Source organism: Levilactobacillus suantsaii (assembly GCF_004115745.1).
Taxonomy (GTDB): domain Bacteria; phylum Bacillota; class Bacilli; order Lactobacillales; family Lactobacillaceae; genus Levilactobacillus; species Levilactobacillus suantsaii.
Genome location: NZ_QXIL01000010.1, coordinates 1 through 57671, shown reverse-complemented (window position 1 = coordinate 57671; position 57671 = coordinate 1). Strand labels below are relative to the sequence as shown.

Sequence of the window (57671 nt, the reverse complement as noted above, 5' to 3'; positions counted from 1 at the left end):
TCCTTTGCTAAGTATGTAAGTGACGAGGTTGGCTTAAGCGTAGCGCAAACCGCCGCTTTTCGCAAAGTGGCGGTTTGACACTTGCCAAGCGACTTTGTACATTAAGAACTAGGGTGCGTTGCGCGCGCTCAAATTAAGTTGGGGGTTTTGAGAGACTTATGGAGATTGGACATCACCAGTGGCGTGGGCCACTTTGGTACACGGTAGCGTTCGCTGTTTTAGCAGCGCTGAGTTTTGGCGTGTTTGCGTTAGCGAACCGCACGTTGATTTGGAACATGGACGGCATCACCCAGCATTACCCGGTGATGATTGAACTCCACCGTCTACTCCACCAACAAGGCCTAGCGGGATTAACCGGCTGGTCATGGACTTTCGGTTTAGGGGCTGATAAACTCACCACGCTGGCCTATTACGTGTTGGGTGACCCGTTCGCTTACGTCTTGGCGCTGTTCCCATTGCGGGACTTAGAGACCGGATATGGGATCTTCGTGGTCCTGCGACTCTACGCCACCGGGCTGGCCTTCCTCTACTTTGCCCGTCAGTTTCACTTTAAACCACTGAGCCAGGTCATGGGCGCGGTGACCTACGCGTTTACCGGATATTCGCTGATGGTCGGTGTCCACCATCCTTTTTTCTTGCTGCCGATGATGTGGTTGCCACTATTGGCCATCGGAATTGAACGTCTTTATTGCGGGCGCAGTTGGACCTTCTTGGGTCTCATCACGGGGCTGACAGTACTCAGTAACTTCTATTTCGCCTACGTTTTGGGGTTAGGAAGTTTGGGCTATGCCGTGATTCGCTATCTCGATTTACGAGCGGCCAAGCGGGTGGCGATTTCTCTGCGCGTAGCCGTGACGCGCTGTTTGCTGGCGGCCGGTAGTGGGGTGCTATTTGCGGGGGTACTGATCTACCCGTCACTGTTGATGATGTTACATTCGACGCGAGCGGCGGTCAGCTTTGCCAATGGGCTGTGGTTGTACCCAGCCAGCTATTATTTGAAACTTAGCAACGCCATTTTGACCACCGGTAACGGACTGAGCTACTGGGCTATCTTGGGGATCAGTAGTCTGGGCTTTCTGGGGTGCGTCTACGTGGTGGTCCACTGGCGGCGGTACCACTACCTGACCCTCACGCTGGCGTTGATCGTGGTGGGGATGCTTTTCCCGGCCGTCGCGGCAATCTTCAACGTCTTTTCCACCCCGTCGAATCGCTGGTTGTTACTGGCCGCCATTCCCGTGGGCTTGGCGACCATGACGTTGATGGACCACGTGACGACGCTGACCTTGAGCGACCGGCGCTGGTTAGGCGGGGCCACGGCTGTTTTACTACTGATAGTCTACCTGAGTAATGGGCTGACCTTCGATAACCCGGAACGCAACCTCTTGACCTACGGGGTATTGTTGGCGTTGACCGCCGTCCTGCTGGGCAGTGCCCACCAACCGGCCAAGGTCACGCTGACACTGATTGGCGCCCTAGTGGGGCTGAACCTGCTGGGTAACGCCTGGGGGTATTACAACCCCAACGCTGGTAGCCAGGCGACTAAAGAATTACGCCGCGGAGACGCGACCGCCTATTTAAAAAACTATTATGATGGTGCCCAAACGGCAGTTAAGGCCCAAAAAGGGTTCCACCGGGTCAGTACTTTACCTAACTACAATCTCTTTCGAACCGTCGGTAATAATTTCACCATGGTCCACCAACTCCCCGGCATCATGTCGTATTTCTCCGTGGAAAATGGGGCTGTGGGACAGTTCAGTCAAGACCTCCAAAATTCACAGTACACCATGAACTCGCCCATTGGCCAGGCCGACAATCGCACGGCCATGAACAACCTGTTAGGCGTTAAAACGTTGTTCGCGCGACAGGACCAAGTGGCCAATCATACGGCGCGACCGTACGGGTATCACGTCACCAAGCGCGTCTTTAACGAGCAACCGGTCTACGGGTTGTCGAACGGGACGGGCACGCGGTTATTGACTACAGATTTGGCCTTCCCATTAGTCTATAGTCAGCCCCAAGCGCTCACGCAAGCACAGTGGTACCGCCTGTCCGGGGTCGATAGGGAACGCAGTTTGACCCAGGCGGCCGTGGTTAAGAAACGCCACCGGGGCGTCACCGCGGCGCATTACCAGTCACCGAAACGGTCTTTGGCTTATTCGGTGACGACGCAGGAACAACCAGTGATCGATAGCGTCAACAAGGTCGTTCAATACCGCTTGAAGCAGGCTCACACCGGCCAAAAAGATGGTCTCAATGACAAGCAAACGGATAACTTTGGCGCTACCCTGCAGGCGCCGGACCTGAAAGTGGACCGCAATGGGCTTATCAGTAAGGCTGCCGTTAAGCAGTACGGGCCGCAGGTTCAGTTAAACCGCCACCGGTCAGCACTCGACCGGGTCTTGGCCCAAAACCAACAACTCTTGCAGCAGACGGCTCAGGCCAACCGCCACGGGTTGCACCAACTGACCAGTGACGCGCAGGGCCAACCGTTGACCTATACGTTGACGTTGAAGCGCCCCAAGCGCGCTCAGGGAAGTGAACTCTACTTAGAACTTGATGGCATCACTGCCCAACGTCTGACAACGCAACAACGGCTGCAGAATCAAGAAAATACGAGTGTTTTGGGTGCTACGCCGCTGTCGGCTTTGACTAAGCTCAATACTTGGCGGGACGCGGTGGGGAGTCCCGACCTTGGCGATTACTGGGTCACGGCTAAGACTCGGAATCAGTCCAAGACTTTCTCCCAGTTTGGAATCGACAACATGTCGGACTACGAACCCAAGCATCGAGTCCTGTTGAACCTGGGGTATAGCCAGCAAAAGCGGCGGACCATCGACATCACCTTTAGCACCACGCACCAATTGTCATTCAAGTCGGCCAAGATCATCGCCATGCCGTTTAACGCCAAATACGATCGTCAGGTCCACGCGGCCCAACGGCGCGGCCTAAAACACAGTCACGTTACGGCTAACCGGGTGACCGGGGACCTGACGTTAACGCGGCCTGGCGTGCTGACCACGTCGATTCCGTATTCGACGGGCTGGCGCTTAACGGTCGATGGGCGATCCGTGGCGACAGAACGGGTCAACGACGGCTTCGTAGGTGCGCAACTCAAGGCGGGGACTCATCGCATTCGCTTGACTTACCACACGCCGGGACTGACGCTGGGTCTGGTGGCCAGCGGTATCGGGACCGTCTGGCTGCTGCTCAGCGCGGGACTTCCCGCTTGGCGCCGACGGCAAAGTCGCTAAAAAATCAATAAAAGGTAAACGGGGGTTTCAAGGCTGGTGGTTGCGCTAAAGTCGTGACTGACGGGGCTTGAGGCACCCGTTTAATTTTCTCACCAAATTGGACGATTTTTGACTAGTTTTTCGCTGGGAAATGACTATAATAGGGAACAATTTTAAGGAGTGATGGCGAATGAAGATTTTAGTGACTGGGTTTGATCCGTTTGCTGGCGCACAACAAAATCCCGCCTGGGAGGCCGTTTCCCGCTTACCGCAACAGCTTGGACGGGCGACCATCGTTTCGTTACAGGTGCCGACTATTTTTAACCGCTCGGCGGCTATCGTCCACGCTGCCATTCAGCGGGAGCGCCCGGACGTCGTTGTTAGCGTGGGCCAAGCTGGCGGAAGGTCAGCGCTGTCCCTAGAACGGGTGGCGATTAATTTGGATGACGCGCGCATCGCCGACAACGCGGGCCAAGCCCCGCACGACCAGCCGATTCAGCTGGCGGGGGCGACCGCCTACTTCACCCAGTTGCCGGTCAAAGCCATGCGAACGGCAATCCGGCAAGCTGGCGTCCCGGCGCAACTGTCGACCACGGCGGGGATCTTCGTGTGCAACCACCTGATGTATCAGGTTCAGTATCAACGGGCAACTGAATTTTCGACGCTCAAAGCCGGTTTCATCCACATTCCCTACCTCCCCAGCCAGGTGGTCGACCGGCCAGGGGTTCCTAGTTTGGCCTTGACCGAAGCGGTGAAGGGACTGACTGCCGCGTTGAGTGTGTTGTAAGTTTCCAGGGACTCGGCCAGGCGTTTTCATTTTGGGTGGTATCGACTTGTGAAGTTTTGGGGAAGCCGATTTTTATTTTTAAAAATTATGGCGAAAAATTGCATTTTTTAAAAACCGTGTTATGATAAAAGTGACTTTACGACACGAACAAAAATGAAATGGGGTAGGTGACACTACCCGCTACTAGCCGGATGAAGACGTGCTGAAAGGGAGTCTCAATTTGCAAAAACAAACGAAAAACCAAAAAGTTGTGTTGGTCGGTGACGGTTCTGTGGGGTCAGCATACGCTGTGCTCATGATGCAACAAACTGTCATGGACGAGTTAGTCATTGTCGATATCGCCAAGGATCATAGCGAAGGCGACGCGTTGGATTTGGAAGACACCCAACTTTGGGGTCAACCGAAATGGGTCCACGCCGGTACCTACGCTGATACCAAGGATGCCGATATCGTGGTCATCACAGCCGGGGTTCCCCGCAAGCCAGGTGAGACCCGCTTAGATTTGGTCCAAAAGAACTTGAAGATTTTGAAGACTATCGTGGGCCCCGTGGTCGACAGTGGGTTCAATGGCATTTTCTTGGTTTCCGCTAACCCCGTTGACATCTTAACGGCCGCCACCCAGAAATTATCCGGCTTCCCCGCTAACCGTGTCCTAGGTACTGGGACGTCGCTGGATACGGTCCGCTTACGCGTGGCGTTGGGTAAGCAATTAGACTTGGCACCTCAAACGTTAGACGTCAACGTCATCGGAGAACACGGTGACACCCAATTCGCCGCTTACTCCCCAGCCAAGGTCGGCGACCAAAGCTTACTGGACGTGGCCCAAGCTAAGGGCTTGAGCTTAGACGACCTGAAGCAGACCGAAGATGGCTCGCGGAAGAAGGGTGGCCAAATCATCGGCTTGAAGGGTGCCACCTTTTACGGGGTCGCGACCTGCTTGACGCGGATTACCAAGGCTATTTTGAACAACGAAAACGTGGTCTTACCCGTCGGTGCCCACTTGGACGGCGAATACGGCGTGCACGACTTGTACTTAGGGACCCCAGCGTTGATCAACGCGCAGGGTGTGGCTCAAGTCTTACCATTAGACCTGTCGGCTGATGAACAGGATCAAATGACGGCTTCGGCTCAAGCAATGGCGAAAGTCTTGAACGGTGCCATGGCCACGAACTAAGCAGTTGAATCAGGAATTTATGGAAGGACTCGAAAATTTTTCGGGTCTTTTTTGTACTGTGGGGGAGCCTCCCGGAGAAATCAGTGGGGCAACTACGGATAATATGATATAACGGTACTAGGGCGCAGCTGGTGTGGGGGTCATTGATGTTGGGTCCAATTCCAAAACAGAAGGATGATAGCCGGTGAATACCCGTGACTTGGCCTTTTTTCGGGCCATTGTACAATATAAAAATTATACTTACGTGGCGGAACGCTTCGAAGTGTCTCAACCCGCTGTGAGTCAGGCCATTAAGCGCTTGGAACGTGAATTTGGCGCAACGTTGGTCAAGCAGGATCGCATTCACCACCAGACCGTGATCACCCGGGCGGGAATGCTGCTGTATCAGAGCGCGCAGGCGATTCAAAACAGTATCTCGCTAGCGCACCGCGAGATTGAATTCTCCCAGCAACGGCAGATTCGCTTCGGCCTGCCGCCGGTCATCGGGGCCCTGTACTTTCCCCAGGTCGCCGCGGCGCTGTTGAAGCGCGGGTGGTTGAACCAGATCAAAATCGTGGAGAATGGCTCGGCGCAGATTCTGACCAACCTGGTCCGTGGTGACATCGACATTGCCTTGATTGGATCCCCGCGGCCCCTGCATCATCAGGGCATCGAGGCTATTTCGTTAGGGGCCCGGCCATTCAATGTCATCGTGAGTCCGGCCAACCCGCTGGCCAAACGGACCTCAATTGGGTTCAAGGAACTGGGCGACCAACCCTTTATCGGCCTGGATGGCAAGTTCGTTCATCCCGAAGCCTTTCGGGCCTACTGTAAGGCCGCGGGGATCACGCCGAACATTATCTACCGCACTCCGGACATTGCCTGGCTCAAGAGTATCGTGCGCGAGAACCTGGGCCTAGGCTTTCTGGTCCAAGATGCTGTGAGCACCATCGACGGGGTGGTCGGGTTGAAGATTACTGACCAGCTGATGGACCGCTTCAACGTGTCGATCGCCTACCGGAAGGGGTACGTGATGACGCCGGAGGAAACGGCCTTCATCAGATTATTGACGCGTATGCAGATTCCGGACCCCCAAGTGCCCATTTCCAATACAAATAATTAAAACTTATAAGCCCCTGGTGCGGTCACCGGGGGCTTTTTAGTGGGCTTGCTAGGCGGGAAAACGGCTACGAATGCCGAGAATTAAGCATTTATCACTGAACTACTAAGCTTGTTGACGGTCGGCATTTAATTATAAAAAAAGTGTTGAAAAAAATAAAAATTTTTTTGTAAGGGCAATCATGTTAAGGATTACACAGTTGTAACCGTTGTCACGGCAACCACATAAGTCCTACTTATGTGGCACACAAAGTTTGACTATAATCCTGAAAGCGCTTTAACATGTGTTTGTAATCAAGTGACAGCCGTTAGCTTTTCACCCCCGAACAAGACACCATCCAAAACTTGTAGCAGGCGGGTGTGGGTAACGGTGATAATAAGGAGAGATATGAAGATGCCAGAAAAAATTAGCGGTTCCGATGCTGTCTTAAAGGTTATTCAAGACTGGGGTGTCGATCACATTTACGGTTATCCTGGTGGGTCGTTCGATTCTACGATGAACGCTTTGCATAACCAAAAGGATACCTTGAAGTTTATCCAGGTTCGTCATGAAGAAGCTGGCGCCATTGCCGCCACTGCTGATTCCAAGTTGACGGGTAAAATCGGGGTTTGCTTCGGGTCTGCTGGTCCTGGTGCCGTTCACCTGTTAAACGGGTTGTACGATGCTAAGACTGACAACACACCAGTTTTGGCGATTGTTGCGCAAGTGCCAACGAACCGGATGAACATGGACTTCTTCCAAGCCATGAACGAAGAACCAATCTTCGACGACGTTTCGGTTTGGAACCGGACGGCCATGACTGCCGAAAGCTTACCACGGATGACTGATGAAGCCATCAAGCAAGCTTACCAAAAGAAGGGTGTTGCCGTTTTGACCATCCCGAAGGACTTCGGTTGGGCTGAAATTGACGACAACTACGTTTCCTCTGCGAATACGCACGTTGAACCCGTTTACCCAGATCCAGAACCAGCCAGTGTTAAGAAGGCTGCTCAAATGATCAAGGACGCTAAGTCCCCAATGATCTACTTCGGGATTGGGGCCAAGGACGCTGCCGATGAATTAAAGGAAGCTTCCGAAAAGTTCAAGATGCCACTGATTTCTTCCGTCTTAGCTAAGGGCATCCTCGACGAATCCTACCCAGCTTACTTAGGGTCAACTGGTCGGGTTGCACCAAAGCCAGGGGCTGAAATTGGCTTCTCCACCGACCTGATTGTTTGGGTTGGGAACGATGTCCCATTCAGTATCTTCCTCTTCAACCGTAAGGCGAAGGTCATTCAAATCGATATTGAAAGCGAAAAGTTAGGCAAGCGGCGTCATGCTGATTTGCCAATGCTGGCTGATTCGAAGAAGGCCTTACGGGCCATCATCGATGCCGGTGACGCTCGCGAAGCTTCAGCCTTCTACAACGCTTCATTAGCTGATAAGAAGAACTGGACTGACTGGCAAGATAGCTTCAAAGACAGCGATGAAATGCCAGTTCGCCCTGAACCAATCTTTGACGTTTTGAACAAGACTGCTAGTGACAAGGCCGTCTTCGGCGTCGATGTTGGGAACGTCAACATCAACTTTGAACGTCTGATTGACATGCACGGTGACCAGAAGTGGGTTACCTCTGGGAAGTACGCCACGATGGGCTTTGGTTTACCAGCTTCCATCGCAGCCAAGATTGCTTACCCCGACCGTGATGTTTACAGCTTGAGTGGTGATGGTGGTTTCGCCATGTTGATGGAAGAAATCTTAACCCAAGTTAAGTACAACTTGCACGTAATCAACGTGGTCTTCAGCAACGAAACCTTAGGCTTTATCGAAGCTGAACAGACCGATGACAGTCACCAACCATTATCCGGGGTTGATTTGCCAGCCACTGACTGGGCAACTGCCGCTAAAGGGATGGGTGCCGAAGCTTACACCGCAACGACTAAGGCTGAATTCCAAAAGGCTATCGATGCTGCGCAAAAGACCGACAAGCCAGTCTTGATCGATGTGAAGTTGACTCACGAGATGCCATTGACCACGGAACACATGTTTATCGACCCATCATGGCAAGACCAAGACAAGATCGACGAATTCGTCAAGAAGTACCAAGCACAAGACTTAAAGCCATTTAGTTACTTCTTAAAAGAAGCTCAAAAGTAACGTAAATATGGTGAGATTGACGAAGGGAGATATTTCGATATCTCCCTTTGTTGTTAAACAGATTTAGGAGGGAGCGGCATGCAGGTCATTCGACTGAACACCAAAACAATTCGACAGGTGCATCCTAAGACGCCCGTGGTGATGGCGTTGGGGTTCTTTGACGGCGTCCATCGCGGTCATCAGGCGGTCTTGGCGCGTGCCCGGCAGATTGCTAACGACCGGCAAGTCCCATTAGCCGTGATGACCTTTAGCCGCCACGCCTCCCGGGTCTTTGAGACCCAACCCACAACGGACTTTCGGTATTTGAATACCATCAGTCAAAAAGTGGCGCTATTGCAAAAAAACCAGGTCGATCTGGTCTACTTGGTCGACTTTACCCGTGACTTTGCGGCGATTTCTCCACAGGACTTCGTGGACACCTATTTGTTAGGCCTCAACGTCTGTGGAGTGGTCGGGGGCTTCGACTACACCTTTGGGCGGGGCGGGCACACCCTGCTCTCCCAAATGGCGCAATACAGCCACAATCGCTTTACCACCACGGTGGTGGCCGAACACGATGCTGAACACCGGAAAATCGGGTCGACGGCCATTCGTCATCTGATTCGGGTGGGGCACGTGCAACGGGCCAACGCCCTGTTAGGTCACCCGTACGCCTTGGCTGGGCAACTGGTGCCCGTGAGTGGCAACCAGTTTTGCTTCAAACTCGCCAGTCGTCTCCAGCAACGGCCACCGTTCGGGACTTACCGGTGTCAGGTCAAGACGGCACAGGGAATTTACCCGGCAACGTTGATGTTGACGCCCACGGTCGTTCGGGTCACTGCCCCGCAATTGCGGGTGGCGACGCAGGCTGGTGAGGTGGCTATCTTGGGACAGTCGTTGCCGTGGCGTCCCTGGCGTCACGGTCAACGCCCAGTCATCGCCGCATGGGCCATATAAACCAAGGTTACAGTCATACTAGGATCTCGGGAACCAATCCCCGGGATCCTTTTTTGCTGTCCAGGTGATTGTCTTGGTTCGGATAGGGAAGCCGCGCAACGATTGGGGAGTGAGCTCGACTGATCCGACAAAGCCAGGCCGGCCTTAGACTGGGGCCTAGCGGGGGTGGTATGCGCCGTGAACGGGTTCTTTTGTGAGGCATTTTTGAACGGCAAAGCGTTAGATGATAATGCAAACGCTTACAAATAAAACTTTTTATTTTGCAAACGCAGGTTTTCGTTTTAGCGCTTTCTTGTGAATTTGTGAAACCTTGTACTATTGGGATTGTGAAGACCTATTCAGGCAACCATTAATCTTTTTTATACCCCCAATAGGGTTTGACTATAGCCAAAAATTCCAGCTATTCTAAGGTTGTTCGTAAAGTCACGGGGGAATTTTCATGATTTTCAGATATTCCCTCGTTAGTTTTTTAAGTTAAATGTTATTCATATCACAAAAAAGTTGGAGGAATTTACCATGGCAGATTATCGTATTGAAGCAGATACCTTAGGCGACGTTAAGATTCCTAGCACCGCACTTTGGGGTCCCCAAACGGAACGGAGCCGGAACAACTTCCCAACCGGTCAGTTCATGCCAATCGCAATTATTCGGGCATTACTACAGATTAAGAAAGCCGCTGCAGAATCAAACCAAGATTTAGGCGAGATTTCCGCCGAAAAGGGTGCCCTGATTCAAAAGGCGATTGATGAACTCTTGGCGTTGAGCGACGAAGACCTGCGCAAGGACTTCCCACTCCGTGTTTACCAAACGGGTTCCGGAACTCAAACCAACATGAACACCAACGAAGTTGTCGCTAACAAAGCGATGCAATTGAACCCAGATATCGAAGTTTTGCCCAACGATGATGTCAACCATGGTCAAAGCTCCAACGATATTTTCCCAACGGCCATGAACATCACGGCTAGTGTCGCAGTCCAAAAACTAGAAGCGGCTGCCCAACACTTAATCGATGAATTGACCGCTAAGCAAAAAGAATACTGGCGCGTGGTCAAGATTGGCCGGACCCACTTGCAAGATGCGACGCCATTGACCTTTGGCCAAGAAGTTAGCGGCTGGGCCAGTGCCATCCAACATGATTTGGACTACTTGAAGTCTTTAGATCCAACCTTACTCGAATTCGCGATGGGCGGAACCGCTGTCGGGACCGGCTTGAACGCCGCACCTGGTTTTGCCGAAGAAATCGCTAAGAAGATGAGCAAGGTCTACGGGCCAAAGTTCACGGCAAAGACCAATAAGTTCTATGGCTTAGCTCATCACTCTGGTTTGGACGTGGTTCACGGCGCGATGAAGACCTTAGCGGCTGATTTGATGAAGATTGCTAACGACGTGCGGTTCCTCGCTTCTGGTCCTCGGGCGGCTTACGATGAATTGAACATTCCGGCTAACGAACCAGGGTCATCCATCATGCCCGGCAAGGTCAACCCAACCCAAGCTGAAGCCATCACCATGGCAGCGGCTCGTGTGATGGGGAACGACGTCACGGTTACGGTCGCTTCATCTCAAGGGAACTTTGAAATGAACGTTTACAAGCCAGTCTTGATCGACGCCTTTTTGGAATCCGCCGAACTCTTACGCGGGACCATGATGGGCTTTGCCGACAAGATGATCCATGGCATGACGGTCAACCAGAAGCGGATGACGGAATTAGTCGACAACTCCTTGATGACGGTCACGGCCTTATCTCCGCACATCGGTTACCATGATAGTGCGAAGATTGCCCAAGCGGCTGATAAAGCCGGGTCAACGTTGAAGGAAGCTGCCGTTAAATCCGGTAAGGTCTCCGCTGAAGACTTTGACAAGTGGGTCGACCCGTTGAAGATGACCAACATCGACCGGTAAATTTTGAAGGGATTGACGCCTGATGACCCTGTTAGCAGTAACCTTACTGATCAGTGCTGCGGCTAGCCTCGGGGCAGCGGTAGCCAACCTGGATGAGTAATGCACGTAAATAAGTTTGGCGAAACGGCACGTGATGGTGCCGTTTCCCGTCATCACGATAAAAGCATGAAGTAACACGAAAGGAAACCACTCATGGCAGAAAAGTTTAAATTTGTTCCAAACGATTTAGCAGAATTACAAGACCGCTATGACCTGATTGTCATTGGTTCTGGTGGGACCGGCCTGGTTGCCGCCTTACAAGCTCACGAATTAGGCTTGCATCCGGTCGTCTTAGAAAAGATGCCAAAATTAGGGGGTAACACCAACCGGGCCTCTTCCGGAATGAACGCCGCTGAGACCAACGTCCAGTTGCACAACCACGTGGTCGACAGTTTCGACGAGTTCTACGCCGACACCTACAAGGGTGGCGGTAAGTTGAACGATCCTGACATGTTGAAGTACTTCACCAGCCACAGTGCCTTGGCTATCGACTGGTTGGCCGACCACGGGATCATCTTGGACGACTTGACCATCACCGGGGGGATGCAGAAGAAGCGGACCCACCGGCCAAGTTCGATGGCCCCAATTGGTGGCTTTCTGGTCACCGAGTTATTGAAGCAGGTCCAAGCCGAAAAGATTCCTGTCTTTACTAACGTCACGGTCACAAGTCTTAACGTCAACGACGACAAGGTGACTGGCGTTACGGTGAAGACCGAAAAAGCGGCTGGCGAAACCATCAACGCCAACGCCGTGGTCTTAGCCACCGGCGGTTTCGGGGCCAACCAGAAGTTGATTGGCAAGTACCGCAAGGATTTGGTCGGCTACAACACGACTAACCAACCTGGTGCAACCGGTGACGGGATTGAATTAGCCACGGCCGCTGGTGCTGATTTGGTCGACATGGACCAGATTCAAGTCCACCCAACCGTCCAACAAGATACCGATCATGCTTACCTGATTGGGGAAGCTGTGCGGGGCGAAGGTGCCATCTTAGTAGGCGCCGACGGCAAGCGGTTCGTGAACGAACTGGATACCCGGAAGAACGTGACGGGCGCCATTGATAAGTTACCCGCTAAGAGTGCTTACCTGATTTTTGACACGGGCATTCGTTCCCGGGTCAAGGCCGTTGAATTTTACGACCACATTGGCTTGGTCAAGCACGGTGACAGCATTGCCGACTTAGCCAAGGCGTTAGACATCGACGCCGATACCTTGACGCAGACCGTCGCTACCTGGAACCAAGACGTGGCCCAACAAAAGGACGCCGCCTTTAACCGGACCATGGGGATGGACCGCGACATCTCGGCTGGCCCGTTCTTCGCCATTCACATTGCCCCGGCCGTTCATTACACCATGGGTGGGATTAAGATTAACCCTAAGACCCAGGTCTTGAAGGCTGACGGCACGCCGGTTAACGGCTTGTTTGCGGCCGGTGAAGTTGCTGGTGGCTTACACGGGAGCAACCGGATCGGTGGGAACTCCATCGCCGAAACGGTGGTCTTTGGCCGGCAAGCGGGTGAACAAGTCTACACCTACTTGCAAGCGTAATTAATCTTAAAACGAACAGGGCGGTTAGCAAACGGCCAGCTGCCCTTTCGTGTACATGGACCTTCTAATTTTAGGAGGGCCTTACCCCGCGGCACCTGCCCACGAGGTAAGGCAAGCACCAACGTTTGAAACAGGTCTCAGCACAATGGTTTCGATCCGTCGTTATTCATTTTGAGAGTCGTTTCAGCACATAGCACAACGGAGGCATTCGAATGTCATTGGAAAAAGTAAAGTATAAAAAATTTATTTGGCCCATTCTAATTGGGCTGATCATCTGGTTGGCCTCACCAATCAAGCCAGCTAGCGTCTCGATGGCCGCTTGGCACATGTTCGCCATTTTCGTGGCGACCATCATTGGGTGTATCACCCAGCCCCTGCCGATTGCCGGGGTGGCTTTGACCGGGTTCGTCTTCACCATTTTGGTGGGACTCGTCCCAATGGACAAGGCCGTGACCGGATTTGGGAACAAGACGGTTTGGCTGATTGTTATGGCCTACTGCCTGTCTCGGGGCTTTGTGAAGACCGGTTTAGGGCGGCGAATCGCATTGATCTTCGTGCGGCTCTTCGGGAAGCGGACCTTAGGGTTGGCTTACTCATTAGTCGGGGTCGATTTGATTCTGTCACCGGCGACGCCAAGTAACACGGCCCGGGCCGGAGGAATTGTTTATCCGATTCTGAAGTCATTGGCGCAAACTTTCGGGTCCGACCCGGAAGACGGTACCCAACGGAAGATGGGGTCCTTTCTGACCTACGTGGAATTCCACGGGAATATCATCACGTCCGCAATGTTCATGACCGCCATGGCGCCAAACTTGTTAGCCGTTTCTTTGGCGAAGACGCTCCACGTCACCATCACCTGGATGGGCTGGTTCGTAGCCGGTGTGGTTCCAGGTATCATTAGTTTGTTATTGGTTCCATACATTATTTACAAGATGTATCCACCAGAAGTTAAAGATTCCCCCCACGCCAAAAGTTGGGCCGAGGGTGAATTAGCCAAGATGGGGAAGATGACGTTTGCCGAAAAAGTCATGACCGGGGTCTTCGTTTTGGCCTTGGTTCTCTGGATTTTGTCCAGCGTCATCGGCATCGATGCGGCGACGGTTGCCTTCTTAGCCGTTGCCATCCTGATTCTTTGTGGGGTCTTATCCATTGATGACATCCTGCATGAAACCGGGGCTTGGAGCACGTTGATCTGGTTCTCCATTCTGATCTTCATGGCCAACGAATTAAACGACTTAGGTTTCATTCCGTGGTTATCGAAGGCTTTAGGGGGCGCTTTGAACGGCATGAACTGGGGCTTGGTCCTGGCCATCCTGTTGGTCTTCTACTTCTACTCTCACTACCTGTTCGCCAGTGGGACCGCCCACGTCAGTGCCATGTACGCGGCGCTGCTGGGGATTGCCATTGCGGCCGGCGTGCCACCGATGTTCGCCGGGATTACGTTGGCGATGTGTGGGGCGTTGTACAGTTCTACGTCACACTACGCCAGTGGTCCGGCTACGTTACTCTTCGAGACGGGCTACGTTGCCCAATCCGACTGGTGGCGCATGAACGCCATCTTAGGGCTCTTCTACCTTGTCGTTTGGTTCGGCATTGGGAGTCTCTGGATGAAAGTTCTGGGTCTTTGGTAAACATGAAAGCTATCTCGCTCAGCGAGATAGCTTTTTCTTTCACAAAATATTTTAAAAAATACAAAAATAACAGAAATATTTGAATTTTTTCAAAAGACGAGCTACAATTAAAGGGTAAAAGAAATCAATTCCGTCAGATAACTTCGTGATGATTTACATGACTAGTTAACACTCGTGAAAGGGATGGACTTAATGGAGATTAAGCAAACAGCATTAGCGGGTACCTTGGAGTCATCCGATATCCAAATTATGTTGAGCAAAGGCACCGACGGTATCCAGATTACCCTGGACTCCGCGGTGGAAAAGCAATTCGGCGACCAAATTCGGGCCGTCATCACCCAGACATTGCAAGCCTTGAAGATTACGGCAGCCAACGTCAAGGCCGTTGACAAGGGCGCGTTGGATTGTGTCGTCAAGGCACGGACCATTGCCGCTGCGCAACGGGCCTTAGGAACCACGGATCAACCAGCATGGGAGGTATTCTAACGATGGCAGAAAATTCAGAACGTTTACGCCGGACCATGATGTTCGTGCCGGGGAATAACCCCGCAATGGTCAAGGATGCCGGAATCTACGGTGCCGACTCCATTATGTTCGACCTCGAAGACTCCGTTTCCTTAGCTGAAAAGGACGCGGCGCGAGTCTTAGTTTACGAATCCCTGCAAACGCAGGATTACGAAGGTGCCGAATTAGTCGTGCGGGTCAACGGCATTGACACGCCGTACTACCACAACGATGTGCGGGCCATGGTCAAGGCCGGCATCGAAGTTGTGCGGTTACCAAAAGTCGAATCCGCCAAGATGATTCAAGACTTAGTCAAGGATGTCGAAGCTGCCGAAAAGGAATTTGGCCGCGAAGTTGGCTCCACCCACGTCATGGCGGCCATCGAAAGTGCCAAGGGTGTCTTGAACGCCCCCGCCATTGCCGCTTCCTCCGACCGGATGATCGGATTGGCCTTGTCCGCTGAAGACTATACCACTGACATGAAGACGCACCGCTACCCTGATGGCGCCGAACTGGAATTTGCCCGCAACATGGTACTCCACTCCGCCCGGGCCGCTGGCATCGCCGCCTTCGATACGGTCTTCACCAACATGGACGATACCGATGGTTTCTACCGCGAGACCCGGTACATTCACCAACTCGGGTTCGACGGGAAGTCACTGGTCAACCCACGGCAGATCAAGATGGTCAACTCGGTCTACGAACCGACGGCCAAGGAAATTGCGAATGCTCGTAACGTGATCAACGCCATCAAGGAAGCCAAGCTGAAGGGCTCTGGTGTCATTTCGATGAACGGTCAAATGGTTGACCGGCCAGTTGTAATGCGGGCCCAACGCGTGATGCGTTTAGCACAGGCGTCACACTTAGTTGACGAGGAGGGTAATGATATTGAAGAATAATGTAAACCGGACCTTGTCCGATGACTTGCTGAAGGAATTAGATTACAAGCCATATACTTCAACTGAAATTGGGAACCCCGACATCCAACGGGTCGCTCCTAAAGTTCACGTTTCCACGGGTGACAACAAGGTCGTCAAGTCCATCGAAGACGTGGTCAAGGCCACGGTCAAAGACGGCATGACGATTTCGTTTCACCACCACTTCCGAAACGGGGACTATGTCTTTAACAAGGTGATGCGGGTCATCATCGACGCTGGCATCAAGAACTTGACGTTAGCCCCATCTTCTCTGACTGGGGTCATGAACGACATGGTCATCGAAGCTATCAAAGCGGGGACCATCACCAACATCACCAGTTCCGGGATGCGGGGCTCACTCGGGGACTTCGTGTCTCACGGTGGTTTGAAGAACCCGGTCATCTTCCGCTCTCACGGTAACCGGGCCCGGGCCATCGAACACGGCGACATCAAGATCGACGTGGCCTTCCTCGGGGTACCAAACGCTGATAAGCTAGGGAACGCCAACGGGATGGCTGGGAAGGCCGTCTTTGGTTCCTTAGGTTACGCCTTGATGGACGCCCAATATGCGGACAACGTGGTCTTACTGACCGATAACTTGGTCGACTACCCGAACACGCCGGCTTCCATCAAGCAGACCCAAGTGGACTACGTGGTGCAAGTTGACGAAGTCGGGGATCCTGATAAAATTGGATCAGGGGCTACCCGGTTCACCAAGGACCCAAAGGAATTGAAGATTGCCGAAATGGTCAACAGTGTGATTACGCACTCCCCGTACTTTAAAGACGGGTTCTCCTTCCAGACGGGTTCTGGTGGTGCGGCCTTAGCGGTTACCCGGTACTTACGGGCAGCCATGTTAGCCAACAAGATTACGGCTTCCTTTGCTTTAGGTGGGATTACTAAACCAACCACGGACTTGCTCGAAGAGGGCCTGGTTCGGCGGGTCATGGACGTCCAAGACTTTGATAAGGGTGCGGCTTCTTCCATGCAGAAGAACCCGAACCAACAAGAAATCGACGCGTCCTGGTACGCTGATCCCGACAACAAGGGTGCCATGGTCGACCAACTTGACGTGGCCATCCTGAGTGCCTTGGAAATCGACACCAAGTTCAACGTCAACGTCATGACTGGTTCCGACGGTGTGATTCGGGGAGCCGTTGGGGGTCACCAAGATGCGGCCACTAGCAAATTGACCATCATTTCCGCACCCCTGGTTCGGGGTCGGATTGCCACGGTCGTGCCAGATGTCACCACGGTGGTGACGCCAGGTGATTCGATTGACGTCTTGGTCACCGAAGTAGGAATTGCCATTAACCCTAAGCGAAAAGACTTGGTTGCTAAGCTCAGCAATATTCCGGGAGTCCCAGTCTTCAAGATCGAAGACCTACAAAAATTAGCCGAAAAGCGGGTAGGCCAACCGAAGCCGCTTGAATTCACCGACCGGACCGTTGCCATGGTAGAATACCGTGACGGTAGTATCATCGACGAAATCAAGCAGGTTAAGGACTAGTCTTCCCCCGGTTAGATTGGGGCGACACATTGAACACACGGGACTTAGCCTATTTCGCGGCGCTGGTGGACTTAAAAAATTACACCGCGGTCGCTGCGCGCTTCTCGGTCAGTCAGCCCACCATTACGGTGGCGGTCAAACGCCTGGAAGCAGAATTTAACGCCACGCTGGTCCAACGCGACCATGCGCATAACACGCTCACGATTACCCGACCAGGACTCCTGTTGTATCAACGGGCCCAACTGGTCTTGAAGAACCTAGACTTGGCCCACAGTGAAGTTCGGCGGGCTGATCAATCTACGATTAGTTTCGGCATGCCACCCATCATCGGGACCCTGTGGTTTCCGCTGGTGGCGGGAGAGTTGTTCTCGCGCGGCCTGTTGAAGTATATGAAAACGCTCGAAGTCGGGTCGGGAGACCTGTTGAAGGAACTCCAGGCCGGTAAGATTGACGTAGCGCTCCTAGGGTCGGTGCGACCGTTACAGGAACCGGGCTTAGACGCGACGTTGCTCGCGGCGCACGAGTTTCGGGCCGTCGTCAGTCCCAAGCACCGGTTGGCCCAACGCGGGGAGATTGAATTTAGTGAACTTGCCAACGAGAACTTTATCTCGATGACTGGTAAATTCGTGCACCCGCAGGCATTGCGTGATTATAGTCACTTTGCGGGGTTTAGACCGCGGGTGGTCTACAGTACGCCGAACATGCCGCTGATCAAAGCCTTAGTCGCCACAGGCTTTGGCGTTAGCCTCTTAGTGGGGGACGCCATCACACCCAGCGACCAGGTTAGTTCATTAGCGTTAAGCGATCCGGTCGCGGACCGGTTCAATATGTCGCTAGTGGTTCGGAAGAAATTTTTACCCAACGAGATTCAGCGTGAATTTATCAGCGTGCTCTTTGGGTTACGGCACCACGGCCAATCAGCTCATTGATTGAAATGAAACTAAACGAAGGTCCCTCAAGCTTTTGTGGCTGGGGGGCCCTTTTGTGTTGTGCTAACTTAAAACGCCCAGTGCCGCGACTGATGAAAGTCGGAGCACTGGGCGTTTCAAATTTAAATTAAAGACTCTTTTCCATTAACCCTAAATAAATCGTGAGAATCAGGAGGTCAGCTGACCCGCCTAGACTCAAATTTTTAGCCTTGAAGGTGGTATTCATCGCCACTAAAAGTTGCCGTCCGGTCGGGGTCTGACTGCCCCCCGCATCCAGAATCTCCTGGGCAGTCTGTTGGGCCCAGGGGACGATATCTAAGGTACCCGCACGTTTGATCAGGTTGCTATCGGCGGTGTGGGCCACGATGGTCAATAACGTGTCGAGTAACCGCGTGGTCCGAGACCCCCGACTTCGCCGTAGGGCGGGCAAACTCAGGGTTGCCACCACCGGAAACCCGGCCTCGGCTTGGCCGCGGATGCCCGTGGTACCGTACTTGAGGTACTGGCGCTCGCCGGCCGTGAGTTGGTCGGCGGGCTTGTCGGCGATGCCGGCGAAGTCGTGGGCGGTCAGTCCGGCCAGCATGGCTTTGACTAAGTTCAAAGTCGCGCCGGTGTTGTAAGCAGCGTGGCGGGTCTGGGCCCCCACGGCCGCGACAATGACGCCTAAAGAAAAGACGGCGCCCTTGTGGGTATTGATGCCTTGAGTGGCACGAAACATGGCTTTTTCGGCGGCCACGCCGGCTGGGCGAATCTCGTGAAATAGATCAGGCAGGTGGGCCCCCACGAAGGTGTGGCCGAGTTGGTAACAAGTCGCCCAGTAATCTTCAAGCGCCGTAGCACTGTCGATAAAGGTGAAGACGTCCATGTCGGGGTGCGGCCCCACGTCGGCGGGGTCGACCAGCCCGGGCTTGGGGGTCACGGAAACCTCGTACAAGAGGGCGCGGTGGGCGTTTAAGATGGCGGGTGCAAGGGACATTATTGCTTCGACTCCTGTTCGGTAAAGTAGGTGGTGAGGGTCTGGTCGATGGCGGTCTGGAGCTCTAAGACACTATGGGCGCGCGACCGAGCACAGACCTTGGCTGGCCGGTTACAAATGAAGCAACGCCGTTGGGGCAGATTGTTGTCCTGGCGACTCAGCGGGCCTTCGTGGTGGCTAGTCAAGACGTCGATGTCGAATAACCGACCCAACGGGTGCTGGTCCTCCAAGGCCACCGCCAGTTGTTTCATGGTGGTCGCATCCGTGGCACTTAACAGGAAGGCTTCGGGGCCGGTGGGGTTGTCCCAGCGGTCGACCAAGGTCGTGGTCACTTGTTGGCGTGTCAGGTCGTGGGTAAAAGCGGCCAATCCAGCGTCAAAGGCCGCCGTTATCCGGGCGTTATTTTTGATGGGTCCCGGGGTGTTGAGTTTCAACGCTAAGACCGTTTGGTCGGGATGGGCCGTCATGAGTTGCCGTTGGTAAGCGGCGCGGTGGTCCTTATTGGCGAGCACGGCGGCGATATCTTGCGGGTCACCGGTCGCAAAGGTAGTGGGTGTCATACGAACAATCCTTTCTGAAAGCACTTGGTTTAGTTACCGGCAATCCGTTGACCGGCGGTGATGCGGGCCTGCAGGGTCTCTAAATGAGCCTGGATGAACGCCGCGGTAGTGGCCGGTAAGCTTGCTTTAACGGAAGCTAAATCGTTGTCGGCGATGGCTTGGCGGACGGCCGTGGCTGTAATCGGCTGGTCGTTTGCGGCCAGGCGGGGCACTTCTTTGACCGTAACTTCGGGAGGCAAGAGCTGTTCTAGGACCTGGTTATAAATGCCAGTGGTCTTAGAGAACGGCTCAGTCCCCACGTAACGGGTGGTCAGGTTCAGCGGTCGAGCAATCTGAGTCTTAAAGATCTCGGCGTCCAGTTCAGTCTGGAAATGGATTGCGGCTGCCGGTGTGGGTAAGAAGTAGGCCGGGAAGGTCGCGTAACTGACCATGTAGTCGCTCCCGTTGACCACGACAACGTTGGGTAAATCTTGCGTGCCCGCGGTAACCAGGTTCTGGCGTTCGGCCGTGGTGAAGAGCGACGCGTCGGTGTTGACCACGAAGACGTAGACCAGGTCGTTTTCCTTAGCGGCAGTTTCCACTAGGTAATGGTGGCCGACGGTGAACGGGTTGGCGTTCATCACGATGCCAGCGACCTTGGCGTCCGCCTTGAGTTCGGGGTGCGGCAAGCTTTGAATATAGGCGGTAACCCCGGTGTCGCCGGTCTCTAAGATGGCGCCACTCTCGGTCTGTGCCAGGGCATGGAAGCCCACGTATTCGAAGCTGGCCACGTATTTGGGCTTGGTGAAGACGAAGACGTGAAAAATCTGGTTTTGCGCCAAGTGCGTCAGTAACGCGGAGATGATGGCGTTGAAGTAGGCGCCAGCCTGGCTATTTTTATGGCAGGCCCCCACGTACTTGATGACGTTACCGGCCGTGGACCCGGTCGCGACCAATTTATCGCCCTCGTAAATGCCCACGGTATGGTCCAGCTGGGCCGTTTCGCTGGCGGCAAAGTTGGTGATGCCCAGGTCGGTCAAAAGGGCTTGCCACTGCTTACGGGTGGCGGAGTCGGTGAGGTATAAATCAATGATGTCGGCTTGCATGGACAATGCCCCTTTCTTTCTAGATTCGGGTTACTTTTCGGCGAAGGCTTTGACGGCCACGGTGACCGTGTCGACGACGCCGTCCGCAAAGACGCTCGGGATAATTTCGTCGGCCGTTGGGGTGGCAATCATGCCCGCTAAAGCGTGCGCCACGCTGGTCTCGAGGTCGGCGTTGACGGTCCGCAGTCCGGAGGCTAACAGACCGGCGAACAGGCCGGGGAAGACCAAAATGTTGTTGACTTGGTTCGGGTACTGGCTGGAGCCGGTCGCCATCACACCAACGTGGTGGTCGTGGGCGACTTGCGGGTCGATTTCGGGTTTGGGATTGGCCAGGGCAAAGATGATTGGGTCGCTGGCCATGTGGTCAACGTCAGTTCCGGTCAACACATCGGCGTCGGAAAGCCCAACAAAGGCGTCCTGGTCGGTCATGACCTGTGACAGCGGCGTCTTGGGAGCACGGGTCTCCCCCACTTGTTTGGCTAAGTCGCGTTGGTAACGGTTATAGTCGGTGTCGTCTGGGGTGACGAGCCCGTCTTTGTCGACTAAGGTTAACTGGTGAATCCCGGCGGCGTAAAGGAGCTTGGCCGTAGCGATACCAGAAGCGCCGACCCCGTTGACGACGACCTTTAAGTCGCTTAATGATTTGTGAGTGACTTTGGCCGCGTTGATCAAACCAGCCAGAACCACGATAGCGGTCCCTTCCTGGTCGTCGTGGTAGACGGGGATATCGAGAACTTGTTTGAGTTGGTCTTCGATTTCAAAGCAGCGGGGTGCCGCGATGTCTTCGAGGTGGATCCCCGCAAAACTCTGCGCGGTGTTTTTAATGGTGGCGACGACTTGGTCGACGGGCACTTGATCGACGGCTAACGGCAGCGCATCAACGCCCGCTAAGTACTTGTAAAGTAGAGCTTTACCTTCAACGACGGGTAATCCACCGGCGGGGCCGATGTTGCCCAACCCCAAAACGGCGGAGCCATCGGTGACGACGGCGACGAGTTTGCCACTTAACGTCAGTTTGCGTTTCATCTCGGGATGAGCCGCGATGAGCTTGGAGATGCCAGCCACCCCCGGCGTGTAGGCTTTACCTAAGTCGGCGGCGTTATTGACGGGTAGTTCGGAGCTGATATCCAGGACCCCCGTGGCGCGTTCGTGCAGTTTAATGATTTCATCTAAATCAGCCATGTGTTGCCAGCCTTCTTTCTCTTATTGTACTGTTTAAGCATACGCTGATTTTTTGCAAAATTCAAAAATATGAAGTTATTTTGCTATTTTTAAAAAGTGGTTTTGTGGTAAAATCAATTTGACTTACAAAAACGTAAAGGGGGAAAGTGACATGGATGACATTTCGCACCAAAAATTACTGGCGATGATTGCCCAGGATTACTACCTGGCGCAGCTGTCAATCGCCGATCTATCCACCAAGTATCACCTCAGTCGGTACCTGATTACGAAGCACTTGGACGAAGCTTTGAAGACGGGGGTCGTGACCATTACCGTCAACGATCCGATTGCGAGAAACGTGACGCTGGAGGCGGAATTTCGCCATCGTTATGGGCTGACTAACGCGTTCATTTTGTACAACGCCGAGAACCCAGCAGAGGATGCGACTAACATCGTCCAGTACGCGGCGATGCAGGTCCAGTCGTTGATCGACCAATCCCAGGTGGTCGGCGTAGCTTGGGGGAGCACGGTCTTTAGCATCATCGACCAACTGCGCGGTAAAATCAGAAACGACCTGACCTTCACCCAGTTTGTGGGCGACAATATGAAGTACAGTTCGGTGGCCGGCACGCGCCAAATGGTCGAAAAGGCGGCCGCTCGTTATGGAAGTCGCTACGTCACGTTGGCCAGCCCATTATACGTCATCAATGACCAGATTCGCGCGGCGCTGCCCCAAGAACCAGCGTTAGCCCCGGCTTTTCAGGCGGCGCAAAAGATGAACGCGTTGTTCTGTGGGTTTGGTACGTTGGCGTCGATTGAGTCGATTCCGGTCTGGCAGGACCACTACGGGGAGATTTTCCCAGGAGTGGCCGCCGATGATATCGCAGGCATCCTGTATGGCCGACCGTATGACCGCCAGGGCCACTTCTTGAATCAGGACGCCGATAAGACCGTGGGTTTGCCCATCAGCCAAATTTTGAAGACCCCGCGCCGGTTGGGGGTCATCCGCAATAAGTTCAAGACTGACGCGGCGTTAGGGGCCTTGCGCGGGCATTTAGTGACCGACATCGTCCTGAATGAGGCCATCGCTCAGCGTATCCTCGCGGCGGATGTTTAGAGCGTTTGGAGGAACTTCCCTAAAGCTTGGTTAAAGGCATGGGGCTGTTCGGCTAAAACGATGTGTCCGGCGTTCGAAATTACGGTACTTTGGCCGTGGGGCGCAAGTTGGGCGGTCACGGCCGCGAATTTAGGGTTAAAATAGGGAGATTTTTCTCCGGCAATCACGAAAAAAGGTACGTGGAGTTGGGCGACAATATCGCGCCAATCTTGAAACGCGTGGTCCAATAAGAAGGGCAGGTTGAGGTCCGCATCGTAAGGGTGCGCGGCTTCAACCTGTTTGACGTCGGCATAGGTTTGGTCGTTGATACGCGTGGCTGTGGCCGGTCCCAAGGGAAATTTAAGCAGGCTGGGGAACGTCTCCCAAGTTAAGTCGTTGAAACCGTACGCCCAGGTCTCATCGCTGATCATCTTGGGACTTTGGTCAACGTCCACGATGGCGGCTAAATCGGCGTCACCGAAGAGGGACACGTAGGCGAACAGGGTGGCGGCGCCCATCGAGTTACCGATTAGAATCGGTTGGGTCAATTCGAGTCCGGTCAAAAAGTCGTGCAAATCGATAGCGTGGCGCGATATCCGCCGGCCCTTGACGGTGTGCTGGGATGCCCCTTGATTCCGGGCGTCTAACGCCAGCACCCGGTAGCCCAGGTCTTGTAGCCAGGTCAGTTGGTCGCGCCAAATTTCCTTTGCGCCACCGATTCCGGTTAGTAACACCACCGGTTGGCCGTCACCACCGGTATCACTGTAATCCAGGCGGACGTGGTCATGAGTCATAAATTTCATAATAAAGTCGAACTCCTTCTGTCGAATGCTTGTCCTTAGTATAAGCCATTGGTGGGGGTGACGCACGTTTTGGTCGTGTTCAAAAAGGCGTCTCAGATTAGTCATCTGAGACGCCCTTTTGAAGTTAGTGGTTAGTGTGAGTTAGCTCGCGTTTAAAATCCAAAGGAACAGGATGAAGACCACGGCCAGACTGTACATCATCGGACCGACTTCCTTGCCACGCTTGGCGGCAATCATGGTCAGCGGGTAGGCGATGAAGCCCAGAGCAATCCCATCGGCGATACTGTAGGTCAACGGCATCCCTAAAACGGTCAGAAAGGCCGGCGCCGCAATCTCGAACTTTTCCCAGTGGATGTTCTTCAAGGATTGGGCCATCAGGACGCCGACGATGATCAACGCGGGTGCGGTGACTTGGTCGGTCACCACGGCCAGCAGCGGGGAGAAGAAAGCCCCGAAAATGAAGAGCACGCCGGTCGTGATGGCGGTGAACCCGGTCCGGCCCCCCACGGCGATGCCGGCGGAAGATTCGACGAAGGCCCCCATCGGGGAGGTCCCCAGAAGAGACCCCACGACCATGGTGCTGGAATCGGCCATTAGGGCTTTCCCAATCCGCGGGAGCTTGTTATTTTTAATCAAGCCAGCTTGTTCGGCTAACCCGACTAGGGTTCCGGTAGTGTCGAAGAAGGTGACTAGCAAGAAGGTCAACACGACGACTAGCAGTTGTAAAGTGTTGATGCTGCCGGCATGCGTCAGGCCCACCAGGAAGGTTGAATCGATACTAGGAACACCGGAGATGATGTGTTTCGGCATCGGAATCAAACCGGTGGCCAGACCCAAGATGGAGTTAGCAATCATCCCGATGAAGATGGCGCCGGGAATCCGGGCACTCATCAAAACCAACGTGACGATTAAACCAAAGATGGTCAACCAGGTACTGCCCACGTGCAAAGAGCCTAAGGTCAAGATCGTTGATTTGTCGGCTTGGACCAAGCCACCTTGACTCAGGCCGATAAAGGCGATGAACAGACCAATGCCGGCACTGATCGCCATTTTGAGGTCTCGTGGAATAGCGTCGACGACTTTTTCTCTGAGCTTGAAGGCGGTCAAAATCATGAAGAGAATCGAGGCGACGAATACGCCGGCCAGCGCAGTCTCCCACGGAACCTTCATCCCGATGACCACGGAATAGGCGAAAAACGCGTTGATTCCCAGACTGGCAGAGATAGCGATGGGGTAGTTGGCTAAGATGCCCATCAAGAAACACCCGAAGGCGGACGCGAAGGCCGTCGCGGTGAACACGGCACCTTGGTTGATACCGGAAGCCCCTAAGACTTGGGGGTTGACGAACAAGATGTATGCCATGGAGACGAAAGTGGTTAGCCCTGCAAGCATCTCGGTTTTAAAGTTCGTTCCGTTTTCTTTAAATTGAAAGTATTCGGCAATTCGTTGCATTTACGGCACTCCTTAAGACCATAGTAAAATCCGAACGTTTTTAAAAATCGTTCGGATTTTTTCGTTTAATCAATCCTGAATTAGTGTAGCACAGCGATTAATTGATTGCAATTACGAATTAATGAATTTATACAGATTGAATTATTCGTAAAATTCGAACACCAAACTAGGCCGGTAAAAACAATTAAAAAGCCCCTCGCCGAACGGGGGCGGGAGGCCAGTTGTCAAAAGTTAAGGTTAATCGGGATCAGCCAAGGACTTACCGCTTGCGCTGTGCTTGAACGGGGTAAAGGCTTGGTCGATGGTATTGTATTCTTCAGTGGATAGGGTGACGTCGAGGGCCTTAGCATTAGCCGTGACCTGTTCGGCGCGCTTGGCACCGGGGATGACCACACTGATGAGTGGGTTTTGCATGTACCAAGCGAGGACCACTTGAGCAACGGTCGCATCGTGAGCGTCGGCAATGGGGCGTACTTTGGCTACGGCGTCTAAGGCTTGACCGTAACGTGGGGCTTGAAAGTCGCTCATCTGACTACGAATATCGTCATCCGGGAAGGTGACGTCGCGGTCGTACTTTCCGGTCAATAATCCCGAAGCCAGTGGGAAGTACGGTACGAAGCTGATTTGGTGGTCCTTTAAGTAGGGCAATAAGTCTGCTTCGTGGTCGCGATGCAATAGACTGTATTCGTCTTCCACCACGTCGACGTACCCGTCGGCGTTGGCTTCTTTGACTTGGTCGAGGCTAAAGTTGGAGACCCCAATGGCCCGAATCTTGCCCTGTTCGCGGAGCCGTTGTAACGCCCCAACGGCTTCGGCTTTGGGCGTTTGCTTGTCGGGGAAGTGAATGTAGAAGATGTCCAGATAGTCCGTGTTCAGCCGTTTGAGACTGGCATCGACCTGCTGGGTCAAAAAGTCCGGGTCGTTGTTGATGACCTGTTCGCCGCTAGAAAAGTCTTGGGCACCCTTGGTGGCTAAGGTGACCTGGTGCCGGTCGAAATCGGCCATGGCCTGCCCGACCAGTTCTTCGGAGTGGTCCAGACCGTAGACGAAGGCGGTATCCAAGAGTTGAATCCCATGGTTTAACCCGGCTTTGACCAGGGCGATGCCGTCCTCATCCCGTAAATTAGGGAAGAGATTGTAGCCGCCGACCGCGTTGGTCCCGAGGCCTAAAGGCGTGGTGTGCACGTCTGTTTTACCAATTGTTACCTGACGATTTGTCATGACAAAACCTCCTAATTAATCTGCGAAACCGGATACAAGATCCTGCACCCATTATACCCGAATTCTTGCTGGGCGAGCCAGCAATGCGTCGTGGGGGTCAACGATGTCGGGTTAGACATTTTCTGGTACACTGGGAAGCAAAGATTGGAGCGAAAAACTAATGACTATTTATTTAATTCTGGGCGCGACGCCAATTGGCACGGCCGTTGCCCAACAGTTGAGTGAAAAACCCGCCACCACGGTGCGGGTTTTACACGACCCCGCCACGGCGTTACCCGCCGAAATCCGCGACCAGGTCACGGATCTGACCGGTGACCTGCACAAAGCCGTCACCTATGGCCCGGCCTTACAGGACACGCCCATCGTCTTTTCGGCTTTGAGCGGGATGGATGTCGATTGGGCGTTAGAGGCCTTGTTCGACACCCAGTATCGCCAACAACTCCCTCTGACCCGAGTGGTGTTGTTGAGCACCGCGGGCGTGGACCAAGAAGTGGTTGGCGACCTGAATTATCCGGGTATCGACGACGTGACCGAGTATTTGAAACAACAGCGTTACGCCGCTAAGCTGGTGGACGAAGCGGAATTCCCGTACACAATCTTGCGGCCGGTCACGCTAAGTGCCGGGCCTGCGACCACGCCCAAAATCATTGCGGAAGGTCAACCGGTGCCGGCAGGTAATGTTTCACGTGAAACAGTCGTCCAAGTCGCCGTCGACCTTTTGCAACACGGGGGTCATGACTACCAATCCCTGGCAATTTGCTAGCAATTTAAGGGACATGAGGAAACTTTTTGGCATTTAGGAGGTAATTGCGGTTAATTCACCCGGTTCTTTGTTAGAATAAGAGTTATGGGGGTGAACGTAATGGCCTTAAACATAAATGACCAACAATTAGAAATCGTGCGGGAACGAATCGATGAAGCCAACCAAAAGGCCCATTTCGTGATTTTCCAATCCGTAGAGAAAGCTACGGGGAAAGTCTTACGGCTCATCACGGACATCGATAGCTTTCGGGCAATCCAAAAGCAACACAGTGATGATGCCGAGATGTCGATTATTCAAGACATCGTCCCCATCACGGATACATTAGCCCGGTGGGCCGTCGCTGAAAATCTTGCGGCGCAACAGCAGGACAACGCAACTATCTTGGCGGACCTGGAAACCTGCACCAATGACGTTTTAACCGAGAACTGTCATGCAGCGAACGCTCCCGATGAAGCGGATAACTAAGAGCCTGGCCACGGCGCCGGGCTTTTTTCGTGAGTTAGTGTGAAACCACAAAAATCCCCCGTTCAAGACGTTACTGGCGCTTTGAACGGGGGATTCGTGCTGGTTTAAGCTAAGAATTTTTCGACTAATTGTTGGTAAACGTGTTGGACGTGGGCATACTGGTCTAAGTCGACGGATTCGTTGAGGGAGTGGGCGGCACTCCATTCGCCGGCCCCGTAGACCATAACTGGAAAGTGGTTCTTAGACTTGGTGAATTCGGAGGCATCGGTAGCCCCATGAATCACAGCCAAATCGACCGGGTGGCCAAATTCGGCATCGGCAATCTGCTTGGTCGTCTGAATCAAGGCATCGTGTTGGTCACTGATGATCGGTTTGAAACTATAGTCCACGTGGAGTGTGAGTTGTGCGTCGGTCTGTTGGTTCACCTGGTCGACCAGTTCGTGGAGTCGTTGGATAACGGCAGCATTGTCGAATTCGGGAATCGGCCGAATGTTTCCTTGGAGTTCGGCGTAGGCGGGGATGGTGTTGACCTGCTCGCCGCCTTTGAAGACGGTCACGTTGTGGACCAGCGACCCAAGCTCGGGGCTGATTGGGGCATCGTCGAAACCGGTCGCTTCAGCCGTGACGAACTTGATTAGGTTGGTGACCGCGTTGATCCCTTTTTCGGGCATGGAGCTGTGCGCGCCCTTGCCCTGGCAGAAGACGTGGTAGTTGAGTGACCCGTTATGGGCGTAGACGATGTTGCCACCGGTCGGTTCGCCAATGACTAGGGCACTCAGGTCATCGGCGTAGCCTTGTTCGGTCAACATCCGAGAGCCCATCGCGCCGTTTTCTTCGCCGACCGTGCCGATGAAACGTAAGCGGCCGTTGAGCGGCGTTTGGTTGTCCGCCAAGTTAATGAAAGTAATGACCATGGCAGCCAACCCACTTTTCATGTCCGCAGCCCCGCGACCGTAAAGCCGATTGTTTTCGATGTGGGCGTCAAAGGGCGGAAATTGCCAGTTGGCCGGATCCCCGGTGGCAACGGTGTCCAGGTGACCGGAAAGAGCCAAGACCTGCTTACCCTGGCCGATTTCGGCGATGAGGTTGCTGCGACCGTGGGCGTAGGGGATGATCTGACTATCGATGCCGTGGACGGCAAATAATTGTTTGATATAGGTGGCGACGGCTTACTCGTTGCCGTTGACGGAATTTAGACTAACTAAGTGTTTTAGAATCTCAATTTGTTCGTTTTTTTGCATACCATTAAGCCGGCTTTCTCATCATTTTTTAATATTAACCCTAGTTTAGCACGCCAACTGGGGGTGGTGTGTAAAAATCAAGAAAAGTTTGTAAATGTCGTTGCTTTGGGACGAACGTGTGTTTGCCGGCGTAGAAAGTTGTGCTAAAATAGATGCAACGTTGTTAGTCGTCAAAAAAGGGAGGTCCTTATCTATGAGTTTACAGTTTATCCTGGGAAGTGCGGGGTATGACCACCGCACTCCCATGATTCAGGCCATGACTGAAACGCTTCGTGACCAGCCGCATGACCAATGTTATTACTTGGTGCCCAACCACATCAAGTTCGAGACCGAAGTGGGTGTCTTAGACGCGTTACACCAGCAACTGGCCCCTGACCAGCCGTTGTTTGCGCAGACTCACGTGCAAGTCTTTTCGTTTACCCGGTTAGCCTGGTTCTTCATGAAAAACGAGCCGGTCTACCAGTTACCGCGGATTTCAACGGCTGGATTGAATATGCTGATCTACCAGATTATTCAGGCCCACGCTGATGAATTGACCATCTTTCGCGGTGAGGTGACGCGACCGGGGTTCATCAGCCAACTGACCGCGCAACTGGCCGAGTTTCGGGTGGGACAGGTCACGGCGGCCGATTTGACGGCTGCCATCGACCGTTTAGCGCCAGGAAGTGCGGATTTACAGGCTAAACTGCACGACCTCTTGGTTATCTACAACGCGTTTGAAACTCAGATGACCGGGAAATACGTGGCCAATACTGATCTCCTTAACCAGTTGGCTGACTACCTGACCCAGCTTGATTTGAGTCATGCTCATTTCTACTTGGAAGGTTTTTCGCAAATGAGTGCGCAAGAAAGCCACTTAGTGACGGTCCTGATTCAACGGGCCGCCAGCGTGACCGTGGCGTTGAACTTAGATAAGGCCTATACCCAGGATTTACCCACCGTTACCGACCTATTCTTCCAGTCGGGGAAGCTGTATTACCAACTCCTGTCAAGCGCACGGGCGAACCACGTGCACGTGCTAGTTGATGATCACGCCAAAGAGCCCCGGGTCTCCGCAGATTTGTTAGCTCTTGATAAATACTGGCAAAACAGTCAAGTGGGGCGGCCGACGCCCCCGGAAGCTAAGACAGTGCCAACCAAGCTTCACCTGTTTTCGGCGCCAAGTCGTTACAGCGAGGTGGCCCACGTGGCGAACAAGATTCATCAGCTGGTGGCGACAGGGAAGTACCGTTACCGGGACTTCTTGATTATGACGCGACATTTGGATGCCTATCAGACCGTTATCGACCCGATTTTTAGTGCCGAAAACATTCCGTACTTTGACGATGCTGACGTCCAAATGGCCGACCACCCCTTCGTCGAATTAATCAACGCGTTATTCGACGTACAACGCCGAAATTACCGTTACAGCGATATTTTTCGGGTGTTGAAGTCGGAATTGTTGTTGCCGACCGATGACCACGATGAACCGATTGACGTGGCGGCGTACCGCCAAGCCGTCGCGTTGACCGAAAACTTTGTCTTGAAGACGGGCTTTGAAGGTCAGAAACGCTGGACCCAAGCCGATGATTGGCAATACACCCGGTTCACGCTAGGCAACGATGAGGTGGTCACTTCGAAAGACCAGGAAATCACCCGGCAGATCAATGTGATTCGCCATTTTGTCCAGCAAACTTTACCGCCACTTTTCCAACACTTACAACACGCTAAAACTTATACGGATGCCGCCACGGTACTGTATCAATTCTTAGTCAACCACGGCGTCGTCAAGCGCTTGATGGCGTGGCGGGACCAGGCCATTGCGGCCCAGGACCTGACTTTAGCCGGCCAACCGGAGCAGACCTGGAGCACGTTCTGTCAGATGCTTGATGAGTGCCACACGATTTTAGGCGACTTGCCGTATAGCCAGACTGACTTTCAGGCGTTACTCCAGACCGGATTTTCTGGCGCCAAATTCAGTCAGATTCCGTCAACCTTAGACCAGGTGATGTTCTCCGAAAGTGGCATCGTCCAGGCGAATAACCGAAAGGTGACCTTCTTGATGGGGGCCACGGCGACCACCATGCCGGATAATCAGGTGCCAACGACGTTGTTAGCAGATAGTGACCGCCAGGACCTCAGTGCGCAATTACAGGCAGGCGACGATGGCGCCTACCTTCGTGATGATGCCGCAACCCAACTGGCTGGCGAACCCTACTTAAATTACCTGGGCTTTCTCAGCGGGTGTGACCAATTAGTCTTTAGCTATCCAATCACTAGTGACGGAGAGGCTAACCAGGAGATTTCACCGTACGTGGCCCGGATTCGCGACCACTTTAAGTTGCCGGTGACCCAAGTGTCGACGACCCCGGCCGTGGATGGCCACGACGTGCAACAATTTGTGGGGACCCGGCGGACGACGTTGCGACACCTGGTGCAGGTCAGTCACGCCGGTCAATTAACGGGGCAACCCTTAGCCCCGGCTTGGCTTTATCTCTTACAAGTCTTGAAAAATGATGAGCAGTACGGCGCGTTGACCACTAAATTATTGGGGAGCTTGAAGTATCGCAACGAACCACACAAGCTTTTACCGGACATCGTGACCCAGCTTTACGGCACTACCATCAATACCTCGATTTCTAAGCTGGAAGAATACTACGATAACCCGTATGCTTACTTCTTAAAGTACGGCTTAAAACTCCAGGAACGGGATGTCTTCGAGTTGTCGCCGGCCAGCACCGGGGAATTCTTCCACGCCACACTGGACGCACTGGTCAAGATGATTCACGATCAAGACTTGGACTTGGCTAGTGTGGACGATCAGCAACTCAAAGAGATGACTGACGAGGCCATGGCGAAGTTGCTCGACACTACGGAGAATCCACAATTTGCCGTGTTGGAAAGTTCCAGCCGGATGGACTATATCCGTCACCAGTTGATGAAGACTATGCACCGCATGGCGTGGACCCTCAAGCAACAGAGTACCCGCACCAAGATGCGGCCTAAGGAGACCGAAGTTCAGTTCGGGATGGGCGACCAGCATGGTTGGGCGCCGTTGACTTTTGCCTTACCACATCAACACCAAGTTAGCGTGCGGGGACGGATTGACCGACTTGATATGGTCCAGGCTAACGGGAAAACTTACCTAGGCATCGTGGACTATAAGAGTTCGGCCCGGACGTTCAAGTTCGACGAGGCCTATTACGGACAAGCAATGCAGATGTTGACCTATTTGGACGCGGTCAAACGAAACTTTGCGGCGGCAATCGGGGCTTCCGAGCCGACGCCCGCGAACTTAGCGGGCGCCGTTTACCTCCACGTTCAGGACCCCATTTTGAAAGCGGAAACCGTCAAGGATCCGGCTAACCCCGTCATTGACCTCCTTAAAGCCGAACAGTACCAGGGATTGCTTTTGGAAGACGAAGACCTCCTTGAAAACATTGAATCCTTATTTGCCAAGGGAACGGGAAAATCGGTACTCTTTAGTGGACTGAGGAAGAATGGGGATGGTAATTTCAAATCGAGGTTACTCGTGACTCCGACAGAGTTAGACGAGTTGTTGGCTCACACGGAACGTTTAATCAAACAAGCCGCCGAACAAATTTTTGCTGGTCATGTTGATTTGGCCCCATTTCGGAATAGTGACACGACGGCCCTTAAATATTCACCGTATAAGTCGATTATGCAATTTGACCCGTTACTACCAGAAAATAATTATCACGATTTAGCGCCGTTAAGTCGCGCTAAAGTGATGAAGTTGATCGCCGACAAGATGGCTAACCGACAGGCAGGAGGAGTACAAGATGAGCGCTAAATTTGAGTTTACACCGAGTCAGGAACAAGCGATTCACCAGTCGGGCACGAACCTGTTGGTCTCCGCGTCGGCAGGGTCCGGAAAGACCCGGGTCCTGGTCCAACGGGTGATTGAACGGTTAAAGACCGGAGTTGGCATCGACCAATTTTTGATTGTGACGTTTACCAAGGCGGCGGCCGCCGAAATGCGTGACCGGATTCAGGCCGCGTTACGCCAAGAGTTGGCTGCGACCCAGGGCAATAGCAAGCAACAACAGTTTTACTTAACGCAATTGAATCGCTTGCCGATTGCGGACATTACCACGATGGATGCCTTCTGTATGCGTCTGCTTCAACGCTACTACTACGTCATTGATTACGACCCGGTCTTTCGCCTCCAAGACGAGACGGAAACGGCGTTATTGCGCGACGATGTCTGGAATGACTTGCGTGAAGAGCTTTACACCGCGGAACGCACAGACGATGACCAGTACCAAGAGGGGCCGTTTGCCCGCTTGACCGCCAACTTTTCGGGCGACCGACGCGATGATGGCTTGGCCGAATTGGTCCAAAATGTCTATAACGTGTCGGATGCTACCCCGGACCCCGACGAATGGGTGGCCCAGTTACCACAGACTTACCAGCTCGACAACGATAAGCTGACTGCCAGTCACTTCTATCAAACTCAGGTACGGCCGGTCATCGTTGAGCAATTGACGCAGGTTAAGGCGGATCTCACGAGTTTTCAACAAGAAGCGGAAACCAGTGGCTTCAATGATCAAGCCGACTATGTAGGTTACTTTCTGCCCGCTTTGACGAAATTAATTCAGGCGGCTGACGAGGCTGACTGGAACGACTTACGTGATCAGATTAGAGGCTTTCGGTGGCAGAATTTAGAAGCGAAGTCGAAAAATATGCCTAGCGTGTCCAAAAAAGATGAATCATATGATCAATTCGACGCTTTGAAGAAACGGTATTATGAGTCCGCGAAGGCCCGATTAGCTAAGCTAGGAAAGACCTATTTCTTGCAACCCGAAAGTGGTGTGCGGCAAACTATGCACGAAGCCGGCGAGTTGGTCAGTGAATTGGCCAAAGTCGTGACGGCCTTTCGGCACGCGTACTTACAAGAAAAGCTTCGCCGGCACGTGCTGGACTTTGCCGACGTCGAACACGCGGCTTTAGAAATTCTGACGCAGGACACAGCAGAATCCAAACGGGTCCGCACACAATTGCGGGACCAGTACGCCGAAGTCATGACCGACGAGTATCAGGATACCAATGGGTTACAGGAAGCTATTTTGGCAACTATCGCCCAACCGGCACCCCACGGTAACCGGTTCATTGTGGGCGACGTCAAGCAATCTATTTATCGTTTCCGCCAAGCGGACCCCACGTTGTTTGTGGCCAAATCTGATCAGTACGGGGCGGATGACAGTTCGGGGCAACTTATCACGTTAGCCGAAAACTTTCGCTCGATGGCCAACATCGACCATTTCACCAACTTGATTTTTAAGCAGTTGATGAACCGGCAGTTGGGGGAAATCGACTACACCGGGGATGCAGAATTGAAGTTTGGCGCGACCTATTATCCGGACGACGTCACCAGTCCAGCCGAATTGCTGGTCTACTTGTCTGATGAGCCGGACCAAGAAACTGACGATAACGAGGCCATGGACGAGACGTTCCAGGTCAATGATAAGGCCCAGGGACAAGTTTTGATGGTCGGCAAGAAGATTCAGGACTTGATTGCGGCCCAGACACCAATCTATGACCGCGATGCAAAGACTACACGGCCGATGCGCTACGGTGACATTACTCTGTTGACACCGACTAAGACCAACAACCTCATCATCACCGATGAGTTACGTCGGTTAGACATCCCTGTGGTGGTCAACGATGCGCAAAGCTACTTTAAGACCACGGAAATTCAAATCATGATGTCCCTGTTGAAAATCATTGATAACCCGTATCAGGATATTCCCCTGGCTGCCGTCTTACGGTCGCCTATCGTGGGGTTGAACGAAAACGAGTTGGCGTTGTTACGGATCAACCAGCGGACCGGGGACTACTTCCAGGCCGTCCAACATTTCCACGACACGGTCAATGCTGATCGGACGGGGGACATGCAGGCAGCGGTCTATCAAAAGATTGACCGATTCTTAAATCAGTTGGGCGAATTTCGCGACATCGCCCAGCAAAACCAACTGGTGACGTTGATCTGGCGAATCTACCAGGAGACTGGCTTCTTGGACTATGTCGGTGGGATGCCGGCCGGCGCGCAACGCCAGGCCAACCTCCACGCCTTGTACGAGCGGGCGCAAAGTTATGAACACAGTAGTTTCAAAGGCTTGTTCCAATTCGTGCGGTTCGTGGAACGGCTCCAGGACCGTGACAAGGATTTGGCCAACGCGAGCGTTGAAAGCAATACCAACGCCGTGTCGGTCATGACCATCCATAAAAGTAAGGGGCTTGAATTCCCGGTGGTCTTCTTGATGGATGCCGCGCATCATTATAACGACAAGGACCAGCAGGGGACGGCCGTGTTGAGTGGTAAAACGGGAATCGGGATTGATTACTTGGATCCCGCGACTCGTATCCGGACGCCCAGTCTGCCGAAGCTGTTAGGGGCCCAAGCCATCAAGCGGGCCAGCATCGCCGAAGAAATGCGGAAACTGTACGTCGCGCTAACCCGGGCAGAATCCCGTCTCTACATCGTCGGGACGGCGGCGAGCCGCGATAAAGCGCTGGCTGATTGGGGCCAGGCGTTTCAGAGTGACGACCTGGTGTTACCCGCGACCCTGCGCGAAAAAAAGAACTTAGCCACTTATATGGATTGGTTGGGGATGTGTCTGCTACGTACGCCACAGGCCCAACACCTCGACTTAGGCCTTGAGGACCACGAGGCGTTAGGTGCCTTAGCCGGGGACCCCACGCAGTTTGCGATTACCTTCGTGACGCCGGCGGACTTAGCGGCGACGGAACCGCAGACGGTGGCCCCAACTGACTGGTACGACCAGGCACAAGCGGCGGCCGACCAGGTCACGGCTGATCAAGTTGACGGCGCAGCGTTGACCAAGTTGATGACATTCCAGTACCCGCACCAAGCGGCGACGGTCACTACGGCTTACCAATCCGTGTCGGAAGCCAAGCGCCTCTTTGAAGAACCGGACACCGCCCGGATGAGTGCGGGCCAGGCGCCAACTAGTGGTGGCTTGCGATACGTCAGCCATGACTTTGCGCGGCCGAACTTCATGCAGACCGTTCGGGCCCCCCTCCCGACTGATATCGGGACGGCGACCCACTTGGTTTTACAACAACTCGACGTCACGGTCTTGCCGACCGCCGACCGGATTCAAACGCTGATCGACCGGTTGGTCCAAGGCAAGGTGTTGACGGCTGAAGTTGCCCAAAGATTGGACCCCCAAGCGATTCTCCAGTTTTATGATAGCGCGGTGGGCCAACAGATTTTGGCACATCCCGACCAATTGCACCGTGAAGTGCCGTTCTCACTGTTGATGCCGGCGAAGAGCCTCTTCCGCGATTTTCAGGAAAAGGAGTCGCAGGTCCTGGTCCACGGGATCGTCGACGGGTATTTGACCACGGCTGAGGGCATCGTGCTCTTCGACTACAAGACCGACCACGTGAACCTCGAGAATCAAGCGGCCAGCGTGGCTAAAATCGTCGATAAGTATAGTGGCCAAGTCAACCTCTACGCTGCGGCCTTGCACCAGATCACCGGTCAGCCTGTTGTGCACCAGTATCTCTACTTATTAGCGTTAGGCGAACTGGTTGCTGTCCCGGTCAAGATGATTCAGGGCGCGGACGATTAAAATTAAGTCAACTAAATAGATATCTCGTTATGGTCGGACCCTAGCAAAACAATTGCTGCGGGTCCGGCCTTTTTTTGAAGGGAAACCTGCCAAGCAGGGCCGTTTGTGACTGGGTCATTCCTGGCAGATTTTATATTAATGATTGAAGGCATTGGGGCTTTATCAAATATTAGGGAGAATGCCTAATATTCTTTCAGTAATATTCTGGACTACAATGATAGCAGGATTAATTCCAGACAAAAGGGCCAGCCATTGCGGGAATCCCAACGGGTGACGCAATTGTTTAATTTCACACAATATAACCGAACACCACCAAAACTTGGGGCTGACTTAATCCAGAGTTATATAAACAGATGCCGCATATTTTACGGGAGGTTAATACCATGTCAACACTTGAGGTTAAAGATCTACACGTTGAAGTTTCGGATGAAGAGAGTCAGGAGACCAAGGAAATCTTAAAGGGCGTCAACCTGACCATGAAGACTGGTGAAATTCACGCCATCATGGGGCCGAACGGGACCGGAAAGTCCACGCTATCGCAGACAATCATGGGGCAACCTGCCTACCACGTCACCCAGGGCGATATTTTGCTCGATGGGACCAGTCTCATTGATATGTCCGTTGATGAGCGGGCGCGGCGTGGCCTGTTCTTGGGGATGCAATACCCCGCTGAAATCCAGGGAGTTACGAATGCTGAATTCCTACGAGCCGCCATCAATGCTCGCCGCGCTAGCGATGACCAAATTTCAGTTATGGATTTTTTAAAAAAGCTGGATAAAAATCTGGCATTGCTCGATATGAGTGAATCCATGACTGAACGCTACTTAAATGAAGGCTTCTCCGGTGGGGAAAAGAAGCGTAACGAAATCTTACAGCTTTTGATGATCCAGCCGAAGTTCGCGTTACTCGACGAAATTGACTCTGGGTTGGATATCGATGCCTTGAAGGTCGTTTCTAAAGGCGTCAACTCCTTACGAGGAAAAGACTTTGGCTCTTTGATCATCACCCACTACCAACGTCTCTTGAACTACATTGTGCCTGACGTGGTTCATGTCATGATGGGTGGTCGTATTGTGAAGACCGGAGATGCCGATTTGGCTAAGACTTTGGAAAAAGAAGGCTACGCTGGGTTGCGTGACGATCTGGGCATCGATGTGGCTTTAGTTGACGAAGATTAGGAGGGACGAAAATGAATGCCGTTGAAAGTACTGAAACATTGACTGCGGCTCTCGTGGCCGGGGCAACCGAACACCGCGATCCGGATTGGTTGGTGGCCCAACGCAAGGCGGCGCTACCCCTGATCGACCAGCTACCAGTTCCCAAGTTTCATCGGTTCACCTATCCTGATTGGAATTTAATCGATCACCGGTTATTATGGCGGGAGTCAAATGCGGATCTGGCTTCTGATATTGAGCAACCCCAAGATCACGCCGATATCGTTCAAGTGGGGCAGACCACGGTTAGGGTTAATCTGCCAGAAGATTTGCGCCAACAAGGCGTCATTTTGACCGATCTCTTCACCGCACTAAATGAGTATCCAGACTTGGTTAGACCATACTTAAATCAAATTATTTCCGCCACCGAAGATAAGCTGGCAGCCTATCACGTGGCTTACTTAAATAGTGGAATCTTCCTCTACGTTCCTCAAAACGTGGTCGTTAGAGAACCCATTGATGCGCACCTGATCCAAGATAGCACTACGAATGCAACGCTGGTCTCCCACGTGTTGCTGGTGACGGCGCCCAATAGCCAGGTGGCGTTTACCCAACACTTGACCACCAGGGGCGACCATAAGAACCTCCTGAATAACGTTGTGGAGATTGCGGCCGAAGACGGGAGTCAGGTCAAATTTGCATCGGTTGATGAATTGGGGGTCAATACCTTGACCTACTTCAACCGGCGTGCACTGGTCAAGCACAACGCCGAGGTCGACTGGGCGGTTGGTTTGATGAACTTTGGTGATACTATTGGTCAATTCGACACTAATTTGGTGGGCGAAGGCGGTCATACCGATACCAAGGTCGTCGCCATTACCAGTGCAGACCAACGGGAAGGCATCAATACGCGGATCACAAACCGGGGCAAACATACCGTGGGCAACATCTTTCAACGGGGAGTCTTACTTGGTGATTCCGAACTGGTCTTTAACGGGATTGGGGATATCATCCACGGGGCTTCCGGTGCCAATGCCGAGCAGGAAAACCGGTTGTTGATGATGTCGCCGGGGACCCATGGCGACGCCAACCCAATCTTATTAATCGACGAAAACGACGTTATGGCGGGCCATGCGGCCAGTGTGGGTCAGGTTGACCAACATCAACTCTATTACTTGATGAGTCGCGGCATCGACCGCAAGACTGCGGAACGCTTGGTTATCCGGGGATTCTTGAGTGCGGTTTTGACCGCGATTCCGTCGAAGAACGTGCAACAGCAATTGGTTAAAACGATTGAAAGGAATCTTAAAAATGGCTAGTAACGTTACAGATTTTACCCATGATTTTGCCATCCTCAATCAATGGGTCAACGATGAATCGTTAACTTACCTCGATAATGCGGCGACGGCCCAAAAGCCGCAACAGGTGATTGATGCGCTGACTCACTTCTACCAACACGATAACGCGAACGTTCACCGTGGGGTGCACACTCTAGCAGAGCGGGCGACGGAACAGTACGAAGCCGCACGAGGGAAACTCCAGCACTTTATCAACGCCGCCGAACCAGCTGAGGTCATCTTCACCAAGGGGGCCACGGACGGGTTGAACCTGGTGGCCAGCACTTATGGTGAAGCACACGTACAGGCGGGCGATGAAATCGTGATCTCCATTATGGAGCACCACAGCAACTTGATTCCGTGGCAACAATTGGCAATCAAGAAGCACGCGACACTGAAATATATCGGGTTAACGGCTGACGGTGAACTGGACTTAGCCGACGCCGCCCGTAAAATCACTGATAAGACCAAGATCGTTGCGTTGACTCACGCCAGCAACGTATTGGGCACCATCACTCCCCTCAAGGAAGTGGCGAAGATTGCGCACCAACACGGGGCGGTGATCGTGGGGGATGGGGCCCAAGCGGCTCCGCACATTCCGGTCGACGTTCAGGATCTAAACGTTGATTTTTACGCTTTCTCTGGTCATAAGATGATGGGACCGACCGGGATCGGCGTGTTGTACGGCAAGCGAGACTTGCTGGAGCACACGGAACCCTACCAATATGGTGGGGAAATGATTGATTTTGTGACCCGCGACAAGAGTACCTGGACGCAACTGCCATGGAAGTTTGAAGCGGGGACTCAGAATATTGCCGGGGCAATCGGCTTAGGGGCCGCGGTAGATTACCTGGAAAGTATTGGGATGGCCCAAGTTGCCGCTCATGAACAGCACTTGGTCAACTACCTCTTACCGAAGTTGCTGGATCTGGATTACCTGGAAGTCTACGGGCCCCATGATCCAGCCAAGCATACCGGGGTAATCGCCTTTAATCTCAAGGGCATCCATCCTCACGATGTGGCGACCGCTCTTGATATGGATGGCGTGGCCGTCCGGGCTGGCCACCATTGTGCCCAACCCTTAATGAAAGAATTACACCAAGCGGCGACGGCTCGGGCCAGCTTTTATCTGTACAACACGCAAGCTGACGCCGACCGGTTACTCAAAGCCATTCAAGAAGCAAAGGAGTTCTTTAGTCATGGGTCTGTCGAAACTAAATAGTTTGTATCGAGAAGTTATTCTGGATCATTCGGATCATCCCCACCACAAGCACCCCTTAGCGGATTCTACTAGTAACATTACGTTGAAGAACCCGACCTGCGGGGACGTGATTAACTTGGACATCAAGCTGGACGACCATGATCGTATCGCAGACATTGGTTTTACTGGTGATGGCTGCACGATTAGTCAGTCGTCAGCCAGCATGATGACCGATGCCGTGATGGGCAAGAGTAAGGAACAAGCCCTCCACATGGCCAAGACCTTTTCTGATATGGTCATGGGCAAGCAACACCCGCAAAAGGACTTGGACGAGTTAGAGGATGCCGCTATTCTGTCGAGCGTCATGCAATTTCCAGCTCGTATCAAGTGTGCCACCCTATCCTGGTGGGCATTACAGCGAGCGTTGATGCGGGAAGAAGATCAAGATCAGAAGACGGAACCAAAGGAGGACTAAGCCATGGTAGAAGTACCAGATGTGGTCAAACAAGATCAAGATTATGAATACGGGTTCCACGATGACGTGACGCCAGCCTATTCCACGGGCCGGGGCCTCACTGAAGAAACGGTTCGCCAAATTTCGGCGGCCAAGCACGAACCCAAGTGGATGCTGGACTACCGGCTTCACGCTTACGAAATTTACAAGAAATTGCCGATGCCGAACTACGGGCCGGACCTGTCTAAGCTCGACTTGAAGGATATGCTGTACTATCAAAAAATGACCGATAAGAAGTACCGAGATTGGAAGGACGTGCCGGAAGATCTCAAGAAGACCTTTGATCGGTTGGGGGTTCCCGAAGCCGAACGGAAATACTTAGCTGGGTCGTCGGCCCAATATGAATCCGAAGTGGTCTACCATAATATGCGAAAAGACTTTGCTAAGCTGGGCATTATCTTTACGGATACTGATACGGCTTTGCGGGAATACCCAGAACTCTTCAAGAAGTGGTTTGGGAAGCTGGTTCACCCCGCAGATAATAAGTTCGCTGCTTTGAACGCCGCGGTCTGGTCCGGCGGGTCGTTTATCTACGTGCCCAAGGGCGTCCAGACCAAGACGCCGATTCAGGCTTATTTTCGGTTGAACGCGGAAAATTCGGGCCAGTTTGAACGGACCTTGATTATAGTCGACGAGGGCGCCCGCATTGATTACGTCGAGGGGTGTACCGCCCCGAACTATTCGTCGGATAGCCTGCACGCCGCGGTGGTCGAAGTCAACGTCGAAAAGGACGCGTATTGCCGCTACACCACGATTCAAAACTGGTCGGATAACGTCTACAGTTTAGAGACTAAGCGGGCGGCCGCCGCCGAGAACGCCACCATGGAGTGGGTCGACGGGAACCTAGGGTCCAAGGTCACGATGAAGTACCCCAGCGTCTACTTGAACGGTAAAGGTGCCCGCAGGACCATGTTATCGATTGCCGTGGCCAGCAACGGGATTCACCAGGATTCCGGGGCCCGGATGATCCATAACGCCAAGAACACGTCGAGTTCGATTGTCTCCAAGTCGATTTCTAAGACTGGGGGCTCGACCGATTACCGCGGGACCGTCCGCTTTGGTGAACATTCCGATGGCTCGAAAGCCCACGTGGAGTGTGACACCATCATCATGGATGACCAGTCGTCCTCGGATACAATTCCATATAATGAAATTTATAACTCGAACGTGGCCATGGAACACGAGGCCAAGGTGTCGAAGATTTCGGAGACCCAGCTCTACTACTTGATGAGCCGGGGAATTTCCGAAGCCAAGGCCACGGAAATGATCATTATGGGCTTCGTGGAGCCGTTTACCAAGCAGCTCCCGATGGAATACGCGGTCGAATTGAACCGCTTGATCAGTTTTGAGATGGAAGGGTCCATTGGGTAAAAAGATGACGTTGATGTCGCTGAAAAGCCTCACTGGGTGTGGCGATTGCTTGTCAGCGGCGGGCAAACCAATTACAATTAAACTAACAACGTTTGTGATTGGTTTAGCAGACCTCAAAAGGTGGGAAAAACTATGGCACAACCAGTTGTGAAGACTAAGTCACCGGTGGAAGAGGCGGTTTTGAAACAGCTTGAAACCGTCATCGACCCCGAACTTGGTGTGGATATTGTGAACCTCGGCTTAATTTACGGGGTAGACGTGACGGACGACGGTAACTGTACTTTAACGATGACCCTGACGACTATGGGGTGTCCGATTGGGAACCTCTTGGCCGATAGCATTCGGCAGGCGGTCACTCAGGTGCCGGCAGTTCATACTTGTGCGATCAACTTGGTGTGGGAACCTGCGTGGGACCTCTCCAACATGAGTCGTTACGCCAAGGTCGCGTTAGAACTACACGAATAATGAGGTGAGCACGTGGACATCGACGTTTTTATCGATCGCCGAAAAGCACTCAAGTTATCGCAGGTGAAGCTCTGCGAGGGCATTTGTACGCAGGCGACTCTTAGTAAATTTGAGAATAATAACCGGATTCCGTCCCTGACGATTCTGAGTCGGTTGTGTGCGCGGTTAGGCCTGACGGTCGACGAACTCTATCAGGACCAAGAGGAGACGGCGTCGCGGTTAGCGCAGGCGCTCGACACGGTCGAGGAAGAGTTGATGACCGAAGACTACCGGCGCGTTTTACGGGGGTTGGCTAAAATCAACGTGACGCAACTGGATGCGATTCCGTTGAAGATGCAATTCTATTACCTACGGGGGATCGTGAATACGCTGGTGAACCGTCAACCGGATAAGGTGTTGTTCGACTTCTCGCGGATTTTAAACGACCTCGATGAACGCCACCAGACGATTATGACCCAGCTGGCCTTTCTGGGGTCGGGGATTCTGTATGCCCGGCGCCAAGAACACGACCAAGCCGTCTTTTACTTTGAAAAGGTCCGGCACTACTTGCGGCACTTGGAGCCCACGGTTGCGGCCACCCGGGAAAATAATTATCATCTACGGGTGTTGACGCTAATTTACTACACCGCGGAATTTTACGCGGGCGACACGAATTACAAGTTGAGTAATCAGCTTATCAACTCGGGGTTGAACATGTGCTCGGACCACCACGTGACCTACTACTTACCGCGGCTGAAGTTCTTAGCCGCGCAAAATGCGCTTGCGGAGCACCGGTCCCAAACGGTGGTTTCCCAGTTGTTGGATGAAGCCTTGGCGTTCGCGCGGCTCAACCGCAATGAAGTGATCGAAGTCAAGGTGGCAGCGATGCGCAATCAGGTGCGGCAAACCAGCACTGGTAAGGCCACTAAGCCGTTACTGACGCCGGGCCAAGAGCCCCAAATGAAGGCGCAGCCCGAAAAGTGACATTGGTTAATAAAAAACGCGTTTCTCAAGTCTCGCTTGAGAAACGCGTTTTAAGTTTGGAGACCTCATAAATTGACCAGGTGGTGGTGTAGCGCGTAGTGAACTAAATCAACGTGGCCGTTAAGCGATAGCTTACGCATGATGTTGGCCTTGTGGGCTTCCACGGTCTTGGTCGAGATACACAGGCGCTCAGCGACTTCCTTGTTGCCGTACCCCAATGTGATGAGCGGAAACACCTCCCGTTCACGCTTGGAGAGAGCGTCGTAACCGGTCACCTGGGCGTGGAAATGCTGGTGGTTCAGTTGAGTGATGCTCTCGGGTTGCAGCACGATGTTTGGGTCGAGACACTTTTCGTGACGAGCCAGTGCCCGCAAGGCCGTCACGATTTGGTAGTTGGGCGAGCGCTTGAGAATGTAGGCGCTGGCCCCATTCTGGAGGGCCTGGACGATATAGTCCTGCTCCTCGTGGACGGTTAAAATCAAAATGGCGACCCGTGGCGAAAGGTCATGGAGCCGTCGAATGGTCAACAACGCGTTTTCACCAGGCATGTTCAGACCCATGATGACGATGTCCACGTCGCCCTGCTCGACGCGCATAAAGGTATCCGTCCCGTTATGCGTTTGGGCGACGACTTGGAACTGGGGTTGTTGATCGACTAAGTAGGTGAGACCAGTCCGAACGATTTCGAGACTGTCGGCAACAAGTATTCTATGCATAATAACGACTTCCTTTTAGGTTGCAGTGACCAGGTCACTGGAATGGCAGTGGTGGCGTTTCCGCCCACAGGTCGTCCTGTGCGGGGCTGCGAACTCATCTGAGCGAAAATCGTTAAAGCCAACCTCAAAATTCAATGGTGCACAAGTCAACGGTGAACAAGTTATAGACAGCGCTTACATCGTTGGGTGGACTATAACGACTAGCCTTGCGCCCAGTGGGGGGCGCCGAAACGTCAACCGCCATGCTGAACTGAAAGACTAGAGGAATGCAAAGTAAGTATATCATAGATATATAGAATAATGCAGATTAAATTTAGCGAAAACGACGAGATATATGGGGATTGAATATCTATGTGATTGTATTCACTAGACGGGGCGAAAAGCAGGCGTGCCAGTTTAGGACAGGACATGCTGGGTCACCAAATTCAAGATGTGGCACCCCACGTTAGCCATGAAGAGGTTCTCTGCATCCGTAAAATCGAGAGTCGTGAGCCGTTTGATCTTATTTAGTCGATAGCTCATGGTCTTGGGATGGATATAGAGGGCCGCCGCACTGTCCTTAATGCTGTGGTTATGGGCGAAATAGGTCGTTAAAGTCCGGTAAAGTTCGGGGTGCTGGGTATTCAAGTCCAGGAGTTCTTCGGGCACCAAGGCACGGAGGTCCGCCGGATTAGTGAGGGGTAATAAGCACCGGTAGAACCCCAGGTCGTTTAGAGTCACTACCCGGGCTTTGGGCAACAGGGCGTCGGCAAGTTGGACGGTTTTAACGGTCTGAGCGACGGCTGTTCCGAAGTTTCTCGGAAGACTCGGGGTGCTGATGCCGACTTGGTAATCACTGGCTGTAGCGGTTTGTAGCCACCGTTGTAAGGGACGTTTCAAGTCGGCTAGAGCAGTAGTTACGGGTAACGCCACGAGGATGCGATCGGGCCGGATTCGAGTCAAAACGGGGACCCAGTGTTGGCGAATAAACGTCAGAATGCGGTGGGCTACGGTGGGCTGTTGACTGAAGGCGTCCGCTGTTTGGGCCGCAGCGGTGCGACACTGGACCAACACTAGGCGATAATGCTGGTCAGCATCCAGATGGAAGTGGGTTAATGCTTGGTTGAGAGTCCCCGGTTGAGTCAGGTTTCCGGCGAACAGGTCGTCGATCAGATCGTTGTCGTAGCTCTGCTGGGCCTGGGTCCAGGTGGTCTGTTGCAAACTAGCCAGTTGTAGGAAGTTAAGGGCGTTTTCGATTGCCATGAAGTCCACGTCGGTAATGGCTTGGTTTTGGGCGAAAACTCCCAAGTAGTGCGGGGGCAACGTTTGATGAGGCAATTTCACCAGAAGTTGTTGGCTAGTCGTTTGGGCCACGGGCGCTCGAAAGTACGTGTGGCTGACCTCGGCGGGAACGGTCGCTAGCTGACGGTCGTTGATCTGAACACGGTCCAGCGGGATGGTGACATCGGTACTTTTCACGAGCGGTTCTTCCCGACCAGCGTGCAAGCGAAAGAGAACCACCGGATTATGAATTAGGCTGGCCAAGGTCTCAAGGACGGCTTGTTGCGAGCCGTCCTGAGCGGCTTGGGTGACGAAGTGTTGGTTGAGCTTCTTGTATTGGTCCAACAATCGTTGCTTATCGGCGAAGAGTCGTTGGGTGACCGCTAGGAAGAGGTCGTTGTAGTCACTCTCGCGGGGGAGTGTGAATAAGGGGAGGTCGTGTTGCTGGCAAGTGGTGATGAGTGCGTGGGGAATGGCAGATGTAAAGTTAAAGTCGGTCAAACGAACAATTATTGCGCTACACTGGCTTTGTGTTAATGCCGTCAAAAAGAGGTTGAGTCTCTGAGGTGAGGTCTGGTAAAATTCCTGTAGCGATGTCACCAGTATTTCGTGGGGCGCCATGTCGTTGGGCGTTTGTTGGTCCCCTAATAAGGCGATGTTGGCGACCGGATTCTGGCGGCCCCGTTTTCCCGCAATCAAGTGGGTGGGACGAAAAGCTGGTAATAATTGTAGATCTGCGACAGTGGTGGTCATCGAATTCCTCCTAGTTCTCTAAATGTAACCCCTTACTTTTTATTTTACACGTTTGTGGATAAAAATGGCGGGCTTTTGGGCGTTCTTTTGGGGCTAAACGCCAACGAACTAGAGAAATTTAGCCGCAAAGGATAACGGGGAGAACTAAAGATAGCTCTTAGCGGTAATAGTAAGCGCTTACATTTGTGTTATACTAAGAGTAATAAGTTTGGTGACAAGTTAATGGGGGTGGCTGCTGGCGCAATCTGCTAAAGGAGTGCGCCCCATGAAACGCCGTCTGACCAAAGAGTGATGGGATTCCGCAGTTGGTGTCGACTTTTTACCCTGTTTTGCAGTTTGAGGATGTCGTCGGTTCAGCTTTGGATGGGCATCTTCTTCATCGCGTACGGGTCGAACCTCTTTAGCAAGGTGATGTTCAAAATTTTTTCTGACACAACGTCAACAGCGGCCCCAGCCACTAAGGAAGACCCAGCTTCGAAGCCGGTGCACCCCGGTGACGAATGGGAGAGTGGCAATTAGGGGCCTAAAGCCTCCTTGAACAACCAGAAAGCGGATCTGAGTAATCCTCAGACCCGCTTCCTGGTTGTTTTTGGTTACTGGTGAATCAGCAGTAGTGATCCTAAGATGAAGCACAGGACCACGATGACCGCTAGCACGCCGCTAAAGTAGCGGGTGAAGTGGCCCGCCTTGATCCATAGTCGGCCGACGATGAGGGCCAGGACCACGATAGCGATACTGGTTAAAATGATAAGTTTTATTTTGACGTCAAAATCCGCAGTCAGCATGGCTGAACTTCCTTCCCGAGAGGTACTTTAAAGCCATTATACCAGAAGCCTAGGGGCGTTCAATCAAAAGGGCGATGCCCATGCCACCGCCAACGCAGAGTGCGGCGAGACCCCGGTGGAGGTCGTTACGCATCAGGTCATGCAAGAGGGTGACCACGATGCGGGTCCCCGAAGCGCCTAATGGGTGGCCTAAAGCGATGCCGCCCCCGTTGACGTTCAATTTGTCGCTAGGGAGTTTTAAGTCGCGCGCAATCGCAACGGACTGGGCGGCAAAGGCCTCGTTGAGTTCGATGCGGTCAAGGTCGGCGACCGTCCAGTGTTGTTGGTCCAAGGCCGCTTGAATCGCGTAAGTTGGTGCGTAGCCCATCAAGGCTGGGTCGATGCCGCTTTCGTGGTAGGCTTTGAGCACGGCCAAGTAGGGCAACCCGGCGGCTTCGGCGGTGGAGCGGCGCATTAGGACCATGGCGGCGGCCCCGTCGTTGAGCCCGGCGGCGTTCCCGGCCGTGACGGTCCCATCCGGTTTGAAGGCGGGCTTTAATGCCGCCAGTTTGGCTGCCGAGGTGTCGGTCCGGACGGCTTCGTCGGTGGTCACCTGGTGGTCGCCCACGGTAACGGGGACGATTTCGGCGTCGAAACGGTGGTCGGCTTGGGCCTGGGCGGCGCGTTGTTGCGAACGCAACGCAAAGGCGTCTTGTTCGGCCCGGCTGACGTGGAATTCTGTCGCGACGTTTTCGGCCGTGATGCCCATCGGCGTTTGGTTGAAGGCGTCCATCAATCCGTCACTGAGCAAACCATCGATCAGGGTCTCGTCGCCCATCTTATGACCCCAGCGGTTCTCCGTGTCCAGGTAGGGGACCTGACTCATGTTCTCGGCACCCCCGACCAGAACGGTGTCGGCATCCCCCATCATAATGGCAGTTTGGCCCAGGCGAATCGCCTTGAGACTTGAGCCGCAGACCTGGTTGACGGTCATGGCGGTACTGCGGACGTCCAGTCCGGCGTTTAAACTGACCTGGCGAGCTAGGTTCTGCCCCAAACCAGCTTGCAAGACCGTGCCAAAGATGCCCTGTTGAATCGTAGTGGGGTCGACGCCACTGGCCTCAACGGCGGCGCGAGCGGCGATGGTCCCGAGTTCGACGGCCGACACGTGTTTAAAGTTGCGGCCGAACTTGCCGATAGGCGTCCGCACGGCGCTTAGAATCACAACATCATCCATTAGTATTAGTCTTCCTTTCCGATAAGTTTCCGAAACTCTAATATAACTGACTTGGCCGCGTTTGTCTTGAAAAATCCTCGGAAAGGCCCCCGATTTAGGGCTTTCTTTACCAGCCGAAGCGGAGTAGATTGGGCAAAAGTGAGGCGACCGCGTATAATGGGGACCAGGAAACACGACCACGTTGGGTGTTGAGATATCACCGGACCTGCGTGGTGGCGAGTCTATTTAGATAAGGGGAATTGTAGTCATGACAGAAACTGATCCGACAACGACACCCTTAACCCCGGCCGAATTTTTGACGCCGGAACGGTTAGCACGGTTGTCTAAGAACCAACAAACTTATGCGGCCCAAATTTTGACCGACTTTTTACACGTTTACCAACAAACGACGGGTAGCACCCGGGCGTGGACACCCACGGGGCTCACGGCGGCGTTGACCGCTTTACCCCTGAGCGTCGAGCAACCGCATAACTACTTTGTGGCGGTGGTCCCGGTACTTAGTGCCTACCTCAAACCCCAAGTCGGTCGTGATTGGCCGGCTTTGAAACAAGCTTTGACGGCAGCCCGGCCCCAATTGGTCGAAAAACACGCGGCCACTGAGGTCAACCAGGAGCAGCACGCCTACGAAAACGTGGTCGCCGAAGTGGAGGGCTGGGTCCAGGACATGCAACGAATGCCGCAGGTGGCTAACCTGAGTACCACTGACCAACGTTACTTTGGTGATATCGTCCACGCGGTGGCTGAACTTCTCTTGACAGGTAAACATCTATCGGTGACGGAGTGGCAAACCGATGCTTTATCCGCCGTGATGTTTGGGCCATTTACCCACTTACTAGCTAAAGAACAACGTGTGGCGGGGCTGTATCAGCTGATTCCGTTTGCGTTGACCGAACTCTTTAGTTACTTGGCGGCTAGTGATGACGGATTGCCGCATGCTCAGGATTTGATTGAGTGGGTGCGGACTCATCACACGGCGCTAGTCACCATGTATGATCCTAAGATGGAAGCCTTCTTCGACCAGGTCACGACGGCCATGCAACGCGAAGGTATCGACATCCAAGATAAAGCGGCCGTGGACCAATTCACCCAGTCGTATCTGCGGACCCACCCAACGTTAGGTCGAGAACTCTTTGCGACCGATCAACAGTTGAAGACCGTCAAGCACCGCGGTAAGCGGCCGGCCTTTAGTCGCAAACGGCGTCGACGGTAGGGTAAAATTATGAACAAACGTTCCCGTGGTTGCCGGTGGTTGTGGTACACTTAAAGTCTAATCTAAAGCAATGAAGGGAAGTTTCGTCTGATGGATCTGACACTGTTCAAAGAGGTCAAGGCCACGACCAATAAGTTGGCGCTCGGCACGTCATTGGCGGGCCAAGCCGACGTTAAAATCGTTAATTTTGTCTGGGATGAGTCCCAACCCGACACCTTGTACTTTTCATCGGTCAAAACTAGTGAGGCCGTGACCATCTATGATCAGGATCCTGACGTGGCCATCATCACGGTGCCCGACAACGGGACGCCCGGCAACCCGTACTTGCGGGCTCGTCACGTGCAACTTCACCGGTCGACCAAAACCATGGTGGACTTGTTACCGTTGTACTTGCAGAGCGTCCCGCACTACCAACAAGTTTGGGATAAGATTGGCTCGACACTGGTGGTATACGCTTTGCAATTGGGGGACGTGAAGGTCGATCCGGGGATCGGTCGCTCCAAGCAGATTCTTCAGTTCGAATCGTAAACTTAAACGAAATTGAAAAAGACGCATCTACAGGCAGTGAAGCTTGCAGATGCGTCTTTTAGTCTCGTGATGCTGGCGCTTAAACGTTGATGACTTTTTGTAGGAAATCCTGGAGTCGTGGGTTTTGCGGGTGTTCAAAGATGTGTGCTGGCGTGCCACTTTCCTGAATCAAGCCATCAGCCATAAAGACGACCCGGTCGGCGACTTCCTTGGCAAAGCCCATTTCGTGAGTCACCACGATCATGGTCATCCCATCCTGGGCCAATTGCTTCATGACTCCCAACACGTCACCGACCATTTCGGGATCCAAAGCGGACGTGGGTTCGTCGAATAACATGATCTTGGGGTGCATCGCAAGTGCCCGGGCGATAGCCACCCGTTGTTGTTGGCCGCCGGACAGGGAGTTTGGTTTCACATCCGCCTTGTCGGCTAATCCCACCTGGGCCAAGAGTTCTCGGGCGCTAGCCTCCGCTTCACTCGGAGTCATTTTCTTCAGTTGAATCGGAGCCAACGTGATGTTTTGCAACACGGTGAGGTGAGGGAAAAGGTTGAAGTGTTGAAAGACCATGCCGATATTTTCCCGCACCAGATTGAGATTGGTCTTGGCATCGGAAAGGTCGTGGTCGTTGATAATGACCTGGCCCTTAGTCGGCATTTCCAGGTCAGTCAAACACCGCAAGAAGGTACTTTTTCCAGACCCGGACGGGCCAATCATGCAGACGACCTCGTTATCTTGGACTTCGAGGTTGAGGCCCTTTAAGACCTCGGTGTCGCCGTAGCTTTTGTGTAGATCGGTCACGCGAACCTTTACTGTATGATCACTCATGATTAGTTAATCCTCCTTTGAACCCAATTCGACAGCCACGTCAGCAGGGTGATGATGATCAGGTAGATGATGGCGATCATCAGCCAAATTTTGAACCCTTCGAAGTTACGGGCGATAATCAATGTCCCGGTCTGGGTCAGTTCGACAATCCCGATGACTGACAGAATCGACGTATCCTTTAACGTAATAATGAACTGATTGATAAACGATGGAATCATGATGCGAATCCCCTGGGGCATGACGACCTTGCGCATAGCCTTCCAGTAGGGTAATCCGAGTGAACGGGCCGCTTCCATTTGTCCCGCATCAACGGCTTGAAATCCCCCTTTGACGAAGGCTCCGGTATAGGCCCCTTCGTTCAACATCAGGGTAATCATCCCGGCAATGAAGGCCGGGATTTTGAACCCATGGCCGATCAGGTCGGGAATCCCGATGTAAATGAAGAATGCCAGGACCATCAACGGCATCCCCCGGAAAATATAGATGAGGGTACTGGAGATGGCCGGACCGAGTTTCCCCGGCATGACGCCTAAGACTCCGAGAATCAAGCCGAGAATCGTGGCCAGAATGATGGAGATGATGGTCAGTTCCATGGTCATCCATAGCCCCTTGCCCAGGGTGTTGAGGTTTTGACTGAACAAGCCGAAGAAGGTCCGGCTGCTGGCGGTCTCGCCGGTGATGGACGATTCCTTGGCGTGCAGGTAACGGTTCAAAATCTTTTGATAGGTCCCGTCGGCTTTAATAGCGGCTAACCCAGCGTTGAATTTTTTAAGTAACGCGGCGTTTTTACCCTTTTTCACGGCAAACCCGTAGTCACCAGCCTCGTGTTGCTTGGAAACGATCTTTAACGGGATGCCGTTTTTGATGCCGTATGACATGACCGGGTAATCTTCGAAGCAGGCAACTGAATTACCGACTTTAACGTCGTTGTACATGGTATTCGAGTCGTTGAAGTATTTGATCTTAAAGCCGTACTTGGCCTGAATCGATTTTCCGAACGTGGCGCCGGCGGTCCCAGTCTTTAAGGCGACGGTTTTTCCTTTGAGCTGCTTAAAGTTCTTGACGGAACTGTCCTTGGTGACCGCCATCACGACCCCGGATGAATAGTAGGGCTTGGAGAAGTCGAAAGTCGCCTTGCGGGCGGACGTGATGTTCATCCCGGCGATGACCCCATCGACCTGATTGGCACTAAGCTGCTGGACGGCGGCGTTGAAACTGAGCGCCTTCAGCTGGTATGTAAAGTGTTCCTTTTTGGCGATGGCCTGCAACAGGTCGATATCGATTCCCTTGTACTTACCGCCCTTGACTTGAAATTCAAACGGGGCGAACGTCGTATCCGTGGCGATGGTGTATTTCGCGGCGTGGGCTTGGGTGGCTAAACCGACCCAACTACCCAACGTGGCGAGCAACACAATCACGGCAACTTGCCATTTCTTCATGGTGAATAACCTCCTACTTAGCACCTTATGTCATAAAATATAACATCATTTCTGATAAACTACAAGCTGAATTCTCAGATTCAACTCATTTAAGGAGCTTTAGACGTAACTTGGCCCCTAAAAGCGGGACTGAACCCCGAAAAAGTTCAGCAACGAGGTCATCAAAAACAAGATATGCCGTAATCCATGATATTTTTTATAACATCAGGTAACTTAAAACCGAAAAAAGTCCAAAAAAGAGCCCGAGACTAAGCTCGGGCTCTGGTTAAACGTCAATTCGGTTAGTTAAGCGTGTTCGTCAGGCAGACTGGCGATGACCCGGTGGGCCACCACGGGATCAGAATCATACGGGGTGTCGACGCCGTTGATCTTTTGGTAGGCGTCTTGACCCTTTCCCGCGAGGACCACTAAATCGTCGTTGGTCGCGTGGGTGATGGCGTGACGAATCGCGGCTTCACGATCAGCGATGTAGGTCGTATGCACGGCCTGGTGGTCGATGCGCTGATCGATTTGTTCGGCGATCGCTTGCGGGTCTTCGTGACCCGGATCGTCAGCGGTCAACACCGCGGCGGTGGCGTAAGCGTTGAGGGCCTTGGCAAAGCCTTCGCGCCGGTCTTCACCCTTGTCACCGGTACTGCCCAAGACCACCACGATGCGGTGGTCGGTGAATTGAGTGTGCAAGAAGTGCAACAGGGCGTTCATGCTCCCCCAATCGTGAGCGTAGTCGATGTAGACCGTGCCATGGTGTCTGGTCGTGATGGATTCCATGCGACCGGGGACCCGCGTGTGGGCCAGCCCCGTTTGCATCTGCGGTACGGTCGCCCCGGCAAGCAAGCTTGCCAGGATGGCCGCCGTAGCGTTGCCCTGATTGAAATCCCCCGGCATGGACACGTGGTAGTCGACCGCTAATGAAGCCAACTCGCTCACTGCCGGGTTGACCGTGAGGGTGAACTCACTAGCGGTCAGGGTATTTTGCTGCGGGTGAATCGAGACGGTCGCCTGGTCCTGGTCGACCCCGTAAGTCCAGATACGACTGGGGTCGGTAGAGACTTTGGCGGCGGCATAGACCTCGTCGAAGTGAGCCGTGTCGGCGTTGATGATGCAAGCCTTCGAATTCAACAACAACTGTTGCTTACATAAGAGGTAGTTGGCGAAATTCGGGTGTTCGTTGACGCCGATGTGATCGGGCGAGATGTTCAAGAAAATGCCCACATCGAAGGTTAACCCGTAGACCCGGTGCAACAGGTAAGCCTGTGAAGCCACTTCCATGACCAGAATCGTTTGCCCGTTGTCGACGGCCTGCCGCATTTCGTGGAACAGGTCGAAGGATTCCGCCGTGGTCAGGTGGGCCTTGAACTGGTCCTCCGGTCGGTTACCGATGATGTGGTTGATCGTCGAAAACATGGCGACTTTGCCCGGTGCCGTTTGGCTGAGAATTTGGTGGGTCAAGTAAGTCGACGTGGTTTTACCTTTGGTGCCGGTGTACCCAATCACGAACAAGTCGTTTTGGGGGAACCCAAAGTATAATTGGGCTGCTAACGACAGGGCTTTGCGCACGTCACTGACCAAAATGCCGGGGACCGTCACTTGGTCATGGTAATCTTGTTCGGCCAAATAGGCGCTGGCCCCGTTGGCGACGGCTTGTTGCAGGTACTGGGACGAAAAATTCAACCCTTTGCAAACGAACAAGCCGTCAGCCCCAATTTTACGGGAATCGTAACCCAGGTCAGCGAACGTGGTCTCAGCGGCCAGTGGGGCGGTCGTGCCCCGGTACAAATCATGCTCACGCAGCAACGTGATCAATTGGGATGCTCTCAATACAGTTGCCTCTTTTCGTGCTTAGTCGTTCGGACGCATGGTTGGGAAGAGCATCACGTCACGGATGGATGTCGAGTCGGTCAATAACATGGTCATCCGGTCGATTCCGATTCCTAAACCACCAGTAGGCGGCATGCCGTATTCCATGGCTTCCAGGTAATCGTCATCGATGCCGTGGGCTTCTTCGTTTCCGGCACTGCGTTCAGCGTCTTGAGCTTCGAACCGTTGCCGTTGGTCGATAGGGTCGTTCAATTCGGTAAAGGCGTTACCGTATTCGTTGCCGACAATGTACAATTCGAACCGATCAGTGAATCGAGGATCCTTGGCGTTCTTCTTGGCTAGCGGTGAGATTTCAACCGGGTGACCGTAGATGAACGTCGGTTGAGTCAAGGTGTCTTGGACCTTTTCTTCGAAGAAGGCGTTGATGATGTGGCCGACCGTCCAGTAGTCTTCGTAATGGATGTTGTTGTCGTCAGCCAGCTTTTTAGCCTGGTCAACGGACATTGGTTGCCAGAAATCGATGCCGGTGACTTCCTTGATGGCGTCGACCATGTGTTGGCGCTTGAAGGGTTGGTCTAAGTCGAGGTCTTGGCCCTGGAACGTTAATTTACCGGAACCGTTGACCTTGTTAGCGGTGTAACGGAAGATGTTTTCAGTTAAGTCCATGACATCGGTGTAGTCGGTATAAGCGGTATACACTTCGACCATGTTGAATTCGGGGTTGTGACGAACATCAGTCCCCTCGTTCCGGAAGTCTTTGCCCAATTCGTAGACCTTTTCGTAACCGCCGACAATCAGGCGCTTCAAGTACAGCTCCGTAGCAATTCGCAGGTACAACGGAATATCAAAAGCGTTGGACTTGGTGATGAATGGCCGGGCTTCGGCCCCACCAGCTGCCGTTTGTAAGACAGGGGTGTCGACTTCGAGGTAGCCGTTGTTGTCCAAGTATTCACGAATAGCCTTCTTGATTTGAGCGACCTTGATGAACCGGTCGAAACTGTCCCGGTTAGAAATCAGATCCAAGTACCGCTTCCGGTAAATGGTTTCCTTATCAGTCAAGCCATGCCACTTGTCGGGTAATGGCCGGAGGGCTTTGGACAGGAAGGTTAATTCCGTGATCCGCAGCGTTAAGGCGCCGGTGTTAGTCTTGATGACGTAAGCTTTGACCCCGATGAAGTCCCCTAAGTCGAGTGACTTGAAGAGGTCGTAGGTGTCTTCGCCAAGTTCGTCCTGGCGTGCGTACCCCTGGATAACGCCCGTCCGGTCAAGCAAGTCTATGAAGCCAGCCTTACCACTGCCGCGTTTACCGGTGATCCGGCCCGCGAGTGTGACGTAGTGCTTATCATCCATCAAGTCTTCCTTAGTGAACTGGTCGAACTTTTCGTTGACGGACTTAGCATTGTCGCTCCGGTCGAAACGGTGACCGAAGGGGGCAATGCCTTCCTCACGAAGATGATCCATTTTATCGCGACGAACCTGCATTTGGTCGTTCAAATCGGGTTGTGCGGTATTCTTCTTTTGGTTGTTACCCATTTTGTATCCTCCTATATAAGTAGTGGCTCAATTGAAAAAACGATTGAACCCAGACCTCCCTTAAATTTAGTCGATTTTCGTCGAATAAGCAACCCCTGGCGGTCGGGACAGACGATTGGGGACGTTAGACAGACGGAAAAGAACATGTTAGGCTAATGGCTAACGTTAGGAGGGGATTGGGATGTTGAAGCTCGGACGCCAAGTTTGGCCGTTACTCGTTTTAGGGCTATTGATCAATACGGCCTATAGCGTGATGTGGCCACTGACGACCATTTATCTGCATAATGATCTGCAATTGTCGCTGGTGACCAGCGGCTGGATCCTGGCGGCGTATTCGGGTTGCAACGTGCTGGGCGGCTATTTAGGCGGTCTGTTGGGGGACCGATACGCCGTCAAACGAGTCGGTCTGGCGTTACTGGTGGCATTGATTGCCGATGCACTGGTTGGGCTATGGTGGAACAACGTGTGGGGCTACCCGGTCGTTTTGATTGTGTTTGGCCTATTGACCGGGGGGATGCTCACCTTGATCACGACGCTGACGGCCCAACTCAGCCGGGCTAACGGACGACTCTTTAATTTGCTGTATATTTTCATTAATCTGGGACTCGTTGTGGGGACAGCCAGTATTGGGGTATTGTTTCATCGAAGCTTACGGCCCATTTTCAGCCTATTACTGGTTTGCTACGGGTTAGCGACAATTTTATGGGAGCGTTATGCTGACCGGTTAACGGTGAGTGGCCAACCGGTAGCAGACCCTTCTGCCGAGCAAGCTAACCGACCGACTAACCGCCGACGCTTAGGCCGTTTGACCCTAGGCGTCCTGTTGATTAGTCTGGTGCTGATGTGGGGGACTTATGCACAATGGATGAGCAACGTTTCTATCTATATCCAAAATTTAGGCTTAAGCGTGAGTGTTTACAGCCATTTGTGGGTCTATAACGGGTTGTTGTTGATTCTTGTTCAAGGTGCGATGGCGCGGGTCAGTCGCTTACGCTCACTCCCTTGGCAAATCATCGGCGGCTTGGTGGCCATTAGTGGGTCGTTTCTACTATTAAGTACGGCACACCAAATTGGTGGACTGTTTGCGGCGATGACCCTGCTGACCATCGGGGAAGCCGTCTACGTTCCGGGGGTGCCGGCGTTAATCAATGCGTACACGATCGGTAATGAAGGTAAATACCAGGGATTAGTCAACGCGTTCTCATCGTTGGGTAAGGCCTTGGGTCCCGTTGCTGGTGGCTGGCTCATCGGTCAGGCAGCTGGATATAGTGGCTTGCTTCTGGTGTGCATGGCAGTCAATGCCGGCGTCGTGGTCCTAGTAATTCTGGGGAGCAGCCGATTTTTACGGCGGTCTTAAAAATGATAACGAACCATCATGGGATAAATAATCGATAATTCTCCGAACGCCCCGGCTGAAGAAACTTGTTTTCAGCCGGGGCGTTCGTGTTTGAAAATAATTTCAATTTGTTGCAAATTATGGTTGACGTGGTGGACTAGGCTTGGTATAGTTATACACGTTGTCACGACGAGTCACTAACTAGACCAATTTGAATGATTGAAATTAGTTGTTGACGAAATGATAACGAAATGTTATTCTAATTAAGTTGTCGCTTGGCGATGACGAATCAGCGAGAAACGTTGTCAAATCAAACTTCTTGTTGACAAGCATATCAGCTAAATGGTATGATGATTAAGTTGTTTGCTTCGGCGGATAACGAGTAGACCTTTGAAAACTGAACATTGTTTCGACAAACCAAATATGTGTAGGGCGGTTTGAATTTATTCAAACCCAAACAATATTTGCGAAGTCAATTCGCTT

At 53.0% G+C, this 57671-nt stretch carries 44 protein-coding genes and 1 pseudogene; 29 read left to right on the top strand and 16 right to left on the bottom strand.

Annotated features, from left to right (window positions below):
* Positions 1-158: 158 nt before the first annotated feature.
* The 13 genes from DXH47_RS06615 to DXH47_RS06555 all read left to right on the top strand — a co-directional run bounded on the left by DXH47_RS06615 (position 159) and on the right by DXH47_RS06555 (position 18339).
* Positions 159-3251 (top strand): YfhO family protein, encoded by a 3093-nt coding sequence (locus tag DXH47_RS06615; RefSeq protein WP_129032576.1) that lies wholly within the window; start codon positions 159-161, stop codon positions 3249-3251.
* Between the two features lie 169 nt (positions 3252-3420).
* Complete coding sequence (gene pcp, locus DXH47_RS06610; protein WP_129032575.1) at positions 3421-4017, top strand: pyroglutamyl-peptidase I; 597 nt, start codon at positions 3421-3423, stop codon at positions 4015-4017.
* 220 nt (positions 4018-4237) lie between these two features.
* Complete coding sequence (locus DXH47_RS06605; RefSeq protein WP_129032574.1) at positions 4238-5191, top strand: L-lactate dehydrogenase; 954 nt, start codon at positions 4238-4240, stop codon at positions 5189-5191.
* A 184-nt stretch (positions 5192-5375) separates the two neighbouring features.
* Positions 5376-6293: a LysR family transcriptional regulator gene (locus tag DXH47_RS06600; RefSeq protein ID WP_129032573.1), complete on the top strand. Its 918-nt coding sequence runs from the start codon at positions 5376-5378 to the stop codon at positions 6291-6293.
* 390 nt (positions 6294-6683) lie between these two features.
* Positions 6684-8426: a pyruvate oxidase gene (gene spxB, locus DXH47_RS06595; RefSeq protein ID WP_129032572.1), complete on the top strand. Its 1743-nt coding sequence runs from the start codon at positions 6684-6686 to the stop codon at positions 8424-8426.
* Between the two features lie 78 nt (positions 8427-8504).
* Entirely contained in the window at positions 8505-9362 is an 858-nt protein-coding gene (locus DXH47_RS06590; RefSeq protein ID WP_129032571.1) for an FAD synthetase family protein, read from the top strand.
* Between the two features lie 516 nt (positions 9363-9878).
* Positions 9879-11261, top strand: coding sequence for a class II fumarate hydratase (locus DXH47_RS06585; RefSeq protein WP_129032570.1), 1383 nt, complete (start codon positions 9879-9881; stop codon positions 11259-11261).
* Between the two features lie 192 nt (positions 11262-11453).
* Positions 11454-12848, top strand: coding sequence for a flavocytochrome c (locus DXH47_RS06580; RefSeq protein ID WP_129032569.1), 1395 nt, complete (start codon positions 11454-11456; stop codon positions 12846-12848).
* Between the two features lie 212 nt (positions 12849-13060).
* On the top strand, positions 13061-14479 hold the full coding sequence (locus tag DXH47_RS06575; protein WP_129032568.1) for an anion permease: 1419 nt from the start codon (positions 13061-13063) through the stop codon (positions 14477-14479).
* Positions 14480-14671: 192 nt separating this feature from the next.
* Positions 14672-14965 carry a citrate lyase acyl carrier protein gene (gene citD, locus DXH47_RS06570; RefSeq protein WP_129032567.1) on the top strand — a complete coding sequence of 98 codons (294 nt, stop codon included), beginning with the start codon at positions 14672-14674 and terminating at the stop codon, positions 14963-14965.
* Positions 14966-14967: 2 nt separating this feature from the next.
* Positions 14968-15882 (top strand): citrate (pro-3S)-lyase subunit beta, encoded by a 915-nt coding sequence (citE, locus tag DXH47_RS06565; protein ID WP_129032566.1) that lies wholly within the window; start codon positions 14968-14970, stop codon positions 15880-15882.
* Positions 15872-17410, top strand: a complete 1539-nt coding sequence (gene citF, locus DXH47_RS06560; protein WP_129032565.1) for a citrate lyase subunit alpha — start codon at positions 15872-15874, stop codon at positions 17408-17410. The genes citE and citF overlap by 11 nt, the downstream gene beginning before the upstream one ends.
* 29 nt (positions 17411-17439) lie before the next feature.
* Positions 17440-18339 (top strand): LysR family transcriptional regulator, encoded by a 900-nt coding sequence (locus DXH47_RS06555; protein WP_129032564.1) that lies wholly within the window; start codon positions 17440-17442, stop codon positions 18337-18339.
* Between the two features lie 127 nt (positions 18340-18466).
* Here the strand turns inward: DXH47_RS06555 and citG are convergent, their stop codons facing one another.
* From citG to DXH47_RS06535, 4 genes are read right to left on the bottom strand one after another with little or no spacing between them, the layout of a single operon-like run.
* The gene (gene citG / locus DXH47_RS06550) at positions 18467-19315 is read right to left on the bottom strand and encodes a triphosphoribosyl-dephospho-CoA synthase CitG (protein WP_129032563.1); all 849 of its coding nucleotides are present in this window, start codon (positions 19313-19315) and stop codon (positions 18467-18469) included.
* The gene (citX, locus tag DXH47_RS06545) at positions 19315-19875 is read right to left on the bottom strand and encodes a citrate lyase holo-[acyl-carrier protein] synthase (protein WP_129032562.1); all 561 of its coding nucleotides are present in this window, start codon (positions 19873-19875) and stop codon (positions 19315-19317) included. The genes citG and citX overlap by 1 nt, the downstream gene beginning before the upstream one ends.
* Positions 19876-19904: 29 nt before the next feature.
* Positions 19905-20960 carry a [citrate (pro-3S)-lyase] ligase gene (gene citC / locus DXH47_RS06540; RefSeq protein ID WP_129032561.1) on the bottom strand — a complete coding sequence of 352 codons (1056 nt, stop codon included), beginning with the start codon at positions 20958-20960 and terminating at the stop codon, positions 19905-19907.
* A 30-nt stretch (positions 20961-20990) separates the two neighbouring features.
* On the bottom strand, positions 20991-22142 hold the full coding sequence (locus tag DXH47_RS06535; RefSeq protein ID WP_129032560.1) for an NAD(P)-dependent malic enzyme: 1152 nt from the start codon (positions 22140-22142) through the stop codon (positions 20991-20993).
* A gap of 151 nt (positions 22143-22293) precedes the next feature.
* On the opposite strand from DXH47_RS06535, the gene DXH47_RS06530 reads away from it, so the two are divergent.
* Complete coding sequence (locus tag DXH47_RS06530) at positions 22294-23238, top strand: sugar-binding transcriptional regulator (RefSeq protein WP_129032559.1); 945 nt, start codon at positions 22294-22296, stop codon at positions 23236-23238.
* Here the strand turns inward: DXH47_RS06530 and DXH47_RS06525 are convergent.
* The 3 genes from DXH47_RS06525 to DXH47_RS06515 form a co-directional block, all read right to left on the bottom strand.
* Positions 23235-24020, bottom strand: a complete 786-nt coding sequence (locus DXH47_RS06525; protein WP_129032558.1) for an alpha/beta fold hydrolase — start codon at positions 24018-24020, stop codon at positions 23235-23237. The genes DXH47_RS06530 and DXH47_RS06525 overlap by 4 nt on opposite strands.
* Before the next feature lie 141 nt (positions 24021-24161).
* On the bottom strand, positions 24162-25472 hold the full coding sequence (locus tag DXH47_RS06520) for an NCS2 family permease (RefSeq protein WP_129032557.1): 1311 nt from the start codon (positions 25470-25472) through the stop codon (positions 24162-24164).
* A gap of 237 nt (positions 25473-25709) precedes the next feature.
* A complete protein-coding gene (locus DXH47_RS06515; RefSeq protein ID WP_129032556.1) occupies positions 25710-26693 on the bottom strand; it encodes an aldo/keto reductase in 984 nt (327 codons plus the stop codon).
* Between the two features lie 160 nt (positions 26694-26853).
* Between DXH47_RS06515 and DXH47_RS06510 the strand changes: the two genes are divergently transcribed.
* Together DXH47_RS06510 and DXH47_RS06505 are read left to right on the top strand one after the other, a co-directional pair.
* On the top strand, positions 26854-27456 hold the full coding sequence (locus tag DXH47_RS06510) for an NAD(P)-binding oxidoreductase (RefSeq protein WP_129032555.1): 603 nt from the start codon (positions 26854-26856) through the stop codon (positions 27454-27456).
* Positions 27457-27555: 99 nt separating this feature from the next.
* On the top strand, positions 27556-27921 hold the full coding sequence (locus DXH47_RS06505) for a hypothetical protein (protein WP_129032554.1): 366 nt from the start codon (positions 27556-27558) through the stop codon (positions 27919-27921).
* Between the two features lie 104 nt (positions 27922-28025).
* Here the strand turns inward: DXH47_RS06505 and DXH47_RS06500 are convergent.
* Positions 28026-29162: pseudogene (locus DXH47_RS06500) on the bottom strand (ArgE/DapE family deacylase).
* A 193-nt stretch (positions 29163-29355) separates the two neighbouring features.
* Between DXH47_RS06500 and DXH47_RS06495 the strand changes: the two are divergent.
* The 9 genes from DXH47_RS06495 to DXH47_RS06455 all read left to right on the top strand — a co-directional run bounded on the left by DXH47_RS06495 (position 29356) and on the right by DXH47_RS06455 (position 43768).
* Complete coding sequence (locus tag DXH47_RS06495) at positions 29356-32955, top strand: PD-(D/E)XK nuclease family protein (RefSeq protein ID WP_129032553.1); 3600 nt, start codon at positions 29356-29358, stop codon at positions 32953-32955.
* Positions 32945-36763, top strand: a complete 3819-nt coding sequence (gene addA, locus DXH47_RS06490; protein WP_129032552.1) for a helicase-exonuclease AddAB subunit AddA — start codon at positions 32945-32947, stop codon at positions 36761-36763. The genes DXH47_RS06495 and addA overlap by 11 nt, the downstream gene beginning before the upstream one ends.
* A gap of 383 nt (positions 36764-37146) precedes the next feature.
* Complete coding sequence (gene sufC / locus DXH47_RS06485; protein ID WP_129032551.1) at positions 37147-37941, top strand: Fe-S cluster assembly ATPase SufC; 795 nt, start codon at positions 37147-37149, stop codon at positions 37939-37941.
* 11 nt (positions 37942-37952) lie between these two features.
* The gene (sufD, locus tag DXH47_RS06480; RefSeq protein WP_129032550.1) at positions 37953-39236 is read left to right on the top strand and encodes a Fe-S cluster assembly protein SufD; all 1284 of its coding nucleotides are present in this window, start codon (positions 37953-37955) and stop codon (positions 39234-39236) included.
* Complete coding sequence (locus DXH47_RS06475) at positions 39229-40476, top strand: aminotransferase class V-fold PLP-dependent enzyme (protein ID WP_129032549.1); 1248 nt, start codon at positions 39229-39231, stop codon at positions 40474-40476. The genes sufD and DXH47_RS06475 overlap by 8 nt, the downstream gene beginning before the upstream one ends.
* Positions 40454-40930, top strand: a complete 477-nt coding sequence (gene sufU / locus DXH47_RS06470; protein WP_129032548.1) for a Fe-S cluster assembly sulfur transfer protein SufU — start codon at positions 40454-40456, stop codon at positions 40928-40930. The genes DXH47_RS06475 and sufU overlap by 23 nt, the downstream gene beginning before the upstream one ends.
* Before the next feature lie 3 nt (positions 40931-40933).
* Positions 40934-42340 carry a Fe-S cluster assembly protein SufB gene (gene sufB / locus DXH47_RS06465; RefSeq protein WP_129032547.1) on the top strand — a complete coding sequence of 469 codons (1407 nt, stop codon included), beginning with the start codon at positions 40934-40936 and terminating at the stop codon, positions 42338-42340.
* Positions 42341-42472: 132 nt separating this feature from the next.
* Complete coding sequence (locus tag DXH47_RS06460) at positions 42473-42805, top strand: metal-sulfur cluster assembly factor (protein WP_129032546.1); 333 nt, start codon at positions 42473-42475, stop codon at positions 42803-42805.
* 12 nt (positions 42806-42817) lie between these two features.
* Positions 42818-43768, top strand: a complete 951-nt coding sequence (locus tag DXH47_RS06455) for a helix-turn-helix domain-containing protein (protein ID WP_129032545.1) — start codon at positions 42818-42820, stop codon at positions 43766-43768.
* A 65-nt stretch (positions 43769-43833) separates the two neighbouring features.
* On the opposite strand, the gene DXH47_RS06450 is transcribed toward DXH47_RS06455, so the two are convergent.
* Together DXH47_RS06450 and DXH47_RS06445 are read right to left on the bottom strand one after the other, a co-directional pair.
* Complete coding sequence (locus tag DXH47_RS06450) at positions 43834-44484, bottom strand: response regulator (RefSeq protein ID WP_129032544.1); 651 nt, start codon at positions 44482-44484, stop codon at positions 43834-43836.
* A gap of 396 nt (positions 44485-44880) precedes the next feature.
* Positions 44881-46497 carry a helix-turn-helix domain-containing protein gene (locus DXH47_RS06445; RefSeq protein WP_129032543.1) on the bottom strand — a complete coding sequence of 539 codons (1617 nt, stop codon included), beginning with the start codon at positions 46495-46497 and terminating at the stop codon, positions 44881-44883.
* A gap of 342 nt (positions 46498-46839) precedes the next feature.
* On the opposite strand from DXH47_RS06445, the gene DXH47_RS11660 reads away from it, so the two are divergent.
* Positions 46840-47016, top strand: a complete 177-nt coding sequence (locus DXH47_RS11660; RefSeq protein WP_170954972.1) for a hypothetical protein — start codon at positions 46840-46842, stop codon at positions 47014-47016.
* A 74-nt stretch (positions 47017-47090) separates the two neighbouring features.
* On the opposite strand, the gene DXH47_RS06440 is transcribed toward DXH47_RS11660, so the two are convergent.
* Both DXH47_RS06440 and DXH47_RS06435 read right to left on the bottom strand, forming a co-directional pair.
* Positions 47091-47282, bottom strand: coding sequence for a hypothetical protein (locus tag DXH47_RS06440; protein WP_129032542.1), 192 nt, complete (start codon positions 47280-47282; stop codon positions 47091-47093).
* Positions 47283-47331: 49 nt separating this feature from the next.
* Positions 47332-48498, bottom strand: a complete 1167-nt coding sequence (locus tag DXH47_RS06435; RefSeq protein ID WP_129032541.1) for an acetyl-CoA C-acyltransferase — start codon at positions 48496-48498, stop codon at positions 47332-47334.
* 247 nt (positions 48499-48745) lie between these two features.
* Between DXH47_RS06435 and DXH47_RS06430 the strand changes: the two genes are divergently transcribed.
* Both DXH47_RS06430 and DXH47_RS06425 read left to right on the top strand, forming a co-directional pair.
* A complete protein-coding gene (locus DXH47_RS06430) occupies positions 48746-49708 on the top strand; it encodes a hypothetical protein (protein WP_129032540.1) in 963 nt (320 codons plus the stop codon).
* 90 nt (positions 49709-49798) lie between these two features.
* Positions 49799-50236, top strand: a complete 438-nt coding sequence (locus DXH47_RS06425) for a pyridoxamine 5'-phosphate oxidase (RefSeq protein ID WP_129032539.1) — start codon at positions 49799-49801, stop codon at positions 50234-50236.
* Between the two features lie 79 nt (positions 50237-50315).
* On the opposite strand, the gene DXH47_RS06420 is transcribed toward DXH47_RS06425, so the two are convergent.
* From DXH47_RS06420 to lysS, 4 genes are all read right to left on the bottom strand, one after another.
* Positions 50316-51062, bottom strand: coding sequence for an amino acid ABC transporter ATP-binding protein (locus DXH47_RS06420; protein WP_129032538.1), 747 nt, complete (start codon positions 51060-51062; stop codon positions 50316-50318).
* A 2-nt stretch (positions 51063-51064) separates the two neighbouring features.
* Positions 51065-52501: an amino acid ABC transporter substrate-binding protein/permease gene (locus DXH47_RS06415; protein ID WP_129032537.1), complete on the bottom strand. Its 1437-nt coding sequence runs from the start codon at positions 52499-52501 to the stop codon at positions 51065-51067.
* 285 nt (positions 52502-52786) lie between these two features.
* Entirely contained in the window at positions 52787-54319 is a 1533-nt protein-coding gene (locus DXH47_RS06410; protein ID WP_129032536.1) for a UDP-N-acetylmuramoyl-L-alanyl-D-glutamate--2,6-diaminopimelate ligase, read from the bottom strand.
* A gap of 21 nt (positions 54320-54340) precedes the next feature.
* The gene (gene lysS, locus DXH47_RS06405; protein WP_129032535.1) at positions 54341-55852 is read right to left on the bottom strand and encodes a lysine--tRNA ligase; all 1512 of its coding nucleotides are present in this window, start codon (positions 55850-55852) and stop codon (positions 54341-54343) included.
* A gap of 181 nt (positions 55853-56033) precedes the next feature.
* On the opposite strand from lysS, the gene DXH47_RS06400 reads away from it, so the two are divergent.
* A complete protein-coding gene (locus tag DXH47_RS06400; RefSeq protein WP_129032534.1) occupies positions 56034-57209 on the top strand; it encodes an MFS transporter in 1176 nt (391 codons plus the stop codon).
* Positions 57210-57671 lie beyond the last annotated feature (462 nt).

Bases quoted from the DNA above. Each gene is read 5' to 3' on its own strand.
- DXH47_RS06615 (WP_129032576.1), top strand. From the start codon at position 159: ATGGAGATTGGACATCACCAGTGGCGTGGGCCACTTTGGTACACGGTA.
- pcp (WP_129032575.1), top strand. From the start codon at position 3,421: ATGAAGATTTTAGTGACTGGGTTTGATCCGTTTGCTGGCGCACAACAA.
- spxB (WP_129032572.1), top strand. From the start codon at position 6,684: ATGCCAGAAAAAATTAGCGGTTCCGATGCTGTCTTAAAGGTTATTCAA.
- DXH47_RS06590 (WP_129032571.1), top strand. From the start codon at position 8,505: ATGCAGGTCATTCGACTGAACACCAAAACAATTCGACAGGTGCATCCT.
- DXH47_RS06585 (WP_129032570.1), top strand. From the start codon at position 9,879: ATGGCAGATTATCGTATTGAAGCAGATACCTTAGGCGACGTTAAGATT.
- DXH47_RS06580 (WP_129032569.1), top strand. From the start codon at position 11,454: ATGGCAGAAAAGTTTAAATTTGTTCCAAACGATTTAGCAGAATTACAA.
- DXH47_RS06575 (WP_129032568.1), top strand. From the start codon at position 13,061: ATGTCATTGGAAAAAGTAAAGTATAAAAAATTTATTTGGCCCATTCTA.
- citD (WP_129032567.1), top strand. From the start codon at position 14,672: ATGGAGATTAAGCAAACAGCATTAGCGGGTACCTTGGAGTCATCCGAT.
- citE (WP_129032566.1), top strand. From the start codon at position 14,968: ATGGCAGAAAATTCAGAACGTTTACGCCGGACCATGATGTTCGTGCCG.
- citG (WP_129032563.1), bottom strand. From the start codon at position 19,315: ATGTCCCTTGCACCCGCCATCTTAAACGCCCACCGCGCCCTCTTGTAC.
- citX (WP_129032562.1), bottom strand. From the start codon at position 19,875: ATGACACCCACTACCTTTGCGACCGGTGACCCGCAAGATATCGCCGCC.
- citC (WP_129032561.1), bottom strand. From the start codon at position 20,960: ATGCAAGCCGACATCATTGATTTATACCTCACCGACTCCGCCACCCGT.
- DXH47_RS06535 (WP_129032560.1), bottom strand. From the start codon at position 22,142: ATGGCTGATTTAGATGAAATCATTAAACTGCACGAACGCGCCACGGGG.
- DXH47_RS06530 (WP_129032559.1), top strand. From the start codon at position 22,294: ATGGATGACATTTCGCACCAAAAATTACTGGCGATGATTGCCCAGGAT.
- DXH47_RS06525 (WP_129032558.1), bottom strand. From the start codon at position 24,020: ATGAAATTTATGACTCATGACCACGTCCGCCTGGATTACAGTGATACC.
- DXH47_RS06520 (WP_129032557.1), bottom strand. From the start codon at position 25,472: ATGCAACGAATTGCCGAATACTTTCAATTTAAAGAAAACGGAACGAAC.
- DXH47_RS06515 (WP_129032556.1), bottom strand. From the start codon at position 26,693: ATGACAAATCGTCAGGTAACAATTGGTAAAACAGACGTGCACACCACG.
- DXH47_RS06510 (WP_129032555.1), top strand. From the start codon at position 26,854: ATGACTATTTATTTAATTCTGGGCGCGACGCCAATTGGCACGGCCGTT.
- DXH47_RS06505 (WP_129032554.1), top strand. From the start codon at position 27,556: ATGGCCTTAAACATAAATGACCAACAATTAGAAATCGTGCGGGAACGA.
- DXH47_RS06495 (WP_129032553.1), top strand. From the start codon at position 29,356: ATGAGTTTACAGTTTATCCTGGGAAGTGCGGGGTATGACCACCGCACT.
- addA (WP_129032552.1), top strand. From the start codon at position 32,945: ATGAGCGCTAAATTTGAGTTTACACCGAGTCAGGAACAAGCGATTCAC.
- sufC (WP_129032551.1), top strand. From the start codon at position 37,147: ATGTCAACACTTGAGGTTAAAGATCTACACGTTGAAGTTTCGGATGAA.
- sufD (WP_129032550.1), top strand. From the start codon at position 37,953: ATGAATGCCGTTGAAAGTACTGAAACATTGACTGCGGCTCTCGTGGCC.
- DXH47_RS06475 (WP_129032549.1), top strand. From the start codon at position 39,229: ATGGCTAGTAACGTTACAGATTTTACCCATGATTTTGCCATCCTCAAT.
- sufU (WP_129032548.1), top strand. From the start codon at position 40,454: ATGGGTCTGTCGAAACTAAATAGTTTGTATCGAGAAGTTATTCTGGAT.
- sufB (WP_129032547.1), top strand. From the start codon at position 40,934: ATGGTAGAAGTACCAGATGTGGTCAAACAAGATCAAGATTATGAATAC.
- DXH47_RS06460 (WP_129032546.1), top strand. From the start codon at position 42,473: ATGGCACAACCAGTTGTGAAGACTAAGTCACCGGTGGAAGAGGCGGTT.
- DXH47_RS06450 (WP_129032544.1), bottom strand. From the start codon at position 44,484: ATGCATAGAATACTTGTTGCCGACAGTCTCGAAATCGTTCGGACTGGT.
- DXH47_RS06445 (WP_129032543.1), bottom strand. From the start codon at position 46,497: ATGACCACCACTGTCGCAGATCTACAATTATTACCAGCTTTTCGTCCC.
- DXH47_RS11660 (WP_170954972.1), top strand. From the start codon at position 46,840: ATGTCGTCGGTTCAGCTTTGGATGGGCATCTTCTTCATCGCGTACGGG.
- DXH47_RS06440 (WP_129032542.1), bottom strand. From the start codon at position 47,282: ATGCTGACTGCGGATTTTGACGTCAAAATAAAACTTATCATTTTAACC.
- DXH47_RS06435 (WP_129032541.1), bottom strand. From the start codon at position 48,498: ATGGATGATGTTGTGATTCTAAGCGCCGTGCGGACGCCTATCGGCAAG.
- DXH47_RS06430 (WP_129032540.1), top strand. From the start codon at position 48,746: ATGACAGAAACTGATCCGACAACGACACCCTTAACCCCGGCCGAATTT.
- DXH47_RS06425 (WP_129032539.1), top strand. From the start codon at position 49,799: ATGGATCTGACACTGTTCAAAGAGGTCAAGGCCACGACCAATAAGTTG.
- DXH47_RS06420 (WP_129032538.1), bottom strand. From the start codon at position 51,062: ATGAGTGATCATACAGTAAAGGTTCGCGTGACCGATCTACACAAAAGC.
- DXH47_RS06415 (WP_129032537.1), bottom strand. From the start codon at position 52,501: ATGAAGAAATGGCAAGTTGCCGTGATTGTGTTGCTCGCCACGTTGGGT.
- lysS (WP_129032535.1), bottom strand. From the start codon at position 55,852: ATGGGTAACAACCAAAAGAAGAATACCGCACAACCCGATTTGAACGAC.
- DXH47_RS06400 (WP_129032534.1), top strand. From the start codon at position 56,034: ATGTTGAAGCTCGGACGCCAAGTTTGGCCGTTACTCGTTTTAGGGCTA.